This is a genomic window from Arthrobacter sp. MDT1-48-3 (assembly GCF_054511015.1).
Genome location: NZ_JBTNDL010000001.1, coordinates 280,832 through 337,477, shown reverse-complemented (window position 1 = coordinate 337,477; position 56,646 = coordinate 280,832). Strand labels below are relative to the sequence as shown.

Sequence of the window (56,646 nt, the reverse complement as noted above, 5' to 3'; positions counted from 1 at the left end):
CGGCCCGGCCATCACACGCGTGGTGACCTTCGGCCGCCCCACCCTGTCCCGTCCGGTGACCGCGCTGCTGGCACGGCCCGATGTCGAGCACGCCCTGTACCTGCCCGCGCCCGTCTCGTGGTTCGAGGAGGGCCGACGCACCGAGCGCATCATCGACAACCTCCCGGAGCTGCTGGAGTTCGCGGGCCGCGGCGACGACGGCTGGCTGCGCTCGTGGCGCGAGGCGGGGGCGACGGCCGAGGCCGGGATCCAGTCGCTGCTCGCCGGCGAACCCCGCATCACGGGCCTGCACCTCGCCGACGCGGTGTGGGAGCACACGGACGGGAACCTCGTGCTCGGCTCCTCCAACCCCATCCGTGACATGGACCTCGTCGCCGCCACCGACTGGCACCCGCTCGAGGTCTTCGCCAACCGCGGGCTGGCGGGGATCGACGGCACCGTCTCGACCGCCACCGGGGTGGCGCTCGCCGCCGGCATCCCCACGCGCGTGCTCATGGGCGATCTGACGTTCCTGCATGACGTCGGCGGACTCCTCCTCGGCGACGGTGAACCGCAACCGGACCTGCACATCGTGGTCCTCAACGACGGCGGCGGGGGGATCTTCGGCCTGCTCGAGCACGGTGCGGAATCGACGACTGCCCGCTACGGCGCCGCCGTCGAACGGCTGTTCGGCACCCCGCACACCGTGGACCTCGCAGCGATCGCTGCCGCCTACGGACTGCGGTACGAGCGCGCGACGACGCTCAACGAGCTGGATACGGCGATGGAGCGGCCCATCCGGGGCCGCTCCATCCTCGAGGTCCGGACCGAGCGGGCGACGCTCCGGGACCTCCATGCGCGCATCCGCCATGTGGTGGCGGACGGATTCCTCTAGCTACAGCACCTTCGAGAGGAACAGCTTCGTCCGCTCGTGCTGCGGGTTCCCGAGGACGTCCTCGGGCTTGCCCTGCTCGACGACGACGCCGCCGTCCATGAACACCACGCGGTCGCCGACCTCCCGGGCGAAGCCCATCTCGTGCGTGACCACCATCATGGTCATGCCCTCCTTGGCGAGCTGCTTCATGACCTCGAGCACGTCGCCGACGAGCTCGGGGTCCAGCGCGCTGGTCGGCTCGTCGAACAGCATCATGTCCGGGTCCATGGAGAGCGCGCGTGCAATCGCGACACGCTGCTGCTGGCCGCCCGAGAGCTGCGAGGGGAAGGCGTCCGCCTTCTCCGCGAGGCCCACCTTGGCGAGGTTCCTGCGGGCGATCTCCGTGGCCTCGGTCTTGCCCCGCTTCTTCGCCCGCTGCTGCGCGAGGGTCAGGTTCTTCAGGACGGTGAGGTGCGGGAACAGGTTGAACTGCTGGAACACCATGCCGATGCGCGTCCGCACGTCGTCCAGGTCCGTCTCGCTGTCCGTGATGTCCACGCCCTCCACCATGACGGTGCCGCTGGTGGGCTCCTCGAGGCGGTTGACGCAGCGCAGCAGCGTGGACTTGCCGGAGCCCGAGGGCCCGATCACGCAGACCACCTCGCCCTGGTCCACGTGGAAGTCGATGCCCTTGAGCACCTCGTTGCTGCCGAAGGTCTTGCAGAGTGCCCGGACCTCGATCGCGGGGACGGCTGCGGCCGATCCGCGGGATGCGGCACCCGATGCTGGCTGGCTCACCGGAATCACCGGCCTCTCTTGTTGTGTCGTTCGAGCTTCGCGACCAGCTGGGTCAGCGGCAGCGTGATGACGAGGTACATCAGTGCGGCCACCACGAGCGGCGTCGCGTTCGCCTGGCTGGTGAGGGCGTCACGCGAGAACGTGGTCAGTTCGCGGTCGCCGATGGCCATGCCCGCGATGAACAGCAGCGACGTGTCCTTGATGAGGATCACGAGTTCGTTGGTCAGCGGGGGAGTGATGATGCGGAAGGCCTGCGGGAGGACGACGGTCACCATGGTCCAAGCGGAGTTCATGCCGAGCGAGCGCGCGGCCTCGACCTGCCCCTTGGGCACCGCCTCGATGCCCGCTCGGATGGTCTCCGCGATGTAGGCGGAGGAGACGATGATGAGGGCGATCAGGCCCGCGCCCGCATTGCCGCCCGGAGGGCGCCACTGCAGGGCGATCGGGACGGCATAGGCGAAGCCGAAGATCACGAGCAGGGCCGGGAGGCCGCGGAAGAGCTCGATGTAGGCGGTCGCGAGCCAGCGGTAGGGCAGGACGGGCGAGAGCTTCATGAGCGCCAGGAGCAGGCCGAGCAGCATCCCGCCGACGAAGGCGATCACCGTGTAGACGACCGTGTTCTTCGCCGCGATCGTGACGATCTCGGGGAACGTGTCCCGGGCGACCTCGACGTTGAGGAAGTTGGTCTGGATCCTGCTCCAGTCGGCCGAGAGGACGACGAACAGGACGGCGGCGGCGAAGACCGCATAGAGGACGCCTCGCGTGAGGCGCCGGCGTGTCGATCGTTTCACGCGGGGTATTACCTTCCGTCGGGAGGTGGCGCCCGAGCGGCGCCGGAGTCTGCACTGCCGGCGCCGCTCGGGTAGGGGTGTCCTACTCCGCGAAGTAGGAGTCGTAGATTTCCTGGTACCGGCCGTTGTCGCGCAGGGCCGTCAGCTGCTCGTTGACGGCTGCGACGAGTTCCTCGCTGCCTTCCTTCGACATGATGAAGCCGTACTGCTCGTCGGTGGGCAGTTCCTCGGCGATGGTGAAGGCGCCTTCCTCCGTGTGCCCGAGGTTGACCGGGAGGTCCTGCAGGAGCGCGTCGACGTTGCCCGCCTGGATCGCGGCGTACATCTCGGCGTCGGACGGGAACTGGACGAGCTCGGCCTCGGGTGCCTTCTCGGCGGCGTAGGTCGCACCCGTGGTGCCCTGCTGGACGCCGACCTGCTTGCCGGCGAGGTCCTCGATCGAGGCGATGTCCGAGCCCTCGGGGACGAGGATCGACTGCAGGGAGTCGTAGTACGGGTCCGAGAACGCGAGGTTCGCCTTGCGCTCCTCCGTGATGGTGACGGCGCTCGCGCCGATGTCGCACTGGCCCGCCGCGAGGACGGCCCCGCTCTGCAGTCCGTCGAAGCCGACGTCCTGCACGGCGAGCTCGAGGTCCATGCCCGAGGCGATCTCCTTCATGAGGTCCATGTCGAAGCCGGTGTACTCGCCGTTCTCCTCGAACTCGAAGGGCGGGTAGGGGATGTCCGAGCAGACGGTCAGCGAGCCTTCGGCGACGAGATTCAGGCCACTGTCCTCTCCGGAGCCGGACGCGGCGTCGTCGGAACCTCCGCCACACGCGCTGAGCGCGAGGGCGCCGGCGGCCAGGGCGGCCAGCATTGCGGATTTCTTGGAAAGCATGGGTACCTCACTTGAACGGACGGGATGGAGCGGAAAAGGTCCTGCTGATTCTAACGAGCAAAGAGAGATGTGCATCACAGGCTACAGGTATTGCTTATTGGTAACCAAGGGCAGGACTCAGCGGGCCAGCCCGAGCGCCTGGATCATGGGCCGGAACTTGCTCCAGGTCTCCGCCAGTTCCGCCTCGGGCTGCGAGCCCTCGACGATGCCGCAGCCGGCGTAGAGCCGCACGCGCGTCGGCGTCTCGACGACCGCGCCACGCAGGGCGATGCCCCACTCGCCATTGCCGCCGGCGTCGATCCAGCCCACCGGTCCGGCGTAGGGGCCGCGCTGCAGGTGCTCGAGTTCGCGGATCAGTGCACCCGCGACGGTGGTCGGGGTGCCGCAGACGGCGGCGGTCGGGTGGAGGGCCTGGACGAGGGCCAGCGACGTCGGGATCTCGCCGGCGGCGTCGGGGGCGAGCTGCGCCGTGACATCCGACGCCAGGTGCCACACGTTCGGCAGCTGGAGGACGAACGGTTCGCTGTGCGACGTCATGGAACTCGTGAAGGGCTCGAGCGTCTCGGTGAGCGAGTCGATCGCGATCTGGTGCTCGTGGAGCTGCTTCTCGGACCCGGCCAGCACCCGCGTGGGGTAGTCGGGGTCGCCCTCGGGAGCGTTGGCACGGTCGAGGGTGCCGGCGAGGACGCGGGCCCGGGCGGTGTTGTCCTCGACCTTGATGAGCATCTCCGGCGTCGAGCCGATCAGGCCGTCGACCGCGTAGGTCCAGCAGTCCTCGTACCGGACGGCGAGTTCGCGCAGCACCTGCGCGGTGGCCACGGGCGTCTCGAGGTCCGCGACGACGTCGCGTGCGAGGACGAGCTTGCTCAGTTCGCCGGACTGCACGTGCTTCACGCCCTCCGCGACGGCGAGCTTGTACTGCTCCTCGCTGAGGACGCCGGGGCCGAGCCTGTCACCGGGGCTGGGGGAGCGGTCGGCGTCGGGCTCGACGAGGTAGGCGGCGAGGGCGGCCTCGGCCGCCTCGGCGGTCAGGGCGGCCTCGGCGTCGTCGGTGATGAACGTCAGCCAGCTCCGGCCCTCGCTGCAGCCGACCACCACCTCGGGGACGATCAGGCGCGATTCGTGCGGCGAGGTCTTGGAGAAGGCGAAGGACCCGAACGCGATGAGGCCGGACCCGGGGACGCCGAGCTCGTTCACGACCTCCGCGCCCGCGAGCTCGCGTCGCCACCACTCCTGGGCCTGCGTGAAGCGGTCAGGGCCCGTGACGGTGAACCTCGCGGTCTCGCCGTAGCCCACGAGCCCGCCACCTCGCCGGATCCAGGTGTGGGCGTCGTTCCGGACCACGTACTCGAGGAGGCCCGACTGGGGGTCCATGTCGGCGCGTCCCACCGTGATGCTGCGGAGCCCGCGGGACTGTCCGGGCGCAGGCGTCAGCGCGGTGAGGGACGGAGTGCTCATGATGCTCCAAGCGTACTCCGCGGTCCTGCGGCGTATCCGTGCGGCATCGTGAGCTTGGGCACGTGCGCCCCGACAGCGCCGCAATGGTCCGGTACCGATTAGGCGCCGGGTGTTTGTTTGAGACAATGAGCAGGTGAATCGTGCATCGCTGGAGAAGCGTCCTGACGAAGTAGCAGCCATGTTCGACGACGTGGCGCCCAAGTACGACGTCGTCAACGACGTCCTCTCGATGGGACAGACGCGCCGCTGGCGCCGGATCGTCGTGGATGCCGTGGGCGCCGAACCCGGTCAGCGCGTCCTCGACCTCGCCGCCGGTACCGGCACGTCCAGCGAACCGTACGCGGACGCCGGGATCGACGTCGTCGCCTGCGACTTCTCGCTCGGCATGCTGAAGGTCGGCAAGCGCCGGAGGCCGGACATCGACTTCGTCGCCGGCGACGCCACCGACCTGCCGTTCGCGGACAACTCCTTCGACGCGTCCACCATCTCCTTCGGGCTCCGCAACGTGAACGAGCCGAAGAAGGCCCTCGCGGAGATGCTGCGGGTCACGAAGCCGGGCGGCCGGCTGGTCATCGCCGAGTTCTCCTCGCCCACCGTCGCGCTGTGGCGCACCACCTACACCGAGTACCTGATGCGGGCGCTGCCGGCGATCGCGCGGAAGGTCAGCTCGAACCCCGACGCCTACGTCTACCTCGCGGAATCCATCCGCGCCTGGCCGAACCAGGACGAGCTCGCCGCCTGGATCGGCGAGAGCGGCTGGAACGACGTCGAATACCGCAACCTCAACGGCGGGATCGTCGCCGTCCACCGCGCCACCAAGGCGCCGGCGGCACCGGGCGAGGAACCGCTCCTGCCGGGGCAGGTCCGCCTGCGCCGGATCTCGGCGGCCGTCTAGGTGTCCGTCCTCATCGTCGGTGCCGGCCCGGCCGGTTCCACCGCGGCCTACTACCTCGCGAGCGCCGGGATCGAGGTCACGGTCCTCGAGAAGACCTGGTTCCCCCGCGAGAAGGTATGCGGCGACGGCCTGACGCCCCGCGCCACACGGGAACTGCAGCTCCTCGGCCTGCCGCACGACGAGAGCGAGGGGTGGCGCCGCAACAAGGGCCTGCGCCTCATCGCGGGCAAGCGGACCGTCGAGGTGCCCTGGCCCGAGCTGAGCGACTTCCCCGACTACGGCCTGGTCCGCACGCGCCTCGGCTTCGACGAGGCCCTCGCGCAGCACGCCCGGTCCGCGGGCGCCACGATCCTCGAGGGCCATTCGGTGACCTCGGCGCAGCGCGACGAGGCCGGGCGCGTCACCGGGGTGACCGCCAACCTCCTGGACGCCGACGGACGCAAGACCGGCGAGACGCGCACCTTCACGGCCGACGTCGTCCTCGCGGCGGACGGCAACTCCACCCGCACCGCCGTCAGCCTCGGGCTGCAGAAGCGCGACGACCGGCCGCTCGGCGTCGCCGTGCGCACCTACTTCACCAGTCCCCGCACGAACGACGACTGGATGGAGGGCTGGCTCGAGCTGCCGGACGCCACCGGAAAGCCCCTGCCGGGGTACGGGTGGGTCTTCGGCGTGGGCGACGGGACCTCCAACGTGGGCCTCGGCATCCTCAACTCGTCGGCGGAGTTCGGCAAGCTCGACTACAAGCAGGTGCTCCGCGACTGGACCGCGGGCATGCCTGCCGAGTGGGGCTTCAGTCCCGAGAACCAGGTGGGGGAGATCCGCGGAGCGGCCCTTCCGATGGGCTTCAACCGCACACCGCACTACAGCCCCGGGCTGCTCCTCCTCGGCGACGCCGGCGGCATGGTGTCACCCTTTAACGGTGAGGGGATCTCCTACGCGATGGAGTCGGCACGGTATGCCGCCGAGTTCATCGAGCGGGCGCAGGGCGTCGCCTCGCCGCTCGGACGGGACCAGGTCCTGTCCGGGTACGCGCCGTACGTGCGGGAGCAGTGGGGCAGCCACTTCACGCTCGGCCGCATCTTCGCGCAGCTCATCGGCAAGCCCGCCATCCTGTCCCTGGCCCTGCGGACCGGTATGCCCGTACCGGTGCTCATGCGGTTCGTGGTGCGCATGCTGGCGAACCTGACGGACGCCGGCGGTCGGGGCTTCGAGGATCGCGTCATCCACCTGCTCGAGTCGCTCGTGCCCCCCACCTCCAACCAGCCGTCCCTGACGGGCCACCTGCGTGCGCAAAGCGCCGCCCCACTTGGTTAGTCTTAGACCGTGACACAATCCTTCAACTCCGGGTGGACCAGCGTGGGTCTGAACAGCGCGCTGGATACCGCGGACATCCCGGACGACGCCGATGCCCTGCGTCTGCCTCCCGGCTTCGCCCTCATCGCCGAGGACCCGGAGCTGGGGCCGTCCGTCTCGTCCTGCCTCGCGGAGGTCGAGAAGCAGCTGCGCGGTGCGATCGCCAATTCCGATCCCCTCGCCGACGCCACCAGCCGCCACCTCGTCGAGGCCGGCGGGAAGCGCATCCGCCCCCTGCTCACCATCCTCGCCTCCCACCTCGGCAATCCGGCGCGCACGAAGGTGGTCCAGGCGGCCGTCGTCGTCGAGCTGACGCACCTCGCCACGCTGTACCACGACGACGTCATGGATTCCGCGCCGTACCGGCGTGGAGCGCCCACCGCCCACGAGGTGTGGGGCAACTCCGTCGCCATCCTGACCGGCGACCTCATCTTCGCCCGCGCCTCGATTCTGGTCTCCGAACTCGGCGGCGAGGCCCTCGGGATCCAGGCCCGCACCTTCGAGCGGCTCTGCCTCGGCCAGCTGCACGAGACCGTGGGACCGAGCGACGGCCAGGACGACCTCGAGCACTACCTCTCGGTCATCGCGGACAAGACCGGCTCCCTCGTGGCGGCCTCCGGGCAGCTCGGCGCCCTCTTCGCGGACACCCCGCCGGAGGTCGTGGACGTCATGGTCTCCTACGGCGAGAAGGTGGGCGTCGCGTTCCAGCTCGCCGACGACGTCATCGATGTCACGGGCCTGAAGGTGAAGTCCGGCAAGGCCCCCGGCACCGACCTGCGCGAGGGCGTCCCCACCCTGCCCGTCATCCTGCTGCGCCGTGCCGCAGCCGCCGGCGACTCCTCGGCGGCCGACGTCGTCGCGCTCGTCGACAGCGACCTCTCCTCCGACGAGGCCCTCGCCGAGGCCGTCGCCGCCGTCCGCTCGCACCCGCAGACGCAGGAGGCCTGGGCCGTGGCCCAGCAGTGGGCCGACGACGCCGTCGCGGCCCTCGACCCGCTCCCGGACAGCGTCGTGAAGCAGGCCCTCGCGAGCTTCGCGCAGGCCGTCGTCAGCCGGGACGTCTAGCGCCGCCGTCGCGCCTGCGTTTCCGCGGCTTCGTGCACGGCTTTCCCGCGGGCGTGTCCCTGAGAGTCGGCGTGTCCCGAGACGACACGCGATCGCCCTGGTGAAACGCGTGCACGACGCCGCATCTCCCGTACCGCCGCACCCCGCGGCCCGTCCACATAGCGGAGGGCCCACCGTCGATCACGGGCGGCAGCCTCTTGGGTTGGTCCATGACGGTCGAGCAGATTCTCGCGGTATCGGGTGGCGTGGCCTCCACGGGTGCCCTGCTGGAGCGCGGAGTGGGGGAGCGGGCGATCGAACGCTCCATCGGCGACGGCAGGATTCTCCGCGTTCGACGGGGTGTCCTGGCCCTTCCCGACGCCCCGCCGGAGTTCATCCGGGCGGTGGGTGCGGGAGCACGGCTCACATGTGTCTCCGCAGCGGTCCACTACGGGCTGTGGCGCGTCCGGCCCGCGATCGGCGTGCACGTCAGCCGGCCGACCCGCTCAGCTGACGGCTGCATCAACCATCGGGTCGTCACCGTTCCTCCACACTCCCGGCTGCCACTCGTCGGTCTCGCCGACGTGCTGGTGCATGTGCTGCAGTGCAGGCCTGCCAACGAGTCGGTCCCGATGGTCGAGTGCGCTCTCCGACGCGGTGACACCGTGGCGGCGTTCCTCGAGTCCCGGCTGCGTGGAAAGCGCAACGGCAGGGCACGCGCTGCCCTGGCGTCGGTGGACCTCACCGGCGAGTCCGCGATCGAGGTCGTGGCGCGACTCCTGCTGCGCGGCGCCGGTCTCGAGGTTCGCTCGCAGGTCCGGATAGCGGGCGTGGGGCGGGTCGACTTCCTGGTCGAGGAGTGCCTCGTCGTGGAGATCGACGGAGCGGCGTTCCATTCGGACCGCCAGGCACTCCGGCGCGACCGCAAAAGGAACAACATGACGGTGATCGGCGGGTATATCGTGCTGCGTTTCTGCTACGAGGACGTCATGTTCCAGCCGGACGATGTCCTCACGATGGTCTTCACGGCCCTCGGGCGCCGACCCGTCCGCTGATGTGGATGGCTGGGTGCGGCCTCGTGCACGGCTTTCGTGGGCGGATGACTCCGATAAGCGGCGTGTCGTCGTAGGACACGCTCTCTTTGCCCGAAACCCGTGCACGAAGCCGCAGCAGGGCGTGAAGCGGAGCCGGTGGGCGCTATCTCGCCGGGAGGAAGGACCGCAGCTCGTCGGCCTTCCGCGCCCTGATCTCCGGGTCCACGATGGGCCGCTTCGGGGTGAAGTAGAAGCCGTCGTCGTGCCAGCGGGGCAGGACGTGCTGGTGGTAGTGCCACACGTGCTGGCTGCCGGCGGGCTCGTTGTGCTGCCGCGTCGAGACGCCGTCGGGCGCCCACGCCAGTTTGATGGCGATCGCGATGTCGCGGGTCAGCGTCATGATGCGGGCGGCGACGTCGTCGGGCAGTTCGTAGAGCAGCTCGACGTGCTCGCGTGGCGTGATGAGCACGTGCCCCGGGTTCGGCTCGAAGCCGTGCGATGCGATGAACGCGAGCACGAGGTCGTCGGAGTAGACGACGTCACCCGGTCGGCACAGGTTCCCCGGGTTGCTGAAGTCCCCCCGCGCGAGGTCGCAGAACGGGCACCGGTACCCGTCGGGGGCGTGGTGGGCGAACTCCATCAGTCCTCCCCGTCCTCCTCGAAGACCCACTCGAACAGGTCGAGGACGTACTCGCTGAACGTGCCCTCCTCGCTCTGCCACTCGCCGCGGGCGTTGTTGCGGCGCCAGACGATCGGATCGGGGACGTCCAGCTGGTCGGCCCTCATGCCCCAGGTGTACTGCTCGTCCTCGTCCTCGAGGAACAGGAGGAAGCCGTCCTCGATCTCGAGCTCGTCGGGGTCCCAGAAGAAGTGGAACGCCTCCATGATGTCCTCGGTGGCTCCGACGGCGCGGTAGAACTCGTGCAGGGCGAGGGGGAGTTCGAAGTCCTTGCCCGCGAGCATCTCGGCGAGCTCGTCCTCGGACAAGCCGTCCTCCTCGACCCACTCGCCCTCGAAGTACTGAGGCACCAGGGCGCGGAATCGATCGGAAAAGAGCTCAGTCACAAGTACTCCAGGAGTGGTGGCGCGGGATTCCCCCATCCTAGCCGCCGCGTCCGGCGCCGGGGCTACCTGCGGATGCCGGAGGTACGTGCCGCGAGCGGCGCGTGCCAGCCGTAGCGCCAGGCGAGGACGCGCAGAGAGAACACGAGCGACGCCGCCAGCATGCCCGTGACGAGCGTGAAGGTGTCCGTCAGGTACAGCACGGTGACGACGACGGCGCCGAGCATCGCGGGCAGCGCGTAGATGTCCCGGGGGTCGAAGAGCTGCGGGATCTCGTTGGCGACGACGTCGCGCAGCAGGCCGCCGCCCACGGCCGTCGTGACGCCCAGGAGGACGGCGGAGACCGGGTTGAGGCCGACGTCGAGGGCCTTGATCGTGCCGGTGATGCAGAACAGGGCGAGGCCCGCGGCATCGAAGAGGACGAGGACGCGCTTGACCCGTTCCACGCCGGAGAACACGAAGTAGACGAGCACGGTGGCCAGCAGGGGAGGCACGAGGTAGGCGGGATTGTTGAACGCCGCCGGCGGGACGTCGATGATGAGGTCCCGTGCCACGCCGCCGCCCAGCGACGCGAGCGACGCGAGCAGGAGGGAGCCCACGAGGTCGAAGCCCTTCCGCGCGGCCAGCAGGCTGCCGGACACGGCGAAGAAGAACACGCCGAGGAGGTCGGCGGCGAGGGCGATGTGTGCTGCGGTATCCATCTCTTCCTTCGGCGGGCCGGAACGGCGTCGGGCGGATCGGTGGGACAAAGGACGCCAACCGGGGCATTCCGGCCCCGACCAGCATGACAGAGGCGGCGCGGTCCGCGGGGGCCGCACTAGGCTGGGGCCATGACGAGCGGATATGCGGCCGGCACGGACACCGTCGAACCGAGCGCGCACGACGGCTCGCGGGCCATGCGCGTCGCGTGCCGGCTGATCGGCCTGCTGCCCACCAAGAGGAACCTGACCGGGACGGACTGGGTCAACGGGAAGTACCCGGGTCGGACCTACCCGTCGGCGGCGGCCATCCCGTGGACGTTCAAGCAGACCCACACGATTCAGGAGAAGCGGATCGACGGCGTGCGCACGATCACCGTCCGGCCGCTCCTCGGCGCCACGCGGTCGCACATCATCTACACGCATGGCGGGATCTACCTCAACGAGTTCGGGCGGCCGCACTGGTGGATCATCGCCGAGCTGACCAAGCGTACGGGTGCTGCCGTGACCATCCCCCTCTACCGCCTGGCTCCGGAGAGCACCTACCGCGAGGCCTTCCCCTACCTGGTGTCCGTCTACCGGGAGGTCCTGCGGACAGCGGATCCGGAGGACGTCACGCTGATGGGGGACTCGGCCGGCGGCGGGCTCGCCATCGCCCAGCCGTGGGCCTTCCGCGACGCCGGGCTGCCTGCACCCGGGCGCGTCGCCGTGTTCGCGCCCTGGCTCGATGTCACGGGCACGAATCCCACGATCCCGAAGTACGAGGCCGTCGACCCGATGCTCTCGGTCGCGGGCCCCGTGCAGGCCGGCCTCTGGTGGGCCGGAGGCGACGACCCGAGGACGCCCCTGGTCAGCCCCGCCTGCGCACCCGATGACCTGCTGGCCGCGGTGGCGCCCACGCGGATCTACCAGGGCACCCGCGATGTGTGCATGGCGGACGCGACGGTGTTCCGGGACCGGGCCGTCTCAGCCGGCGCCGACGTCACCATGAGGATCTACCCGGGCGGGTTCCACGTCTTCCCGGCGGCACCGCGCCTGCCGGAGTCACGGGAGGTCTACACGGACCTCGCGGCGTTCCTCGGCCGACCGTCACTGCCGTGACCCCTGGCCGGCGGGCTCGGCCGGCCGTTACTACCCTGACCGGTGGCCGTTACTACCCTGACCGGTTGCCGCTGGCTCGTCTTGCCGTTACTACCGTGACCTGTGCTCGGTGGGCGCAGCCGTGACCCGTGCTCGGCGGGCGCAGCGGTGACCCGGAACCGGCGGGAAGCGTGACCCGGAGCGGTGAAATCCAGGACCGGAGCCGCGGACACCAGGACCGGAGGGTCAGTGCCCTTCGCCGGCGTCCCTGGACAGGACCCACACGTTCGAGTCGCCCTGCCGCTCGACCGTGACCGTCGTGACGAGTGCCCGGATCATCGAGAGACCGCGACCTGATTCGTCGTAGTCCTCCAGCAGCGCGTCGTCGGGGAGGGCGGTCAGGTCGGGGCCCTCGAGGTCGGGCACGGGGTCCAGGGGAGCTGCCCCGATCTCGCTGATGACGGCCCGCAGGTACCCGGAGGCCACCGTGAGCTCGACGCCGAGGAGGAGCTCGGAGCCCTGCGCAGCGACGCCGTGGCGGACGACGTTGCTCGCGGCCTCGATCACGGCGGTGCTGAAGGCCATCTGGTCCATGGCCGGCACGAACGCCGCGTCGTGCCACAGCTGGTCGAGCACGCCGTGCAGGTCCTCGATCGCCTGTTCGACCGCGGGTTCCTCGAGGGTCCGCCGGGCGAGGATGTCAGTCATTCGGGAAGGCTTCGTCGGGCGTGCCGTGCGGTGTCAGGACCCGGTGCATGCTGGTGAGCTCGAGCACCATGGTGACCTGGGGCTGGACCGCGGCGATCCGCAGGTCGCCGCCGGACTGCCGGGCCAGCTTGAGGCAGCCGATGAGGGCGCCGAGCCCCGAGGAGTCCATGAAACTGGTTTCCGCGAGGTTCACCACGATGCGCTTGCCACCCGCGGCCACGACGTCGTTGATGACCTCGCGCAGCTTGGGGGCGGCCACCATGTTCAGGCGGCCACTGGCTGCCACCTCGGTGTAGCGTCCCTTGTCCTGGGTGGTGAATTCCATCTGTGCGTCCTCTTCCTCTACCTGTCCGTGGGTGTGTGGTCGTGCGTGTGGTTCGCGTCAGTCCTGCGTGCGCCGGAGTACGACGACGGTGACGTCGTCGGCCACCTCGGGCACGTCGGCCATGTCGAGCAGGACGGCGCAGGCGGCCTCCGCGCTGGGCGCCGCCGTGATGACGCCGGCCACGGCCTCGGTGAACTGCTCGACCGTCTCGTAGATGTCGAGCAGGCCGTCGCTGACGATGGCCAGGGAGTCGCCGGGGCCGAGCTTCACCGTGTCCGCTGCCCAGACCTGGTCCGGCCATGCCCCCACCGGCGGTCCGGCCGATTTCAACCGGGTCACGCCGCCGTCTGCCGTGACATGCAGTGCCAGTCCGTGGCCGGCATCCACATAGCCGACGACGCCGGTGGCGGCGTCGAGGCGCCCGTGGAAGAGCGTGACGAAGGAGTTCGTCTGCTCCAGGTCGGCCTCGGTGGCGCGCGCCGCCGTCGCGAACGCGGTCTCGATGCTCGGCTGGGGGGCCACCGACCGCATGATGGCGCGCACGGTCGCCGCGACGAGGGCGGCTCCCATGCCCTTGCCCATCGCGTCGGCGACCGTGAGGTGCAGCCCGTCCGGGGTGCCGTACCAGTCGTAGAAGTCGCCGCCCACGCTGCGGGACGGCCGGAAGCGTCCCGCCAGTTCGTAGTCGCGGACCCACAGGTTGTCGCGGGGGAGGAGGTTCTGCTGGACCTCGGCGGCGCGCTGGCGCTCATCGGCGTTGGCGACGTCGGCGGCTGCCTGCCGGCTTTGGCGGCGGAACAGCGAGTTGATGCGTGCCACGAGTTCGCGCGGGCTGAAGGGTTTGCTGATGTAGTCGTCGGCACCGGTCTCGAGTCCGGTCAGGCGCTCGATCTCGTCCGTGCGTGCCGTGATCATGAGGATGTAGGCGTCGGAGAAGGTGCGGACCTCCCGGCAGATCTCCACGCCGTCGCCATCGGGCAGGTTCAGGTCGAGGGTGATCAGGTCCGCGCCGGCGCGCGCCTTCTCCAGCCCGTCGCTCGCCGTCCCGGCTTCCGTCACCTCGAAGCCCTCGCGCTTCAGGATCTGCACGAGCAGGCCCCGGATGTCGACGTCGTCCTCAACGACCAGTGCTCGGCGTTTCTCGGGGGCGACAGTCATGATCCTCATTAAACGCTACGCCGGGCGATGCTCGGCGCCCCTACAGCAGCTTCGCCACGATCACCGGTTTGGTGCGTCGAACTTGAGGTGATCTTGAGGAGCGCAGGCGGATTCCGCACCTTCAATCACCGGGCGGTCGCGCTAGTCTGTGGAAGCCGGCGCGCCGATGCCGCCAGCACCGTCATGCAGCGACGGATTGGCTCGACGACGGAGGGGGGATCGGTCAGCATGGACAGGGTGCTCTCCTACCTGACGCTCAACACCAGGCAGTTCCACGAACTGACCCTGCGGATGCGCGTCGTCCTCAGCCAGCTGCCGCTCTCCCTCACGGTGCTGCTCATCCTCGTCGGCGGGGCACTGTTCCACCGTGATCTCTTCTCGAGCGAGTCCTTCCTCCTCGGCGCAGGGCTGCAGGCAGTACTCCTGGCGCTGTGCGTCGTCGTCCCCTGGGACCGCCTGCCGCACGCCAGTTTCCTGGTCATCCCGCTGCTCGATTTCATCCCCATCGGACTCATGCGCCATGGCGCGGGGACCATGATCACCGGCGTCGGGCTGCTCGCCGTCTTCCCCGTCATCTGGCTGGCGGCCTCGGGGCTCTTCCCGCGTGCCGCCCTGGCCGTGGGGTTCCTCGGCTCGCTCGCGATCGTGTGGGCACCCGTCTTCGGAACCGACGCCGCCGTCACCTCGCAGTCCCTCACACAGTCCATCCTCCTCCCGTTCATCATGCTCGCGATCGGCGTGACCATACGGGTCATGACCGCCAGCATGATGGCGCAGCAGCAGGTCGTCGAGGAGAAGGACCAAGCCCTGCAGATGCTCCTCGAGGAGAGCGCGCGCCGGGAGCGGCTGCTGGAGACCGTGGTCAACAGCGTGGACATCGGACTGATCGCCGTCGACGAGACCGGGCGGCCGATGCTGACCAACCGCAAGCTCGAGCAGTTCCGCGCCCTCGCAGGAGGTACGCGGAACACCGCGGAAGGGGACCTCCGGATCTTCCAGCACGACGGCCAGTCGGTCATGCCCGAGGCACGGAGGCCGACCCGGCGAGCCGCCGAGGGGCAGGTCTTCTCCGACTACCTCCTGTGGTGGGGCGAGCGGCCGGACCAGAGGGTGCTCTCGACGTCGTCGCGCCTGATGACGAACCAGGCGGGCGCGCGTGAAGGATCCGTCGTGACGTTCAACGACGTCACGGAACTCGTCACCGCGCTCAACGCGAAGGACGAGTTCGTGGCCACGGTGTCCCATGAACTGCGGACCCCCCTCACCGCGATCCGCGGCTATCTCGAACTGCTGACCGGCATGCCCGACCTGCAGCCCGAGGTCGCATCCGGCCTCGAGGTGGTGTCCCGTAACTCCGAGCGGTTGCACAAGCTCGTGGTGGATCTGCTCTCCACGGCCGAGGGGACCCCGGAGATCACACCGGTCCCCACCGATTTCTCCGAACTGGTCCTGCAGCGCGTGGCGTCCGCCAGGGAACGCTCGACGAACCCCCTGATGCGCTTCGAGGACCGCACCGAGCCCGGCCTCCTGGCGCTGTGCGATGCCCCGCGCATCGGCCAGGTGCTCGACAACCTGCTCTCCAACGCCGTCAAGTACTCACCGGACGGCGGGCGCGTGACGGTCGGTGCCGCGGAGGTCGACGGCGAGGTGGAGTGCAGCGTGACGGACCAGGGCAGCGGCATGTCGGCGGAGGAGCTGAAGGGCGTCTTCTCGAAGTTCTTCCGGACCTCGGCGGCCCGCAATGCCGCCATCCCCGGCGTCGGGCTGGGGCTCGCCATCTCCAAGGCCATCGTGGAGCGCCATGGCGGCACCATCAGCTGCCGCAGTGTGGAGGGCGAGGGCTCCACCTTCACCTTCCGGCTCCCGCTGGCCCGCGCTGACCAGGACCAGCAGCTGCAGTCGCAGCAGCTCTAGCGCCGCGAGGCGCTGCGGGAAGGATCAGGCCGGGCCGAGATCGACGGTGACTGTCGTGCCGCCGCCGGGCGTCTCCGTGAGGCTGATCGAGCCGTCGTGGGCGGCCGCGATCCGCGCGCAGGTCGCGAGGCCGATGCCGCTGCCCGCTGGGTCTCCCTCCCGCTGGAGCCGCACGAGCGGTTCCAGGACCCGGTGCCGGTCCGCGGGGTCGATGCCCTTGCCGTGGTCGATGATGCGGAGCACCTGGGTCTGGCCGACGTCCGCGACGACCTCGATGCGGGGAGGAGTCCCTGGGGCCGAGTACTTGATCGCGTTCGAGACCAGGTTCTGCAGGAGGGCGGTGACCTGCGCCTGGTCCACCTCGAGTTGGGCGTCCCGGACGGTCACGACGGCGTCGCAGGCACTGCTGAGCGGCAGCACGTCCTGCAGCACGGCGTTCATCATCGTGTTCAGGCGGACCTTCCGGCGGCTGATCGAGCCGCCGATGCGGGAGAACTCGAGAACCTCCTCCACCGTCGAGAGCATCCGGCTGGCACTGCCCCGGATGATGCTGAAGTAGCGGGCCGCCGGCCCCGAGGTCTCGACGTCGTCGTCCTGCTCGCTGAGCTCGGTGTAGCCGAGGATCGCCGTCAGCGGGTTCTTCAGGTCGTGGCTGACCCGGGCTGCGAAGCCGGCGAGGTCCTCGTTGCTGCGACGGACCACCTCGAGGGCCTCGACGAGCTGGCGGGTCTTGAACTGCAGTTCGAGGACCTCGACCACCTGCCGGGCGAGGATCTCGAGGCCCTCCCGTTGCTCGGCGTCGAAGCCGAGGATCTCGGGGGAGAAGACGCAGAGCGTCCCGAGGGCGTACCCGCTCTCCGCCACGAGGGGGACGGACGCGTAGGACCGCACGAGGGCGATCCCACCGTTCACGAAGGGGTTGTCGGCGAAGCGGGGATCGCGTGACGCGTCCGGGACCGCCGTGATGGCGCCGGAGCGGAAGACCTTCGAGCACATCGAGTCCTCGCGGGAGCACACGGCAGCATCCACCCCGACGGCCGCGATCTGGTGCTGCTGGTCGGCCGTGATGATGTTGATGACGCCCGCGTGCATCCCGCTGACGCGGACGGCGAGCTTCACCAGGTTGAGGAGTTCCGTGGGCGTCTGGTAGTCGAACGCCTCCACCGGAGTGCCGTCGGCCTCCCCGTAGGGCAGGCGGTACTCCTGCAGGATCGCCTGTCGGGCCAACTCCTGCAGGTCCAACTCGTCGGCGTGAAGAAGCGACATGAATACCCCCGAAGAACTGTGAGACCGGTATCTGGTGATCCAACTATCGCATGCGGGGGTGCGGCCCACGTGGTAGGTGCGGAGCGGCCGGAGTGGCCGGGGACCACACGGGGCGCTGTCCGGCGGGCCCGCCGTCCCGCCTCAGCCGAGTGCGCGCACCCGGAGGGCGAGGTAGAGGTGGACGCGGTCCGCCGTGACCGCAGGGTCGTACCCCGTCAACGCCACCACCTGCTGCAGCCGGTACCGGATGGTGTTGCGGTGCAGGTCGAGGTCGGCTGCGACGGCGGCCACGGACCCGTCGAGGTCCAGGTACCGCTGCAGCGTCGCCAGCAGGCCGGCGCCGTGCGCCTCGTCGAAGGCCTCGAGTGGGTTCAGGGTCTCGGCCGCGAGATCGGCGAGCGGAACGTCAGCACTCGCCATGAGGAGGGACGTCAGGCTCAGGCGGTCGGCGAGGTTCAGCGCCTGCCCCCGCTGGAGTGCCTCCCGGGCCTCGAAATAGCTCCAGCGCAGTCCGTTCGGCTGGGCGTACGCCCCTCCCACGCCGATGCGCGAGGTGAGCCCGGCGCCATGCAGGTACTGGCTGAGCTGCGCCGGCTCCGGTGCGGCGGTGGCCGGCAGCACGAGGACGAGGCGGTCCTCGACCAGGGCGGAGGAGACGCCGTCCCAGCCGTCGGGCAGCGGCAGCGTGCGCAGGGCCCGGCGCTGGCCGGAGGCGACGTCGACGATCAGGACGCTGTGCCTGAGCGCGGTGTCGATACCCGAGCTCGCAAGCCTCGCGGCGGCCTCCGGACCCGCGAGGCTTCCCCGCACCACGTCCTCGAGCAGTTGCCCGGCGGCCGTCCGGGCTCCTGTGCGGTTCCGCCCCTGGTTCGTGAGTTCCACCGAGATGAGGCTCTGCGCGTAGTCGACGACCGCCGCCCGGGTGTACGGTTCCGCGATGGCGAGTGTGCAGCGGTCCTTCAGCCCCGTGGCGATGGGCAGCCGATGCCAGGACGTCGGTTCATCGCGGACGCGCCGCGGACCGGCGGCCCCGGCGATGCGTGCACCGTACTGGAAGAGGGCGACGTCGGTGCCCAGCATCCTCGCGAGTTCGGCGAGGAGCGCGCCGAGGCCCCCGGCGCCGAGGAGGGCGGACGCGAGGACGGCGTGTCCCTCGAGGAGGTCCTCTAGGCCTGCGTAATGATCGGCGGAGAGGGCGTCCGCCACCCTCTTCCCGATGGCGATGAACGGGACCTCGTACGGGACCCGGAAGGCCGGGAGTCCGACGTCGTCCGCCTCGGACAGGAGGGCCGCCGGGATCCTCCGGTGCGTCAAACCCACGCCGAATCCGATGGCCAGCGCCCCCGCCTCGTGCGCCCGGCGGACGAAGGCACGCTGGGCCGCGCCGGTCTTGAGGCGGACACCCGTCGTGAGGATCACCTCGGCGCCGCTGAGGAACGGCCGCGGATCCTCCAGCTCGGTCACCGCGACCCACTGGATCGGCTGGGCCGGGGGCTCGGAGCGGCCCTCCGCCACGAGGCCGAGGGCCGGGTCGGACAGCAGGTCGGGAAGCGTGATGGCCATGGTTCAAGCCTAGGCTCTACTGTGCTCCTGCACGGCACTTCCCCGTCCGTGCTGTGCAGATATCCGTGGCAGGGGTTACCCCGTCCCGGTACCGTCGATTCGATACCCGTGGCCGGACCTACCCGGACGCCGCGGACACCCCCTCGTGAAAGGCACTGCAGCGTGGCTGAGACCCTTCAGAACTACATCGACGGCGCGTTCGTGACGCCCGCCGGAACCGAACTCCTGGACATCGTCAACCCGACCAACGGCGAGGTCGTGGCGCAGTCGCCCGTCTCCTCCCCCGCGGACGTCGACGCCGCCATGCAGGCTGCCGCCCGCGCCTTCACCACGTGGAAGCGCACCACGCCGAGCCAGCGCCAGCTCCTGCTGCTCAAGCTCGCCGACGCCGTCGAGGCCGCGAGCGACGAACTCGTCGAGGCCCAGCACCGCAACACGGGCCAGGTGCGCGAGATGATCGCCGCCGAGGAGGTCGCGGTCGGCGCCGACCAGCTGCGCTTCTTCGCAGGTGCTGCGCGCATCCTCGAGGGCAAGTCCGCGGGCGAGTACCTCGAGGGCCACACCTCCTACGTCCGCCGGGAACCCATCGGCGTCGTCGCCCAGGTCGCCCCCTGGAACTACCCTTTCCTGATGGCGATCTGGAAGATCGGGCCCGCCCTCGCCGCCGGCAACACGGTCGTGCTCAAGCCGAGCGACACCACCCCCGAGTCCACCCTCGTGCTGGCACGCCTCACGCAGGGGATCCTGCCCGACGGCGTCCTGAACGTGGTCCTCGGTACCGGTGAGACCGGTGCGGCCATGATCGAGCATCCCGTCCCGGGCCTGGTGTCCATCACGGGTTCCGTGCGCGCGGGCATCGCCGTCGCCACGAGCGCCGCCAAGGGCCTCAAGCGTGCCCACCTCGAGCTCGGTGGCAAGGCGCCCGCCGTGGTCTTCGCCGATGCCGATCTGAAGAGATCCGCCGCGGCCATCGCAGAGTTCGCGTTCTTCAACGCAGGCCAGGACTGCACCGCGATCACCCGCGTGCTCGTGCAGGAGCAGGCGCACGACGAGTTCGTCGCAGCGATGGTCGAGCACACCGCCACGCTGAGGACGGGTAGTGCGGACGACTCGGAGAACTACTTCGGGCCGCTCAACAACATCAACCACTTCAACGCCGTCAACGCCGTCATCGACGCACTGCCGGCACACTGCAGCATCGCGACCGGCGGCAGGCGCGCGGGTGACAAGGGCTACTTCTTCGAGCCCACGATCATCACCGGCGCCCGCCAGGACGATCCCGTGGTGCAGCAGGAGACCTTCGGGCCCATCGTCACGGTGCAGACCTTCGCCACGGAGGAGGAAGCCGTGGAGCTGGCGAACGGCGTCGACTACGCGCTCGCGTCCAGCGTCTGGACCACCAACCACGGCACCGCCATGCGGGTCTCCCGGGACCTCGACTTCGGTGCCGTCTGGATCAACACGCACATCATGCTCACCGCCGAGATGCCGCACGGCGGCTTCAAGAACTCCGGCTACGGCAAGGACCTCTCCATGTACGGCGTGGAGGACTACACCCGCATCAAGCACGTCATGAGCGTGCTGGACGCCTAGCCGTCCCCGAGGAAAAAGGAATTCCCATGACAACGTTCGCAACCACTCCAGGCTCCGTCGCTCCCGGCTTCCGGCTGGAGCAGAAGCGCCGCATCAACGGCGACTTCCCCGGACCCAAGTCCACCGAGCTGGCCACCCGCCGCGCGGCGGTCGTCGCGCAGGGCGTCGCCTCCGGCGTGCCCGTGTACGCGGCGGACGCCGACGGCGGCATCATCCGCGACGTCGACGGCAACTCCTTCGTCGACCTCGGCTCCGGCATCGCCGTGACGAGCGTCGGCGCGTCGGATCCCGCCGTCGTCAGCGCCGTGAAGGAGCAGGTGGAGCACTTCACGCACACGTGCTTCATGGTCACGCCCTACGAGGGTTACATCGCCGTCGCCGAGCAGCTCGCCGAGCTGACGCCGGGTGACTTTGAGAAGCGCACCGTGCTCTTCAACTCGGGCGCCGAGGCCGTCGAGAACGCCGTCAAGGTGGCGCGTCTGGCCACCGGGCGAAACGCCGTCGTCGCCTTCGACCACGCCTACCACGGGCGCACCAACCTGACGATGGCGCTGACCGCGAAGTCCATGCCCTACAAGACGAACTTCGGTCCGTTCGCCCCCGAGATCTACCGTGTGCCGATGAGCTACCCGTTCCGCGAGGAGAACCCGGACATCACCGGTCCCGAGGCGGCACAGCGCGCCATCACGATGATCGAGAAGCAGATCGGCGCGGATTCGGTCGCCGCCATCATCATCGAACCCGTGCAGGGTGAGGGCGGCTTCATCGTCCCCGCCGACGGCTTCCTGCCGGCGCTGGCCGACTGGGCCAGGGCGAACGGCGTCGTGTTCATCGCCGACGAGGTGCAGTCCGGCTTCTGCCGCACGGGCGAGTGGTTCGCGGTGAACCACGAGGGCGTGGTGCCGGACATCATCACGATGGCGAAGGGCATCGCCGGAGGCATGCCGCTCTCGGCCATCACCGGCCGTGCGGACCTGCTCGACGCCGTCCACGCGGGCGGCCTCGGCGGTACCTACGGCGGCAACCCCGTGGCCTGCGCGGCGGCGCTCGGTGCGATCTCCACCATGAAGGAGCAGGACCTCGCCGGCCGGGCGCGCAGCATCGAGGCACGGGTCACCGAGCGGTTCGATGCACTGCAGGCGGACCTGGGGGAGCACAGCATCATCGGCGAGCTCCGGGGACGCGGAGCCATGCTGGCCATCGAGTTCGTGATGCCGGGCGGCAAGACGCCCAACGCGGACGCCACCAAGGCGATCGCGGCGCAGTGCCTCCGCGAGGGCGTCATCGTCCTGACCTGCGGGACCTACGGCAACGTGATCCGCCTCCTGCCGCCGCTCGTCATGCCGGACGAGCTGCTCGCGGACGGCCTCGACGTGCTGGAGAACGCCATCCGCACGGCGAACGCCGGCTGATCACCGACGCACCACGAGAAGGGCCCCGCAGCACGAGCTGCGGGGCCCTTCTCGTGGAACGGGTGGAGCGTCAGCCGACGGGGATGAGTGTCCGGAACTGCGGGTTCTCGGCGAGGAACGTCTGCGCGTGCCGGCAGTAGGGGATGGGGGCGAGGCGACGGCGGTGTGCCTCGAGCAGTGCCTGGCGCACGAGGACCGGTTCCAGGCCCGCCTGGCGGTATGCGGGGCCGACCACTGTCTCCAGCAGGCGGATGCGCCCGGCCCGCATGTCGTACTTCACGTAGCCGACCATCGTGCCGTCGTGGAAGAGCTCGAAGCGCGAGCTCACGGGGTTGTCGCGGAACTTCTCGCGCAGCTTCTGGCTCTCCGTACGCTCGGCTGCCCGCGCCACGCGATCCGTGAGGGCTTCCACCACTGCCTCGTAGTCCTCCTGCGCGCCGAACGGCGGGTAGTCCGAGTCCAGTACGCGGTACAGCTGGTTGCAGAGGATGCGGAGTTCACGCGTGGAGACCGTCGACAGGTCGTGGGGCACATCCGGCGCTGCCGGGCCCAGCGCCGCAGCGGAGTCCGGGACTGCGGCGAAGTCGAGCGCGGCCAGATCCGGCCACGTGCTCCGGGAGTTGTTGTCGTCCTGGCGGACGGAGTGGGCCGGGGACAGAGGGGCAACAGACATGACGAACCTCGGGTGATCAGAAGAAGGGTGGGCCGTTGCTTGACCGTCCTCAGAACCTAACAGCTAACTCACGATCCGTAAAGCTAGTCCGTCTAACAATCAGTAGGCTCATCAGCGATCCGCTCACCAGAGGCGCCGGCACTCCGTACAGGGGCTGATGCTGACGCCCATGGCCCCGGAGTGTCGCCTGATGTCATGCGGTGTCATCAGTTCTCTTTCACGACATCGTGTGTCATCAGCGTTACGATAGATGCATGGGTCGATGGGCACCGGACGCAGCGCTGAGGCTCGAGCGCGCGGCGCTCGAATTCTTCGCCGAGCAGGGCTATGCGGCCACCGCAGTACCCGAGATCGCGGCTCGAGCGGGCCTCACCACCCGTACGTTCTTCCGCCACTTCCCGGACAAGCGCGAGGTGCTCTTCCTGCATGAACGGGAGCTCCCCGCCGTCGTGGCGTCCCTCGTGGCCGGGGCTCCGGCGTTCCTGTCACCGCTGGGGCTCGTGATGCACGGGTTCGAGGCAATGGCCGCCGGTCCGTTCGAGGGCCGGAGGGCCGAGCTGCAGGCTCGACGCGCCATCATCGGCTCCGACGAGGGGCTGCGCGAGCGCGAACTGCTGAAGAACGTCCTCCTCGCGGGGGGCATCACCGAGGCGCTTTCCGGGCAGGGCGTGGGCAAGGAAGAAGCACGCCTCGTGGCACGGTACGGGGTCCTGGTGTTCGAGATCGCCCTGAACGACTGGCTCGACGGCGACAGCGACACGTTCTCGGACGTGCTGCACTCCACCGCGTACCGGATGGGACAGCTCGTCCGGCCCGCGCGTCAGGAGGAGTAGGCCGCCAGCTGGAGGCGGAGACCCGCGATCATGCCGTCCAGTCCTGCCCGGAACGCGGCATCGGCCGCCTGCTCCGCTCCCGTCGCATCGGTGGCACTCCTCACCGCGGAGGTGAAGACCGGGAACTGGTGCGCCAGCGCGCCGGAGTCGAAGATGTCCCCGGGGGCGGCGACGTCGAGCGCGGATCCGTAGATGAAGGACTCCAGCGCCACGATCGCGGGCACGATCCGGTCCTCCGGCCAGCCGGCCCGCAGGAAGCCGCGCGCCACCGCCTCGTACATGCGCAGGGTCTCCGCGGCATCGGTCACGGGCATCACGGCGATCACGGGTACGAGAGGAGCGTGCCGCGCGAAGACCTCGCGGTAGGACCACGCCCACCGCCGGACGGCCCCGTCCCACGGCTCCTCGTCGAATGCGCTGAAGTCCACCATCGTCATGACGTGGTCCTGCACCCAGCTGAGCACTTCATGCTTCGACGCGGCGTGGTTGTACAGCGCGGACGGCGCCACCCGGAGCCGCCGGGCGAGGGCGGACATGGTCAGGCCCTCGTAGCCGTCCGAGGCGATCAGGTCCAGGGCGGCCCTGGTGATGCCGTCCCGGGACAGGACGCTGCGCGGGGGGCGGCCCGCACGCCGGGGTGCAGGTGTTGCTGCGGTCATCGATCCTGCTCCTGGGTTGCGGTGGCGTTAACTCTACGGGCGTTCCCTTCCCTCGAGGGGCGGCCATGGCTATAGTAGGGCGAAATAATGAATGCCGTTCATTTTGTGGCCCGCGTCATGCGGGTCCGGGAGGATCACGTGAATACCATCGAGCGCGACGTCGTCATCATCGGAGCAGGTCCTTCGGGCCTCACCGCCGCACGGGAACTGGTCAGGGCGGGACATTCCGTCGCGGTCGTCGAGGCACGGGACCGCGTCGGCGGGCGGACCCACACCGACGTCGTCGACGGCGCGGTGTACGAGGTCGGGGGCCAGTGGGTGTCGCCGGACCAGACCGCCCTCATCGGGCTCCTCGACGAACTGGGGCTGCAGACCTTCTCCCGGTACCGCGAGGGCGACTCGGTCTACATCGGCCCCGACGGAGGGCCCGTCCGCTACACGGGAGAGATGTTCCCCGTGAACGACTACACGCGCGAGGAGATGGAGCGGCTCATCGCCCTGCTCGACCGGCTGGTGGCGGAGGCGGGGCCGGAGGCGCCCTGGAACCACCCCGACGCCCGCGCCCTCGATACCGTCTCCTTCCACCACTGGCTGCGGCAGCAGTCCGACGACGAGGAGGCCTGCGACAACATCGGCCTCTTCATCGCCGGCGGGATGCTGACCAAGCCGGCCCATTCCTTCTCCGCCCTCCAGGCCATCCTCATGGCCGCGACCGCCGGTTCCTTCTCGAACCTCGTGGACGAGGACTTCATTCTCGACAAGCGCGTGGTCGGCGGCATGCAGTCGGTCTCGGAGCGCATGGCGGCGGAGCTCGGGGAGGACGTGATCCTCTCGAGTCCCGTGCGCACGCTGCGCTGGAGCGGGATGGACGGGCGCGACGGCGTGACGGTCGTCTCCGACACGACCACGGTGCACGCACGCTACGCCGTCGTCGCCGTCCCGCCGAACCTCTACTCGCGCATCAGCTACGAGCCGCCCCTGCCACGCCGCCAGCACCAGATGCACCAGCACCAGTCCCTGGGCCTGGTCATCAAGGTGCACGCCACGTACGCCACGCCGTTCTGGCGGGAGGAGGGCCTCTCCGGGACGGGCTTCGGCGCGGACTCGATCGTGCAGGAGGTCTACGACAACACCAACCACGAGGACCCGCGGGGCACGCTGGTCGGTTTCGTCTCCGACGAGAAGGCCGATGCGATGTTCGAGCTCCCGCCGCACGAACGCCGCGAGCGGATCCTCGCCTCGATCGCCGGGTTCCTCGGCCCGCAGGCGCTCGAGCCGGAGGTGTACTACGAATCGGACTGGGCCTCGGAGGAGTGGACCCGCGGCGCGTACGCGTCCAGCTACGACCTCGGCGGACTGCACCGGTACGGTCGCGACCAGCGCACGCCGGTGGGGCCCATCTACTGGTCCTGCTCGGACATCGCGGCCGAGGGCTACCAGCACGTCGACGGCGCCATCCGGATGGGGCAGCGAACCGCCGCCGCGATCCACCACGCCCTGGCGTCGGGGCTGCAGTCCGCCGGCACGACCGCGGGGGCCTGACCGTGCGCTACATCGTCGGTTACACCGCGGACGAGCGCGGGCACGACGCCGTCTGCCTCGCCGTCGCGCTCGCGCGGCGCCAGGATGCCTCCCTCGACCTCGTCCTCGTCACCCCCGAGCACTCGCTCTATGCGGGCACCTATCCGCCGGACAAGGGCTTCGACACCCTCCTCTCCGAGCAGATGCGGGAATGGATGGACCAGGGCCTCGCACTCGTGCCCGACGACGTCGCCGCGCGCGGCGTGGTGGTCCGGGCCGAGTCCAACGCAGAGGGCCTCATCCAGGCGGCCGAGGACACGGAGGCCTCGCTGATCGTCATCGGGGCCAGCTCCCGGGGCCTCGCCAACAGGTTCAACGTCGGCAACGTGGCCCGCAGCCTCCTCCACGCCTCGCCCGTCCCGGTGGCACTCGCGCCCAAGTCCTACCGGCGCACCGAACCCGTCACGCGCCTCACCTGCGCGGTCGGCCGGCGTGCCGGGGCCGACGACGTCATCTCCGTCGCGGTGTCGTCGGCGCAGCGCCGCGGCCTGCCCCTGCGGCTCGTGTCCCTCGTCGCGCTCGACGGTGGCCGGACCGACCCGGATGGAGCGGAGGACGAGGCGAACCGGCGGCTCGCGGAAGCGGCGTCGTCGCTCGCCGCGGGAGGACGCGTGAGCGTCGAGACCGCGCGTGGCAGCTCCATCGAGGAGGCCATCGACACCATGGCCTGGGACGAGGGGGAGGTGCTGCTGGTCGGCTCCAGCCGCCTCGCGCAGCACATGCGCATCTTCCTCGGATCCACGGCCAACAAGATCCTGCGTACGCTGACCATCCCCATGGTCGTCGTCCCGCGTACGTACGCAACGCCCGGCACCACTTCCGGCCCGGGCGCCTTACCCACAGAGGCGGACGCATGAGTATCGACGAGACAACACAAAGGGGATCAGGGCTGAGCAGGAAGGGCCTGGACGCCGGGACGGTGGGCCTGCTCGGCGCCGTCGTGATCGGGGTGTCCTCCGTGGCACCCGCCTACACCCTGACAGCGGCCCTCGGGCCCACGGTCGCGGAGGTCGGGGTGAACCTGCCGGCCATCTTCCTCGTGGGCTTCGTCCCCATGCTGCTCGTGGCCCTCGGCTACCGCGAGTTGAACAACGCGATGCCGGACTCCGGGACGTCCTTCACCTGGGCCACGCGGGCCTTCGGGCCCTGGGTCGGCTGGATGGGCGGGTGGGGGCTGATCGCCGCCACCGTGATCGTGCTGTCCAACCTCGCCGCCGTGGCCGTGGACTTCTTCTACCTGATGCTCTCGCAACTGCTGAACGATCCCGCCATCGCGGACCTGACGCTGAACCTGCCGGTGAACATCGCCACGACGCTCGTCTTCATCACGCTCGCCTGCTACGTGTCCTACCGCGGCATGGAGGCGACCAAGACCGTCCAGTACGTGCTGGTCTCCTTCCAGCTCGTGGTCCTCGCCTGGTTCGCGATCGCGGCCTTCATCCACGTCGCGAACGGCACCGCCTTCGACGCGACGAGCATCAGCGCGGAGTGGTTCAACCCGTTCGCCGTCGGCTCCTTCTCCGCCTTCGCCGCCGGCGTCTCGCTCTCCATCTTCATCTACTGGGGCTGGGACGTGACCCTCACCATGAGCGAGGAGGCCGTCAACCCGAAGAAGACGCCGGGCCGTGCGGGCATGCTGACCGTCGTCGTCATCGTGGTCATCTACCTCACGGTCGCGCTCGCGACCCTCGCCTTCTCGGGCGTGGGCGACGGTGAACTCGGTGCCGGCAACCCCGACAACCAGGAGAGCATCTTCGCGACGCTCGCCGGCCCTGTCATGGGACCCTTCGCCATCCTGATGTCCATGGCCGTCCTCAGCTCCTCGGCCGCATCCCTGCAGTCCACCTTCGTCTCCCCGGCCCGCACGCTTCTCGCCATGGGCCACTACAAGGCGCTGCCCAAGGGCTACGGCCGCATCAGCCCGCAGCACAAGTCGCCGAGCTACGCGACGGTCGCAGCGGCGGTCGCGGCCGCAGGCTTCTACGTGTTCATGCGGCTGGTCTCGGAGAACGCCCTCTGGGACACCATCACGGCGCTCGGCCTGATGATCTGCTTCTACTACGGCATCACCGCGCTTGCCTGTGTCTGGTACTTCCGCGCACAGGCCTTCTCGTCCGCCCGGAACATGTTCTTCCGGTTCCTGGCGCCCCTGCTCGGCGGGGTCATCCTGCTGGTCATGTTCGTCAAGACGGCCGTCGATTCGATGGATCCCGAGTACGGCTCCGGCTCGGAGCTGTTCGGCGTCGGCATGGTCTTCATCCTGGGGATCGGGGTGATCCTGCTGGGGGCCGTGCTGATGCTGGTGTGGTCGCGCATCAACCCGGCGTTCTTCCGGCAGGAAGTGCTCACTCAGGGGTCGGCTCCGCAGGAGTAGCACGCGGGCACGGCCGGAAGCGCTGCGTTAGAGTGGACCGACTCCGCGGCGCTTCCGTCCGCGCCGCCCCGCATCCCACCGAGGAGGAGCCCCCGTGCGCTACGTCGTCGGCTACACCGAGAACGACCGTGGGCAGGACGCCCTCGAACTCGCCACCTCGCTCGCGCTCACGCAGTCGGCGGGGATCGACCTGGTCACCGTTCTCGACTGGCCCCAGGACGGCAGTGCGGCCCCCGGGAGCCGGCGTGCCCAGGAGGCACTCGACCGTGCGAGGGACAGTGTGCCCGACGGCGTCGAGGTCACCACGCACGTCCGCCTCGCGGACTCCTTCGCGCAGGGCCTGCTGGAGACGGCGCACGACGTCGATGCCGGCCTGATCGTGATCGGCGCCTCGACCAACGGCCTGCTGCGCCGCTACACCGTGGGCAGCGTCGCCAACGCCGTCCTGCACAGTTCGCACGTCCCCGTCGCGCTCGCGCCACGTGGCTACCGGCACCGCGCCGAATTCACCCGGATGACCTGCGCCGTCGGGACGAGGGCAGGTGCCGAGGGCGTGCTCGACGTCGCCGTCGAGTCCGCTGCCCGGCGTGGCCTGCCCCTTCGCCTCGTGTCACTCGTCGCACTGGACGTGCACGAGCCCTCCGATTCGGGGGAGGCGATCAACAAGGCGCATCAGCATGCGCATTCGGTGCTGGCGCGCGCCGTCGAGCGGTTGCCGGGAGGCTCCGAGGCATCGATCATCGTGGCGCACGGCCGGACGATCGAAGAGGCCATCGACGACATCGAATGGGACGCGGGCGAGCTCGTCATCGTGGGGTCGAGCCGCCTCGCGCAGCACCGCCAGATCTTCCTCGGCGCGACGGCGAACAAGATGCTCCGCGCGCTGCCGGTGCCCATGGTCGTGGTGCCCCGCGACTGGGTCCGTACCCCGAGCTGACCCGCGCGATCCCTCCGTCCCGTGGAGGGCGCGACGGGCGCGTGGACGGCGGAGCGATCGCGCGGAGTAATGATGGGTAATGCTGCGGGATTCCTGTCCCGGCGCTGCTCTGCGTGCCTAGGATTCGGCCATGGACGGACATCGCACGCCCGCAGGAAGCGCTGCGCGCCGCGCCGCGCTCGACGTCGTCGAGGAGAAGGCCGCGGCGATGTGCCGCAGCGAGCAGCAGGTGTGCTGGGCGCTGGCTCGTGGCATCGATGCCGCGATGGAGCCGGCCGCCTACAGCGTGCTGGCCGCGGTGCGCATGCTGGGTCCCTGCCGGGTGACCGACCTGGCGGCATCTCTGGGCATGGGGAAGCCGGCGGTCAGCGGACACGTGGCGGCGCTGCACAGGCTCGGCCTCCTCGAGCGCGGGATGACGGACGACGACGAACGATCCCGACCGGTGGTGCTGACGGACGAGGGACACCGGCGCGTGGACGCTGCACGGGCGCGCCGACGGCGCGACTTCCGGCGGCAGCTCGAGGGCTGGGACCAGGTCGACGTCGTCGACCTGGTGGCCCTGCTGTCCCGCTTCAACGCGGCCTATCTCGCTGCGGAACTCCCGGAGCGGCTCGAGCGACCGGCCTACGGACCCGCCGATGCCGGTTCCCGGGGTGGAATCCGGGAGCAGGGCGCCGTCAGGCCACCGTCACCGCCGGTTCGGGTGCTCCCGCCCGCCGTGGCTGGCGGCGCACGGTCCTCAGCATGTCCACGGTGAGGAGGACGAGGCCCACCCAGACGAGGCCGAAGCCGATCCATCGTTCGAAGGGCATGTCCTCACCGAGGACCAGCAGTGCGAGCAGGAACTGGAGCACGGGGGCGAGGTACTGCAGGAGCCCGATCGTGGTCAGCGGCAGGCGTCGCGCGGCGGCGCCGAAGAAGATCAGGGGCACCGCGGTGATGACGCCCGAGGCGACCATGATCCAGAAGTGGGCGGTGCCCTCGGTCGTGAGGGTCGCCGCGCCCGTCACGTCGAGCCAGATCATGACACCCGCGGCGATCGGCGCGAGGACCACCGTCTCGATGCTGAGGCTGGTCACGGCGTCGACGCGCGAGCCGACCTTCTTCTTGACGAATCCGTACAGGCCGAACGAGAAGGCCAGGGTGAGGGCGATCCACGGGACGGCGCCGTACCCGACGGCCAGGACGATCACGGCGAGGACGCCCATGCCGATCGCGGTCCACTGCAGGGGCCGGAGCTTCTCGCGGAGCACGATCACGCCCAGCAGGACGGAGACGATGGGATTGATGAAGTAGCCGAGGGAGGCCTCGATGGCCTGTCCCGTCGTGACCCCGTAGGTGTAGACCAGCCAGTTGACGGCGATGAGCAGCGCTGCGACGGCCAGTGTGCCGACGATGCGCGGCGTGCGAAGGGCCGTGAGCACCGGCCGCCAGGACCGCAGGGCCGTCAGCAGGAGCGCACAGAAGATCAGGGACCAGACCACGCGGTTGGCCACGATCTCGACCGGGCCCGCCGGCGCCAGGACGAGGAAGTACAGCGGAAGCAGACCCCACAAACCGTAGGCGCCGATGCCGAAGAGCACGCCCACGGAGTTCTCGCTCCTCGCCGGACGTCTGGTCGGTACACCTGTTCCGCTCACGAGGTCGTGAACCGGCCGGTTCCGGGCTTTATTCCCACCCACCGGCAGCGGGGAGGGGACGACGGCGGCCGGACGAGATCCCGGCCACGAAGTTAGTCCGCGCCGTGGTGCGGCATTTAGAATAGGGAAGTGTGCGCTTATTCGCGCCACGCTGTCCACCAGGAGCTTTTCCACCGGGAAGAAGGCAAATCAGTGTCTACCTCAGCTGCGGCGCGACCGCTGCGGGTCGCGATCATCGGCGCCGGTCCGGCAGGCGTCTACGCCGCCGACATCCTGACGAAGTCGAACGAGGTCCAGGGCGGCGATTTCGCCGTCAGCATCGACCTCTTCGACCAGTACCCGGCACCCTACGGCCTGATCCGCTACGGGGTTGCTCCTGACCACCCACGCATCAAGGGGATCGTGAACGCCCTCCACAAGGTGCTGGACCGCGGCGACATCCGCTTCCTCGGCAACATCAACTACGGGCGTGACCTGACCCTGTCGGACTTCCGCCGTTTCTACGACGCCGTGATCTTCGCCACCGGTGCCATCCGCGACGCGGACCTGGACATCCCGGGGATCGACCTCGAGGGCTCCTTCGGCGGAGCGGACTTCGTGTCCTGGTACGACGGACACCCGGACGTCAGCCGCGACTGGCCGCTGGACGCGAAGGAGATCGCCGTGATCGGCAACGGCAACGTCGCCCTCGACGTCGCCCGTATCCTGTCCAAGCACGCCGACGACCTCCTCTCCACCGAGATCCCGGAGAACGTCTACCAGGGACTGAAGGCCTCACCCGTGACCGATGTCCACGTCTTCGGCCGTCGCGGGCCCGCCCAGGTGAAATTCACGCCGCTGGAACTGCGGGAGCTCTCCCACTCGCGCGACGTCGACATCGTCCTCTACCCCGAGGACTTCGACTTCGACGCGGGCTCCGAGGAGCAGATCGCCTCGAACAACCAGACCAAGACGATGGTCAAGACCCTCACCAACTGGCTGGTGGAGGACGAGTCGACGGGCGCGTCGCGGCGCCTGCACCTGCACTTCCTGCACTCGCCCGTCGAGGTCTACGACGCACCGGAGACGCCCGGCAAGGTCGCGGGCATGAAGTTCGAGCGCACGGAGCTGACCGGGGACGGCAACGTCCGCGGAACCGGTGAGTTCCTCGACTACCCCGTACAGGCCGTCTACCGCGCCATCGGCTACTTCGGTTCCGAACTGCCGGAGGTCGGCTTCGACGACAAGCGCGGGGTCATCCCCAACGAGGGCGGCCGCGTCATCGACGAGGACGGCCACCCCGTGCCGGGCATCTACGCCACCGGCTGGATCAAGCGCGGGCCCGTGGGCCTGATCGGCCACACGAAGGGCGACGCCCTGGAGACCATCGGGTTCCTCCTCGAGGACCGGCTCAACCTGCCCCCGGCGGAGGACCCGTCCGAGGACGCCATCATCAACCTGCTCGAGGAACGCGGCGTGCACTACACCACCTGGGACGGCTGGCTGAAGCTGGACGCGCACGAGATGAAGCTGGGGGCGAATTTCGTCAACACCTCGGGCAACGCCGAGCTCGTGCGCGAGCGGGTGAAGCTCGTCCCCCGCGAGGACATGGTGGCCATTTCCCGCGGTCAGTAGGCCCGCTACACTGTGACCTGTCCTGCGCTGCCCCGCAGGACAGGTCACGAAGCGGAGTGCCGATGTCGCCGTCCCGTTCGATCTCCTCAGCGGAGCTACCTGCCGACGTCGTGCAGCGGAACGCCGTCGCGGCGCACGAAGCCCTCGGACGCGGTGCCGGTGTCGAGGACAACCTCCGCGGCATCGTGCACGACTCCTGGCTGAGGTCCCTCACCTTCCTGCCGAACCCCGCCACGGCAGGTGCCCGGCTGTTCTGCTCCGAGGAGGAGCTCGAGGCGTACCGCCAGGCCCATCCGCTCGCCGCGGTCATGCCCGTTCTCGACCGCCTCCTGGTACGGCCGAGCCTCGACGCGGGGATGCTCGTCGCGGTCGGGGACGAGAACGGCAGGCTCCTCTGGGTCGACGGCGACCGCGAACTCCGGCGCCGCGCCGAAGGCATGCTGTTCATGGCGGGCGCCGACTGGTCCGAGGCGGCGGTCGGCACGAGTGCGCCCGGGACCGCCCTGGCCCTGGAGCGGAGCGTGCAGATCGCGGGTGCCGAACATTTCAACGTCCAGGCCCACCCCTGGAGCTGCACGGCGGTGCCCCTGCACGACCCCGACTCCGGGACCGTCCTGGGCGTCATCGACATCACCGGCACGGCCGAGGCGGTCGCCGTGCACACCCTGTCCCTCGTGGAGGCCGCGGTCGCCGCGGCCGAGGCCCACCTGAGCATCCACCGGCTGCAGAGCCGGCTGACCGGGACGAAGCGGCACCGGCCGGCCCGGACGCCGGCAGCCCTGTACCGCAACAGCCTCCAGATCCTGGGCACTGACCACGGCATCGTCCACGCCGGTGGGTCCCCGCTGGACCTCAGTCTGCGCCACGCCGAACTGCTGACGCTGCTCGCGTTGCATCCGGAGGGCCTCACTGCGGACCAGATCGCGACGATGGCCTATCCGGAGGATGCGTCCGGCACCACGGTTCGCGCCGAGATGCTGCGACTGCGCCGGGTGCTGGCGAATCACGGTGGTGCGATCGTGCCGCAGTCCAGGCCCTACCGGCTTGCCGCGGAACTGGTGGTGGATGCCGTGCAGGTGCTGAACTACCTGCACCGGGGAGCGCACCGCATGGCACTCGGGATCTACCGGGGAGCCGTCCTTCCGCGGTCGCAGGCGCCGGCGGTCACGCGCCTGCGCGGCGAGGTGTCGACGCTCCTGCGGGACGCCGTCCTCAACGACGGCGCCCCCGACACCGTGCTGCAGTACCTGGCGCTCGCCGAGGCCGAGTACGACATCGAGGCGTGGCAATGCGCGCTGCGCGTCCTGCCCCGGCGTTCGCCGAGGCGGGCAGCGGTCGTCGCGCACGTGGAGTGGCTCGAGGCGGAGTTGTCCGCCCCGCTGTCCGTTGGCTCAAGTTCTCCCAAATTTTGTTAGCGAATCGCAACGAATCGTCGCGGACCCGGGACCGTCCGGCTACCGTTGTCCTTGGTGGTCGGGACTGCGGGCAGTGACGCCCGTCGGATCCGCCACCGGAAGGACCGCTTCTACCAGAGGATTCTCGTGACGCAGGCTGGAAAGCACCGTGGGACACCGCGTGTGCCGGGGCGGATTACTCGCTCCTCCCGGACGAAGATGAAGGCAAGCCTGGCCATGGTCGTGTGCTTCGTCGGATTCCAGGGCGTCGTCCCGCAGTCCTGGGAAGCGGCGTCGGCCGTGTCCGACACGGCGGCTCACCGGTCCAGCGCTGCGCTGCACGATGATGCACTACCGACGGGAGTCGTCGGGCCCTACCTGTTGTCGCCCTTCGGCGGCCTCGACGCCCTCGATCCGGCCATGCCGCTCCCCGAGGCCGCGGACGGCGCCGAGGTCAGCGCGGACGAGGAGGTCGTCGTCTCGACGACCTCCAGTGCGAAGCGTCCGATGGCCGGCACCCTCTTCTCGCCCCTCGACGCGCTGACCCCGAGCTCCTCCTTCGGCTTCCGCACGAGCCCCATCACCGGGGAGCACGGAGAGTTCCACACCGGTCAGGACTTCTCCGCGCCGTGCGGCACGCCGGTCTACGCAGCCGATGCCGGCACCGTCCGGGCCGTCGGCTGGCACCAGTGGGGAGGCGGCAACCGGGTCGAGGTCGACCACGGCAACGGTCTCATCACCACCTACAACCACCTGCAGGGCATCTCGGTCGCCCTGGGCGACGCCGTCGACGGCGGTGACCCGATCGCCGCGATCGGGACGACGGGATCCTCGACCGGCTGCCACCTGCACTTCGAGACGATCCTGGACGGCGAGCATGTGGACCCCGTGCGGTGGCAGCTCGTCCCCATCGGGCACGGAGCACCCCGAGGTGAACTGACGGACTACACGCCGGGCACCAGCGCTGCCGCCCCGATGCCGGCATGGGCGCAATCCTTCACCCGCTCCGGCGAGCCCGTGCCGACGGCCGGCGCCTACCCGCGACCAGCCGCATCCGCCCCGTCGGGAGGGACCGACGGCCTGGAGCCGGGTACCCCGACGGGCCCCGGTGCGCCGGCGGATCCGTCCGGCACGGCGCCCTCCACTCCCGGGAACGGAGTCTCCAGGCCCGGCACCACGCCGAAGCCGGCGCCCACTCCCGGTTCCACCGCGCCCCAGAAGCCCGCGCCCGGATCGACGCCGGGGGCCACGCCGTCTCCGGGCGGGACGTCCACGCCGTCCCCGAGTGCCACGCCGTCTCCGGGCGGGACGTCCACGCCGTCCCCGAGTGCCACGCCGTCACCGGGTCCGAGCGGGAAGCCGAACCCGGGTGCCACGCCGAGCCCGACACCCGATCCGACGCCGAGTGCGACACCGAGTGCGACCCCGACACCTGTCCCGACGCCGAGTGCGACCCCGAGTGCGACCCCGACACCTGTCCCGACGCCGAGTGCGACCCCGAGTGCGACTCCGACGCCTGTCCCGACGCCGAGCCCGACTCCGAGTGCGACTCCGACGCCTGTCCCGACGCCGACACCGACGCCGACACCTACGCCGGACCCTTCGTGCGATACCGATCCGACGGAACCGGGGGAGCCGGCGCCCGGCTCGGACCCCGCTCCCGTGACGGAACCCACCGGCACCGCGCCCGCGCTGCTGCCGTCCGTCCCCGCCCAGGGAACCGGCGCCGGCGCTCAACCCGAGGCGACGACGTGCGAGGACGCCGATCCGGCGACGCCTGCCGATCCGGCGCATGGGCCCGTGCCTGGGATCGCGGCGGTACCGACGCGCGAACAGGGCTAGGCGGACGGGCCACCTGGACGCTGCCCCGGCGACCTCGCGGGGTATGCAACGTTGATGCAACCACCGGGCTCCTAGTGTGTGCAGCAGGGACGACGACGTCCTGCACACACGGAGTTCAAGGAGTTGGACAATGACTGTTTACGCCCAGCCTGGCCAGGACGGATCGAAGGTCAGTTTCAAGCCGAGGTACGAGAACTGGATCGGCGGCGAATGGGCTCCACCCATCAAGGGCCAGTACTTCGAGAACATCTCGCCGGTCACCGGCAAGGCCTTTTGCGAGGTGGCACGCGGCACGGCGGAAGACATCGAACTGGCCCTCGACGCAGCGCACAAGGCCGCTCCCGCCTGGGGCAAGACCTCCGTCGCCGAGCGGGCCTCGGTCCTCAACCGCATCGCGGACCGCATGGAGGAGAACCTCGAGATGCTCGCGGTGGCAGAGACGTGGGACAACGGCAAGCCCGTCCGTGAGACGCTCGCTGCTGACATGCCCCTCGCCATCGACCACTTCCGCTACTTCGCCAGCGCCATCCGCGCGCAGGAAGGCCACCTGTCCCAGCTGGACGAGGACATGACGGCGTACCACTACCACGAGCCGCTCGGCGTCGTCGGGCAGATCATCCCCTGGAACTTCCCGATCCTCATGGCGACCTGGAAGCTCGCACCCGCGATCGCCGCCGGCAACGCCGTCGTGCTCAAGCCTGCCGAGCAGACGCCGTCGTCCATCCTCGTCCTGATGGAGCTGATCAGCGACATCCTCCCCGCGGGCGTCGTGAACGTGGTCAACGGATTCGGCGTCGAGGCCGGCAAGCCGCTCGCCTCGAGCAAGCGCATCCGCAAGATCGCGTTCACCGGCGAGACGACGACGGGCCGGCTGATCAGCCAGTACGCGAGCCAGAACCTGATCCCGGTCACACTGGAACTCGGGGGCAAGAGCCCCAACATCTTCTTCTCGGACGTCGCGGACAGCAACGACTCGTTCTACGACAAGGCGCTCGAGGGCTTCGCGCTCTTCGCGCTGAACCAGGGCGAGGTCTGCACGTGCCCGTCCCGCGCGCTCGTGCAGGGCTCCATCTACGACTCGTTCATGGCCGACGCGATCGCCCGCGTGGAGAAGATGGTCCAGGGCAATCCGCTCGACACCGACACGCAGGTCGGCGCGCAGGCCTCCAACGACCAGCTCGAGAAGATCCTGTCCTACATGGACATCGGCACGCAGGAGGGCGCGAAGGTCCTGATCGGCGGCGAGCGGAACATCCTCGACGGCGACCTCGCCGAGGGCTACTACGTGAAGCCCACCGTGTTCGAGGGCACCAACAGCATGCGGGTGTTCCAGGAGGAGATCTTCGGCCCGGTGGTGTCGGTGACGCGCTTCGAGGACTACGCGGAGGCCATGGAGATCGCCAACGACACCCTGTACGGACTCGGCGCCGGCGTGTGGTCCCGGAACGGGAATGTCGCCTACCGTGCCGGGAGGGAGATCCAGGCGGGTCGCGTGTGGGTGAACAACTACCACGCCTATCCGGCAGGAGCTGCGTTCGGCGGCTACAAGTCCTCGGGCATCGGACGTGAGAACCACGCCATGATGCTCGATCACTACCAGCAGACCAAGAACCTGCTGGTGAGCTACTCGGAATCCAAGCTCGGCTTCTTCTAGGAGATGCGATGACCGTCGAAGCCTCGGTGACCCTCCCGGGGGAGACCTCCTCCCGGGTGGCGCTGACGAACAGCGCCGTCGAGCTGCTGGAGAAGCTGTGGCTCATCCACGGGCCGTTGATGTTCCACCAGTCCGGCGGGTGCTGCGACGGCTCGTCGCCGATGTGCTACCCGGCCGGGGAGTTCATCACGGCGGAGGCGGACGTGCTGCTCGGCGTCCTGGACATCTCGACCGTCGGCGACGAGCCTCGCCTCATCGAGTTCTGGATGTCCCGTGAGCAGTTCGAGTACTGGCGCCACACGCACCTGACGGTCGACGTGGTGCCCGGACGGGGGAGCGGCTTCTCGGTCGAGGCACCGGAGGGCAAACGGTTCCTCATCCGCTCGAGGCTGATGGCCCAGCCGTGACGGACAGGGGCCCGGGAACCCGGGCCCCTGTCCGTACCCCTCAGGCATCGACACCCGCTGCCACGACGCAGGTCACTGGTACGGTGGGGTTCCGCGGGCCACCGCCGGGCAGCCCGTCCGGCCCGGACGCGGTGCCGCTGCAGGCAGGGGAGACTTCCATGATCACGGACGACGGGCAAGGGGAGCATCGCGGGCCCTGGGTCGCCCCGCACGACGACGTCGCCGGTCGGCTGAGCGACCTGGCGCGGTCCCTGCAGCAGGAGGACTCCGAGGATGCCGTGCTCGAGCACCTGGTGCGCGCCGCGATCAGCCTCGTACCCGGCGCCGACGAAGGATCGATCACGCTCGTCATGGCGCGCCGCCGGGTCGAGTCCCGCGCACCGTCGGGAGATCTCGCGCGGGCGATCGACGAACTCCAGGAACGGACCGGCGAAGGGCCGTGCATGAGCGCGGTGTACGACGAGCAGACCGTCCGGGTGCCCGACCTGCGTACCGAGAGCCGGTGGCCGGAGTTCTCCACGAAGGCGGTCCGGGCGGGCGCGGGCAGCATGTTGTCCTTCCAGCTCTTCGTCGAGGGCGACAACCTCGGGGCGCTCAACCTGATCGGCCGCGCCCCGCACGCCTTCACGGAGGAATCGGACTACGTGGGCCGGCTGGTGGCGTCCCATGCAGCGGTCGCCTTCGCCGACGCGCAGAAGCTCCACCAGTTCAAGGACGCCATCGCCACCCGTGACCTGATCGGCCAGGCCAAGGGCATCCTCATGGAGAGGTACGGCATCACCGCGGGGCAGGCGTTCATCATGCTGGTGAGGGTGTCCACCGAGATGAACCTCAAACTGCTGTCCGTGGCCGACGAGCTGGCGAACACGGGCAATTTCCCGGCACGCCGGAAGGGCAGGAGCTGACGGGCCGCCTCCGTGCCGTCACCCCGTGATGCCGTGCCGCTGGAGCCAGAGCTCCAGCACGCCGAGCTGCCACAGCATGTTGTTGCCGCCCGGGCTGTAGTGTCCGTTCGGCTCGTCCAGCAGGAGGTCGACGTAGTCGGCGCGGAAGAGCCCGCGGTCCTTCGCCTCGGGGGCCCGGAGGGCCTCGCGCACGGTCGTGAGCAGCGGTTCGGCCAGATACTTGACGGGTGGGACGGGGAAGTAGCCCTTGGGCCTGTCGATCACCTCGGGCGGGATGACCTGCCGGGCGATGTCCTTGAGGATGCCCTTCCCGCCCTGCGTGGCCTTGAACTCGGGCGGGCACTGCGCGGCGAGGGTGACGAGGTCCTGGTCGAGGAAGGGGACGCGGGCCTCGAGCCCCCACGCCATCGTCATGCTGTCCACGCGCTTCACGGGGTCGTCGACCAGCAACAGGTGGGTGTCGAGCCGCAGGACGGCGTCGAGTGCGGTGTCGGCGCCGGGAGCGTCGAGGTGTGCCTCCAGCAGCGCGCGGCTCACGTCGGTGTCCGTGTACCATTCGGGCTCGACGACGTCGGCGATCTGTTCGTGCGTGCGGTCGAGGAATGCGCCGCGGAAGGCATCGAGCGCCTCCCTCCGGGTTGCCGTCCCGGCGGGCTGGTGGTAGGCGTACCCGGCGAACACCTCGTCCGCGCCCTGCCCGGACTGCACCACCTTGATGTGCTCCGAGACCGTCTTCGAGAGGAGATAGAACCCCGTCACGTCCTGGGTGCCCATGGGCTCGGTCATCGCACCGATCGTGTCCTCGATGGCCGGCACGAGCTCCGAGCCTGCGATGGAGATGCGGTGGTGACGCGTCCCGTACTTCTCGGCGACGAGGTCCGAGTACCGGAACTCGTCGCCCTCCTCCCCGCCCGCGCCGTCGAAGCCGATGCTGAAGGTGCTCAGTCCCTCCTGCCCGAGTTCGGCGAGCAGCGCCACGATGAGGCTCGAGTCGACGCCGCCGGACAGCAGCACGCCCACGGGCACGTCCGAGACGAGCCGGCGCCGGACGGCGGTGGTCAGGGACTCGTGCAGCGCGTCCTGCCAGTCGCCGGCGCTCCAGTCCGCCTTGCCGGGGTCACGCACGTAGTCGGGCTTCCAGTACACGCGGTCGCGCTGGCCGCCATCGGCGTCGATCACCCGGACGGTCGCGGGAGGCAGCTTGCGGACACCCCGCAGGATGGTCCGCGGGGCGGGGACGATGGAGTGCCAGCTCAGGTAGTGGTGGAGCGCCACCTCGTCGATGGAGGTGTCCACACCGCCGCCGGCCACGAGGGCTGGGAGGGTGGAGGCGAAGCGCAGCCGTCCCGGCAGTTCCGCGATGTAGAGGGGTTTGATGCCGAGGCGGTCCCGCGCCATCACGACGCGCTCGCGGCGCTCGTCCACGACGGCGACGGCGAACATCCCCACGAGGTGGTCCACGAAGTCCTCGTCCCAGCGCTGGTACGCGCGCAGGATGACTTCGGTGTCGCTCGTGGAGGAGAAGACAGTGTCGCCGCCGAGTTCGGCCCTGAGCTCCGGGTAGTTGTAGATGCAGCCGTTGAAGACGATGGTCAGGCCCGAGCCGGGGTCGTGCATGGGCTGGGCGCCCGCCTCGGAGAGGTCGATGACGGTGAGGCGCCGGTGTCCCAGGGCGACCCGGCCGTTGGTCCAGCTCCCGTGCCCGTCCGGGCCCCGCGACGCCATCGCGGCCGTCATGCGCGCCACGGGTTCCTGCTCCGCACGAGCACCCCGGAAGGCTATCTCACCGGCGATCCCACACATTCGTCCTCCACGTCGTCCGCGTCCTGTACTCGGGCTCCACGGGGTGCGGAGCTGATCCGGAAACCGGTCATCGTCGGAAGCGCGGTGCACACCCTCCGGCTCGTCGGAGGGTGGCGGCTCCCGCTGCGCCGCCGCCTCCCCCAGAGGGGTCGCCGCGCGCCTCGACCGGATTGCGAAGCATGCCTTCGGTCTACCATCCGGGGGATGGTGGACGGTCGGGAAGATTGCGGTTGCCAACCGCCCGTCGTGCCGACCGCGGCTAGCGGTCGACGCCGGACATGTCCTCGTAGCGGTCGCCGACGGGTGCGGCGACGGCGTCGAGTTGCTCAAGCTGGCCGGCCGTGAGGGTGAGGCCGTCCGCGGCGACGTTCTCCTCGAGGTAGTGCACCTGCTTGGTCCCGGGGATGGGAGCGATGTCGTCCCCCTGCGCGAGGAGCCAGGCCAGGGCCACCTGGCCCGGCGTGGCTCCGGCCTGCTGGGCGACGTCGTCCACCTGTTCGACGATCCGGATGTTCGCCTGCAGGTTCTCTCCTGCGAAGCGGGGATTCCGGCGGCGGAAGTCCGACTCGTCGAGCGCGTCCACCGAGCGGATGGCGCCGGTCAGGAATCCCCTGCCCAGCGGCGAATAGGGTACGAACCCGATACCGAGTTCGCGGACCAGGGGGAGGAGCTCGCGTTCTGGATCCCTGCTCCACAGGGAGTACTCGGTCTGCAGCGCCGTCACGGGATGGACGGCGTGCGCCCGGCGGATCGTCTCCGGTGCCGCTTCCGAGAGCCCGATGTGCAGGATCTTGCCCTCCCGGACGAGGTCCGCCAGGGCGCCCATGGTCTCCTCCACGGGGACCGAGGGGTCCATCCGGTGCTGGTAGTAGAGGTCGACGTGGTCGGTGCCGAGCCGCCGGAGCGATCCGTCGATCGAGAGGCGCACGTTCTCCGGGCTCCCATCGATGCCTCCGGCGTCTCCCGCGGTATGGCGGATGGTGCCGAACTTCGTGGCGATCACGACGTCGTCCCGCCGGTCCTTCAGGGCCCGGCCGAGCAGTTCCTCGTTCGTGTACGGGCCGTACATCTCGGCGGTGTCGAAGAAGGTGACACCGAGATCGAGGGCGCGGTGGAGGGTCCTCGTCGCACCCGCGTCGTCGGTGCCGCTGCCGGTGTAGAACGCGGACATCCCCATGCAGCCGAGGCCGAGCCGGGAGACGTCGAGGCTGGAACCGAGTCGGATGGTCTTCATGGAGCCGCCTTGTGTCGAGGGAAGGGGTGCCCGGCCAGCGTACGCCCGGGGGGCGGAACGCGTGCGGTGAGATTCGGCTGTCCCGTTGTTTGCACGGTGTGCAACTTTGCCTCTACGCTTGACCCGTGCTGAGTACTACCGAGAACGCCGGTCCCCTGGGCCGCCGTGAACAGAACAAGGTCGACACGCGCCGCGCGATCGCGGACGCGGCCTTCGACCTCGCCCGCTCCGTCGGTCCGGGAGCCTTCACCGTGGACCAGATCGCCGCGCGGGCCGGAGTGTCGCGCCGGACGTTCTTCAACTACTTCCACAGTGCGGAGGACGCCCTGACCGTGCGGACGGACGGGTTCCTCGAACTCGCGCTCGCCGTCTTCGGGCAGCTACCTCAGGACGAGCCGTTGTTCGACTCCATCGTCCGGGCGTTCTCCGAGACCACACGGATGGAGGGGCTGTCCCAGCACGGCGAACTCTTCCGGATGGCGGACTCGAATCCCGATCTCCTGCGCGCACAGCTGCACTCGTGGGAGCGGGCGGAGGCCCTGATCGTCGAGGCCCTGCGTCGGCGCCTCGGACCTGCCGCATCCACCCTCTACCTCACCGCGCTGGTGGGGTGCGTGCTGTCCTGCACGAAGGCGGCCATGCGGGACTGGGCCGCCAGCACGCCCGAGTCCGGCGACGACTCGGGCACGCAGCTCGAGGCGCGCATCCTCGCATCGCTGACCATGCTGCGGAACGGTTTCGCCGATCCCACGACCGATCCCATAGCCGATCCCACGACCGATTCCACGGCGGACATCGCCGCGGACACGACGGCGACGGCGCAGGGCACGAGCCCTGTGCCGTCCGTAACTGCCGGTCCCTGACACCACCCCTTCCCCGGCCTCCGCCCCTCACCCCGCAAGGACCACTCCATGGCTTTTCTGCTCTACCGGCTCGGCTCGTTCGCGTTCCGGAGGAGGTGGTGGGTCATCTCCGCATGGCTGGCGATCATGCTCGCGGTGGCGGGGGCCGCCGTCGCCTTCTCGGGCACCCTGACGAACAACTTCACGATCCCCGGGACGGAGTCGCAGCGCATCTCCGACCGGTTGCGGGAGGAACTGCCCGAGGCCGTCGGCGGGACCGGCACCGTGGTCTTCACCACCGAGGACGGGACCGCCTTCTCGCCCGAGCAGCGCGACGGGGTCGAGTCCGCTCTGGCAGCGATCGCGGACCTGGACGGTGTGCGCGGTGTCGTCGACCCGTTCGACGTCGCGGACCAGGTCGCCGCCGGTGGCCAGGAGATCGAAGCGGGCCGCGCCGAGCTCACGGCGAGCGAGCAGCAGCTGAGCGCGGGCGAGGCGCAGCTCGTGCAGGGCCAGGCCCAGCTCGACCAGCAGCGCGCGCAGCTCGAACAGGCCCGCGGAACGCTCCCGCCGGCGCAGGTGACCACCACCGAACAGCAGCTCGCGCAGGGACAGGCGCAGCTCGACGCGAGCCGGACCGAGCTCGCATCCGGCCGCGAGCAGCTCGAGTCCGGCAGGGCCGAGCTGGAGCTCGCCCAGCGTCAGCTCGAGGCGACGTCCGGCGTGAGCCTCGTCTCCGAGGACGGCACGACGGCGGTCGCCAGCGTGCAGTTCGAGCAGCAGATCAACGGCGTGTCGCCCGAACTGCGGGAAGCGGTCCAGGAGACGGCCGCCGACGCCGAGACAGCCGGCGTGGCCGTCGACTACAGCAAGGAGATCGTCGAGGACGTATCGGGGATCGTCGGTGCCACCGAGGCCGTCGGCCTGGCCGTCGCCGCCGTCGTCCTGATCGTGATGCTGGGCACGCTGATCGCCGCGGGGCTCCCGCTCCTGATGGCCATCGTCGGCGTCGGGGTGGGCGTGGGCATCACGTTCGCGCTCTCCGGCGTGATCGAGATGAACAGCATCTCTCCCGTCCTCGCCCTGATGCTCGGGCTCGCCGTCGGCATCGACTACTCGCTGTTCATCGTGAACAGGCACCGCACACAGCTGCTGCACGGGATGGACCTGCAGGAGTCGCTCGCCCGGGCAACGGGCACGGCGGGTAACGCGGTCCTCTTCGCCGGTATCACCGTGATCGTGGCCCTCGCCGCGCTGGCAGTACCGGGATTGCCGTTCCTGACGGTGATGGGACTGTCGGCCGCCGGTACCGTCGCGGTGTCCGTGCTCGTGGCCCTGACCCTCACGCCGGCCCTGCTCGCGGTGATCGGACGGCGGGTCGTCTCGAAGCGCCGCTGGGCCCGGACCCACGGTGGCAGGCACTCGGCCGCCGCACCGCTCGATACGGACAGCGGAACGTCCCTCGCCGACCAACGCGCGGCGCGGGGCGCGGGATGGGGTGGCATCGTCACGCGGCGGCCCGTCCTGACGGTCCTCGCCGGGATCCTCCTCCTCGGCGTCATCGCGATCCCTGCGGCACAGCTCCGCGTGGGCCTGCCCGACGGCGGCACCGAACCCGCCGACTCGACGGCGTTCCAGGCCTACAGCACGATCGGGGACAAGTTCGGCGCGGGCACCAACGGCCCGCTGATCGTCGTCGGGTCCCTGCCCGAGACCGCCGACGACGCCGAGCTGACCGCGTTGCGGCTGGACGTCAACGACCGCCTGCTCGAGGTGCCGGACGTCGCCGCGTCCGTGCCCGCGGCGGTCAGCGAGGACGGTCGTACCGCGATCTTCCAGGTCCTCCCGGAGGAGGGTCCGGCGAGCGAGACCACCGAGAACCTCGTCCGGGATCTCCGCGCTCTGACCGACGACTTCGAGGAGGAGACGGGTGTCCCGATCGCCGTGACCGGGCAGACCGCCGCGAACATCGACGTGTCCGCGAAGCTGATGGAGGCGCTGCCGGTCTACCTGGGCATCGTGGTCGGCCTGTCACTGATCCTGCTCCTGCTGGTCTTCCGCTCGATCCTCGTGCCGGTCATCGCGACGGCCGGATTCCTGCTGTCCCTCCTGGCGAGTTTCGGCGCGACGGTTGCCATCTACCAGTGGGGTTGGCTCGGGGACTTCTTCGGGGTCACCAATCCGGGGCCCATCCTGAGCTTCCTGCCGATCATCCTGATCGGCGTCCTGTTCGGCCTCGCGATGGACTACCAGATGTTCCTGGTGTCGGGCATGCGTGAGGCGTACGTCCACGGTGACGACCCGAAGGCCGCGGTGCGCATCGGCTTCAGCCACGGCGCGCGCGTGGTCACCGCGGCGGCGATCATCATGGTGTCGGTGTTCGCGGGCTTCGTCTTCTCGCACCTCGCCATGGTGCGCCCGATCGGGTTCGGACTCGCCTTCGGCGTGCTGCTGGACGCGTTCGTGGTCCGCATGACGCTGGTTCCGGCCGCGATGTACCTGCTGGGACGGCACGCGTGGTGGCTTCCCGCCTGGCTCGAGCGGATCCTGCCGGATGTCGACGTCGAGGGTGCGAAGCTGCTCCGCGAGGAGAATGAGGAGCGCGTACCGGTCTCCGTCTAGTCCTGCTCGTGCCGGGCGGCGCCGTCGTCGGGGCGCCGTCCGGCCGGTGCGTCCGGCCGGCGGGAGCCGCTATGTGCCGAGGTAGCGGCCGGGCCTGTGGTTGAGGGCCAGGACCAGGTTGAGCAGAACGGCCCCGACGGCGGACAGCAGGACGCCGGCCGGCTCGACCACGGTGAGGGCCGTGAGGATGACGGCTGTGTCCAGACCCATCTGGACGTACCCGGCCCGCCAGCCCAGGCGTTCCTGGAGGATCAGCGCGAGGATGTTGAACCCGCCGAGGCTCGCCTTGTGGCGGAAGAGGATCAGGAGCCCCACGCCTGCCAGCAGGTTCCCACCGAGGGCTGCATAGAGCGGATCCAGCATCACGTTCCCGAGCGCGAGGGGATGCAGGTAGGACAGGGCGGAGACCAGTGCGACCGCCGCCATGGTGCGCAGGGTGAAATCCCATCCCTTCTTCCACACGGCCAGTGCGAAGAACGGCACGTTCACGGTGAAGAACAGGACGCTGAAGGGGAGTCCGCCCAGATAGCTCAGGAGCAGTGCCAGACCGGCGGTGCCACCGGTCACGGCGCCACTCGTCTTGAGGAGGAACAGGCCGAGCGACACCGTGAAGGTTCCCGTGACGATCCCGAGGACGTCCTCGAAGGCCGAATGCCGGACGATCAGGTCCGGTTCGTCGGTCTCGGGTGGGGGTGCCGTGGTGTCCATGGCCGCAACGTACCATCGGGCGTTTCCGCGGATCCAACGGATCGGCATGGATGTGAAGGAAAGCACAGGGACAGGGCCCGGTGGTGGGTCCGCCGACGGTGGTTCAGTGCAGCGGGACGCGGAGGTCCGCCGGCGACGGCAGGTCCCGCCGGACGGCGGTCAACCAGTCCCGCGCGTCGTCCGCTTCCGCGAAGTACCGTGTCCGGCTGCGGGACTGGGCGATGAAGGCGGCGAGGACCCTGTCCACGGGGTCGCTCCCGATCAGCGCGATGGGCCCGAGGTGGCGGTAGGCCACGAGCATCTGGCGTGCCGGCGGCGTGATGTGCCTGACCAGGGTCAGGTGCACCAGCATCGGGGCGGAGTGCCAGTGCGGGAAATGCGTGATCGTGTTCGCGAGCACGTCGAGCTCGCCGGGCCCGATCACGGCTCCGGGCCGCCACAGGACCTCGAGGATCCCGGCCGCATGCAGGATCCTGAAGTCGTCCACGGTCGGTCCTCCTCCGTCGGTGCGCCGATGTGCAGCCGTTGCCTGCAGTCTCGCACCGCGGCGCCCGGGAGCCTAAACGGTGTCGGCCGGGAAGCCTAGACGATGTCGGCCGCGCCCGGCGCGGACCTCCAGGCCTCGACCTCGGCCAGGAGGGCGGCGCGCCGTTCCCCGCTGATGAACGCGGAGCGGAACGAGTTGGCGGCGAGGGTCGCGAGGTCGTCCACGCCCAGTCCGAAGGATTGCCGCAGCGCGGAGAAGTTGTCGTCGACGTACCCGCCGAAGTAGGCGGGATCGTCCGAGTTCACGGATACGTTCAGCCCGCGGGCCAGCATCGCCGGCAGTGGGTGGTCCCGGAGGGTGGCGACGGCGCGGAGCCGGACGTTCGAGAGCGGGCAGACCGTCAGCGGCACCTGGTCGGCGACGAGCCGCTGCACGAGCGCCTCGTCCTCGAGGCACCGGATGCCGTGGTCCAGCCGGTCCACCCGGAGGATGTCGAGCGCCTCCCGGACGTAGCCGGGCGGGCCCTCCTCGCCCGCGTGCGCGATGCACTTCAGGCCGGCGGCGCGTGCGACGTCGTACACCTCGGCGAAGAGCGATGGCGGATAGCCCACCTCGGCGGAGTCGAGGCCGATCCCGATGATCGGGGCCTCCATGGCGAGGAGGTCCCGCAGGACCGCGAGCGCCTCCGCGGCGGGGCGGTCGCGCAGGAAGGCGGCGATCAGCGAGGTGCTGATGCCGTAGTCGGCCTCGCTCGTGGACAGTGCTGCAGCCACTCCGCCGACACAGGTCTCGAGGGCGATGCCGCGGGCGAGGTGCGCCTGCGGGTCCATCATGATCTCCGCGTGCCGCACTCCGGCCGCGGCTGCGCGGCGGAGGTAGGCCCGGGTCATGTCGGTGAAGTCCGCCTCGGTGCGCAGCACGTCCATGTTGGCGTAGTACAGGTCGAGGAACGACTGCAGGTCGGTGAACGCGTAGCGATCCGCCAGGTCGGCCGTGTCGGCGTAGGGCAGGCGGATCCCGTTGCGGGCGGCCAGGGTGAAGATGAGCTCCGGCTCGAGGGTCCCCTCGATGTGCAGGTGCAGTTCGGCGCAGGGCAGGGAAGGCATGGTTCCAGCCTAGGGGCCCGCGCCGCTCCGCCGGAGCGCCGCACCTCGGACGGGCGGCGCGGGACACGGGAAAGGGCGGACCCGACCGGGCCCGCCCTTGTCCGTGCATCCCCTAGTAGAGGGCGGCCTCCGACTCGGTGGCCGGCGTGACGCCGTGGCCGAGGTTCGCGGCCAGCTTCGCGCCGAGTTCGGCGTCCACGTTCGCCCAGTACTGGACGGCGCGGGCGCGGATGTCGTCACTCTTCACGCCGCCGACCGCGCCGGTGATCGTCTCCAGGAAGCGCGCACGCTGCGCGTCGTCGAACACCTCGCGGTACAGCGTGCCGGCCTGGCCGAAGTCGTCGTCCTCCGCGTGCAGCGAGTGGGCTGCACGGACGAGGTCGCCGTCGTTCTCCCAGCCGCCGTGCGCACCGTACTGCGCCGGATCCGCGGCGGGCCCGCCGACGGAGTTCGGCGCGTACACCGGGGTGGAGGAGGAGTTGAAGTAGTAGCGCGCCGCGCCGTCCTTCGAGTAGTTCCGCACCTCGTTCTTCGGCATGTTCACGGGCAGCTGCGCGTGGTTGGTGCCCACGCGGTAGCGGTGCGCGTCCGCGTAGGAGAAGATGCGGGCCTGCAGCATGCGGTCCGGGCTGGCGGCGATACCGGGCACGAAGTTCGACGGCGCGAACGTCGCCTGCTCGATCTGCGCGAAGTAGTTCTCCGGGTTGCGGTTCAGCGTGAGCCTGCCGACCGGGATCAGGGGGTAGTCGCCCTGGGGCCAGACCTTCGTGAGGTCGAACGGGTTGAACCGGTACGTCTTCGCATCGTCGTAGGGCATGATCTGGACCTTGAGGTCCCAGCTCGGGTGGTTGCCCTTCGCGATGTTCTCCGAGAGGTCGCGCAGGTGGTGGTCGGCGTCCGAGCCGGCCAGCGCCTCGGCCTCGTCGACCGTCAGCACCTCGTGGCCCTGGTTGGACTTGAAGTGGTACTTGACCCAGAACTTCTCGTTGGACTCGTTGATCCACATGTAGGTGTGCGAGCCGTAGCCGTTCATGGTGCGCCACGAGTTCGGCAGGCCGCGGTCACCCATCAGCCAGGTCACCTGGTGCGCCGACTCGGGGCTGAGCGTCCAGAAGTCCCACTGCATGTCGGCGTCGCGCAGGTTGGTGCCGGGAAGGCGCTTCTGCGAGTGGATGAAGTCGGGGAACTTGATGCCGTCGCGGATGAAGAACACCGGGGTGTTGTTGCCCACGAGGTCGTAGTTGCCCTCGGAGGTGTAGAACTTCAGGGCGAAGCCTCGGGGGTCGCGCCACGTATCCGGTGAGCCCTGCTCGCCGGCCACGGAGGAGAAGCGGAGGAGGGTCTCCGTCGTCGTGCCCTTCTGGAAGAGCGCCGCGCGGGTGTACATGCTGACGTCCTCGGTGGTCTCGAAGACACCGAACGCTCCGCCGCCCTTGGCGTGGACCACGCGCTCGGGGACACGCTCGCGGTTGAACTGGGCCAGCTTCTCGATGAGGTAGTGGTCGGTCAGCGGGATGGCGCCGTCGCGGCCGAGGACGGACGAGTTGCTGTCATCGATGACGGGGGCGCCGGACTGCGTGGTGCTGAAGTTCGCGGACATAGTGCTCCTGTTCCTAGGGGTTGGGGATCAGTGGTGGCTGGGGGCTGCCGAGCGGCAGTCGTCGCAGAGGCCCTGGTAGAGGACCTCCGCGATCTGGATGGTCATGCGGCGTGCACCGGGCGACCACTCGGGGGTCAGGCAGGGCGCGTGTCCCACGGCGCAGTCGACGTCCTCGATCCGGCCGCAGCCGGTGCAGATCGCGTGGTGGTGGTTGTCGCCCACACGGGTCTCGTACCGGGCAGGGGAGTGCGGCGTGTCGATGCGGCGCAGCAGGCCGATGTCGGTGAGGTCGGCCAGGATCACGTAGACGGACTGCACCGTGATGTGCGGCAGGTCCGCGCGGACCGCGGTCGCGGCGTCGTCGGCCGTGGCGTGGGGGTACTGCTCGACGGCGGCGAGGACCGCGAGGCGCTGGCGCGTCACGCGGCGGCCGTGGACATGCAGGGCTGCGGACCAGCGGGCCTCGCGGGCCTCCGGTGTCATCGCTGCCTGCATCATGGCTTCAGTGAACCAGTAAATCTGAGTTAGTCATAATAAGGTCCGACTAACTTGCGCACCACGGGTGGCTCGCGATGGGTACCGTGGAAAGAGTGAACCTCTTCGAGCGTGGCCGGGCCTGGCTGCTGGACTACGCCTACGTGGGCTTCTGGCAGGTTCAGGGTTTCCTCTTCCGGGCCGATCCCGCCCAGTACCTCACTCCCCCCGCCGATGCTCCCCGAGGCAAGGCACCGGTGCTCCTCATCCCGGGCATCTACGAGACCTGGCAGTTCCTGCGGCCCGTCGCCGACCACCTGCACCGGGCAGGTCATCCCGTGCATGTCGTGCAGAAACTCGGGTACAACCGCGGCACCGTGGAGGCGATGGCCCAGCTCGCCGCCGGCTACCTCGAGGAGCACGACCTCACCGACGTCGTGATCGTGGCGCACAGCAAGGGCGGGCTGATCGGCAAGTTCCTCATGACCATGTCCAGCGTGGCACCGCGGATCACCCGCCTCGTCGCCGTCAACACGCCGTTCTCCGGTTCCGTCTACGCCGAATTCTTCTTCCTGCCGAGCATCCGCGCGTTCTCGCCGCGCAACCCGACGCTCCGGACGCTCCTGGCCAATCTCGCGCTCAACAGCCGCATCACCTCGATCTACGGGCGGTTCGATCCCCACATCCCGGGCGGGAGCTTCGTGGAGGGGGCACGGAACGTCCAACTGGACACCACGGGCCATTTCCGGCCCATCGCGGACAGGCGGGTCCTGCAGGAGATCGACCGCGCCATCGGGGCAGGGGAACGCGACTCCGCCTGAGGCGTGCCAGGTTCGTTGCTGCAGCGAATCAATGCCCGGCTAGACTTTCCCCGTGCCACGACTCCTCGCCGACATCACCCCGCTGAAGGAATCGCCGGCATTCCGGCGGCTCTACATCGGGTCGGCACTCTCGGCCATCGGCACGCAGCTCACCATCGTCGCCGTCAGCCTCCAGATCTACTCGCTCACCCAGTCCACGTTCAGCGTGGGCCTGCTCAGCCTGTTCGCACTCGTGCCCCTGGTCGTCGCAGGCCTCTACGGCGGGGCGATCGCCGACGCGCAGGACCGGCGGACCGTCGCCCTCTACTCCGGCTTCGCTCTGTGGGGCACCACCATGGCCGTCGCCGCGCAGGCCTGGATCGGCGTCGACAGCGTCTGGCTGCTGTATCTCCTGGTCGCCATCCAGTCGGGCGCCGCGGGCATCAACCAGCCCACCAGGAGCTCCATCATCCCGCGCCTCGTCCGCCCGGAACTGCTGCCGGCCGCCAATGCGCTGAGCATGATCACCTTCGGCCTCGCCTTCACCGTCGGGCCGCTGCTCGCCGGCCTCCTGGTGGCGCAGGTCGGCTACGCCTGGACGTACACGGTCGACGTCGTCACCTTCACCTTCGCGCTGTGGGCCGTCTTCCGGCTCCCGTCCCTGCCCCCTGAGGGTCCCACCCGACGCGCCGGGCTCGCGACGGTCCTCGAGGGCTTCCGCTTCCTCGGTACACGGCCGAACATCCGCATGACGTTCATCCTCGACCTGATCGCCATGATCACCTCCCAGCCGCGGGCGCTGCTGCCCGCCGTCGGGGCTGTGCTCATCGGCGGAGGTGAACAGACCGTCGGCATCCTGCTCGCCTCGGCCGCGTTCGGTTCGGTGCTGGCCGGCCTGTTCTCCGGACCCCTCGGCCGGATCCACAAGCACGGCCGGGCCGTGATCTGGTCGATCGTCGGGTGGGGTGCGTCCGTGGCGGGCTTCGGGCTCGTGGTCGTCATGGCGGGTTCGTCGGCCCTGCCGGTTCCCGGTGAGGGGGAACTGTCGGTGTGGGTGCTTCCTGCAGCAGCCTGCCTGGTGCTGGCAGGCATCGCCGATTCGGTCAGCAGCGTGTTCCGCAACACCATCCTGCAGTCCGCCACGCCGGACGCCATGCGCGGGCGCCTGCAGGGCGTGTTCATCGTCGTCGTCGCCGGTGGTCCCCGCCTCGGGGACATGGTGGCCGGCGGCCAGGCCGCCTGGCTGGGGGAGGGCTGGACCGCCGTCGTCGGGGGTGTCGCCTGTATCGTGCTGGTACTCGCCGTGGCCCGTTGGCAGCCCCGGTTCGCGCGGTACGACTCCCGCCGGCCGGAGGCCTGACCGCCGCCCCGGCCCGTCCTCGGTGACGCCCCTCGCCGTACGATGAATGGAACACCGCGCTCCGACCCGCCGTTGTACCGGTGGGCGGCGCCCGGCCGTCGTCGTCGCAAGGAGTGACAGTGCACAACCATTTCAACGGTGCCAAGACGGCGTTGTTGTTCGGCGCCCTCATGGGGATCTTCCTCGTCTTCGGCGCGGTCGTCGCCGGAGCCACGCGCAGCTCGGCGTTCCTCTGGATTTTCGCACTGCTCGGCGTCGGATCGATCGCCTACAGCTACTGGAACAGCGACAAGATCGCCATCCGCAGCATGCGCGCCGTCGAGGTCACCGAGCAGCAGGCGCCCGCCATGTACCGGATCGTCCGGGAGCTGAGCGCGCGCGCCGGAAAGCCCATGCCCCGGCTCTACGTCTCGCCGACCCCGGCCCCGAACGCCTTCGCCACGGGCCGCAACCCGGAGAACGCCGCCGTGTGCTGCACGCAGGGGATCCTGCAGCTGCTGAACGAGCGCGAGCTCCGCGGCGTACTCGGGCACGAACTCATGCACGTCTACAACCGCGACATCCTCACGGGCTCCATCGCGGCGGCCGTCGCCGGCGTGATCACGTCCGTGGCCCAGATGTTCGCGTTCGCCGGCATGATGGGCGGCAACCGCAACCAGGGCGGCAACCCGATCGGAGCACTGCTGCTCGCCTTTCTCGCGCCCCTCGCCGCAGGCCTCATCCAGACCGCCATCGGCCGCACCCGGGAATTCGACGCCGACGAGGACGGTGCGGCACTGACGGACGACCCGCTGGCGCTCGCATCGGCGCTCCGCAAGCTCGAGATCGGGACGCAGCGCGCACCGCTCCCTCAGGACCAGCGCCTCGTGAACACCTCACACCTCATGATCGCCAATCCGTTCAAGGGCGCCGGCATGAGCCGCCTGTTCGCCACGCATCCGCCGATGGACCAGCGCATCGCACGCCTCGAGGGCATGGCCGGCCGACCGCTCGGCTGATCAGCCCGGAACGACGACGGCGGCCCCACCTCCTGCAGGTGGGGCCGCCGTCGTCTGTGCCTCATGCCCGGGTCAGCGCATGTTCACGAACTGCAGGTCCGCTTCGTCGAAGTTCTTGAGCAGGGCCATCGTGGCCTGCAGATCATCGCGCGACTTGGAGCTGACGCGCAGCTCGTCGCCCTGGATCTGCGACTTGACGCCCTTGGGTCCCTCGTCGCGGATCAGCTTGTTGATCTTCTTCGCGATGTCCTGGGCGATGCCCTCCTTGATGGAGGTCTCCAAGCGGAACTCCTTGCCCGAGGGGAAGGGTTCCCCGGTGTCGAGGGACTTCAGGGAGATGCCCCGCTTGATCATCTTGGACTGCAGCACATCGAGGACGGCCAGCACACGCTCCTCCGAGTTGGCCTTCATGAGGATCTTCTCGCCGCTGAAGTCCACCTCCGCACCGACCCCCTTGAAGTCGTACCGCTGCGCGATCTCCTTCTGCGCCTGGTTGAGCGCGTTGGCGACCTCCTGCTTGTCCACTTTGCTGACGACGTCGAACGTGGATTCGCTTGCCACGATTCCTCCTCGGGGTGATGGGATTTCCTGCCCTCAAGACTATCCGCAACCCTCCCGGCCCGCTGCGGCCCCGTTCACAGGCAACGGTCAGGAGGCGTAGGGGGCAGACACCGGGTCCGGTGGCACGGTGGGATCACCCGTACCGCTTCCGCCACAGAGAGAACCGAGATGCCTGAACCACGACGCCGGCGCTACCAGATCCGCCTCCGCAAGGCGGTGGCGGGATCGTTCCTCGCCGCCGCGACGGCGGCGTCGCTGACGGGCTTCACGGCGGTACCGGCACTCGCCGTCCCGCCGAGGGCGGTGGCCGCGAGCTCCGAGTCCGTGGACGACGCCGCGAGCGACATCATCCTCGGACTCGATACCGCCTCGCAGGTGAGCGTCGCGTCGCCCGTCACTGCGACGGACGGTGCCACGACCCCGGGGGAGCGCCTCGCGGGTGTCCGGGCCGACCTCGACCAGGCCGTCCTGTTCCGCCTGGTGACGCCCCGGCAGGCGGACGCCTTCTACGCCCAGATCGAGCGCAGGGTGGCCGCAGGCCTGTGACGATCCACCCGATTCGTCACCGGGGCCGTTTGTCTGTAAAGTTGTCTTGCCCGCGCTTGCTGCGGGCGGTCTTCCTGTGAAGACGTTCGGCAGATTACCCGAGCGGCCAAAGGGGGCTGACTGTAAATCAGCTGGCAACGCCTACGGGGGTTCGAATCCCTCATCTGCCACAGCAAGGAGAGGCCGGTACTTCCGCTAGGAATAGTGGGAGTACCGGCCTTTCGCGTTGAAGCCCCCGGGCTCATGCCGTAGCGTCGCGACGAGGGCGTCCTTCCCCTCGGCGCCACCCTACGAGCCCTGCTACGGGACGTCGAGCAGCGCGTCGAGCGGTGGCGCGAGGCGGGAGGAGAGGGACCGGACATACGTGGCGGTCAGGTGGTCGCCGTCCCGGTACACGAGGACGTCACCGATGACGGGCGGGCACTCGTCGGCAGGGCAGATGAAGTCGTTCAGGTCGATCAGGGTGGCTCCGGGGAGGCCCCGCACCCCCGCCACCTGCGCCAGCCCCTTGTCGTCAGCTGCTTCGCCCCGGGGCGCGGAGCATTCGCCCAGTGCGGCGGTATTGGCCGCGACGCACTCCGGGACGTCGAACCCGGGCGCGGGGGTGTCCCTGATGACGGCCACCGGGATGTCGTTCCGAGTGAAGGTGCTCCAGGACCTCCGGAACGCCTCCGACATGGCAGCGACGTCGTCGGTCGCTCCGGAGATCCCGGCGCTGACGGTGTAGCTGCTGGTGATGACCATGCTGAGGAGGGGGTCCTCCTGCAGCAGGTCCTGCATCCGGCCGTTCCAGTCCATGCAGGTCGTGTACACCCTGCCCTTCCGCTCGAGCTCGCCCGTCGCGAAGGGGCAGGCGTCATGGATGTATGCCGTGAGCCTCCAGCCTCGCTCCTGGGCGATCTTCTCGAGGGCGGGGATCCATTGCTTCGCGTGCGAGTCACCCACGAGGGCCACGTGGATGTCCGATGCCCTCTCCCCGTACTCGCAGGAGACGATCTCGGTCTCACTGATCTTGGCCGAGTCGCAGGTGGGGAAGTCCTTCGCTGCGACGACAGGCATCGGCGCGATGTCCTCCGCCGTCGCCTGCGGTTCGAACCCGGCTGATCGCGGGTTCGCCGGGAGAGTTCTGGCGCCGTGGAGGACCGTCTGCACCTGCACACGAACGGCTTCCGCCCTGTCCACTTCCGTGCGGACCGCTGTGACGAGGAGCCCGCCGGCGATGCCGCCGACCACCATGAGGACGAGTCCGGTACAGACGCCGCGGAGGGAGGCATCCCTGAACGCACTCCACCCGCTGACGGGTTTCTCGACGACGGTGTACGTGAGGTACGCGAGGCCGATCGAGAGCCCGGCGATGACGGTCCCCGTCACGGCGTCGGGTTCTCCGACCACCGCCGTCGCCAGGACGATGAGCGGCCAGTGCCAGAGGTACAGGGAGTAGGAGATGTCCCCCAGGAAGGTCATGGGTCGGGTGCCGAGGACGAGGCCGGGCCCGAGCGGAGCCCGGCCGACGCCCGCGGCGATGACCAGGGCGGAGGACACCGTGGGGATCAGCGCTGCGCTTCCCGGGTACGGGACCGAGCCGTCGATCAGGACCGCGGAGGCGATGATGCCGCCCATTCCGGCCCACCCTGCAATCGTCGCGACAGCGTGGGGGAGCCTCTCGAGCTGCGCGACGGCTACGGCGAGAAGGGCGCCGAGCGCAAGCTGCCAGAACCGCGTCGTCGAGGCGAAGTAGGCGGGCCCGGGAGCTGTCGCGGTGTAGTGGATGGACCAGGCCAGCGACGGCAGGAGCACCAGGGTGAGGGCGACGAGTAGCAGCGGGCGCAGGCGTTCCATCGGGATCGGCCCGCGCCGGCGCCTCTTCCCCGTCAGGAGCCCCCCGGCGGCGATGAGGAGCAGGGGCCAGACCAGGTAGAACTGCTCCTCCACGGCAAGGGACCAGTAGTGCTGGAGGGGCCCGGGGGCCGCGTCACTCGTGAGGTAGTCCACGGAGTCGGCGGCGAGCCGCCAGTTCTGGACGTAGGACGCCGAGGCGATGAGGTCCCACCCGATCGAGGCCCAGCGCGTGACGGGCAGGAGCACCGCGGTCAGCGCGGCCGTGACGACGAGGACGAGCGTCGCCGCCGGCAGCAGCCGCCTGGCCCTCCGCGCGTAGAACCCGACCAGCGAGACCCGTCCGTCCTCGACGAGCTGCCGGAGGAGGAGCCCGGTGATCAGGAAACCGGAGATGACGAAGAAGACATCGACTCCCACGAATCCGCCCGGCACGAACGGCACCCCGAGGTGGTACAGCAGCACCGCGATGACCGCCACACTGCGCAGGCCCTGGATGTCCGGCCGGAAAGCCGACCTCCCCGCGGTGGGTGCTGTGCGCTCGGCCGCGCCGAGCAGACTGACTGCCAACAGGAAACCTCCAGAGAAACCGTGCGACCCCCGAGCGCTGTCGATCCCAGCGTAGCGCCGGGGCTTTCCCGCCCAGCCGTGCCGCCATCGGCTCGACCTGCCCGGGGAAAGCTGATAGGTCCGCTACCACAGGGACGTCCGAGCCATCCGCGGGTGGCCTGCCCTACGAAGAGTACCTACGCATGCATACAGTGGAATTCGACGGCAGGGGAGGGCGTGATCAGCGATATTCCGGGCGCGCGGATCGCCTGGCTCGACAGCCTGCGCGGTACGGCCATCCTCCTCGTCGTCCTGCTGCACGCAGCGGAGTCCCTCCGGCTGGCCGCCGGGCCGACGCCGGGCGTCGATACCCTGAATCTCTTCCTCGAGCCCTTCCGCATGCCCGTGCTGATGTTCCTCTCGGGGCTCCTGCTGCCACAGTCACTGGCCAAGCCCGGACGGAAGTACGTCGCCGGCAAGGTCTCCCGGGTGGCGTGGCCGTACGTCCTCTGGTCGCTGATCATCCTGACGGCGAGTGGGGACCTCAGCCCGGGTGGAGTCGCCGAGATCCTCTACCGGTCGCCGACCTACCTCTGGTATCTCTGGTTCATCCTCGTCTTCTATGCGCTCGCCTATCCGCTGCGACGTATCCCGCAACTCGTCCCCGCAGGTGCGGCGCTCCTGGTCTCGTTCGTGCTGCCGCACGGCAGCCGCCCCGA

General features: G+C 69.6%; 52 protein-coding genes and 1 tRNA gene (2 of these 53 only partly in view). 29 read left to right on the top strand and 24 right to left on the bottom strand.

The features are described 5' to 3' along the window. Positions 1–874, top strand: the 3' portion of a protein-coding gene (gene menD, locus ACX80L_RS01675; RefSeq protein WP_459287268.1) for a 2-succinyl-5-enolpyruvyl-6-hydroxy-3-cyclohexene-1-carboxylic-acid synthase. It extends 851 nt beyond the left edge of the window; only the last 874 of its 1,725 coding nucleotides appear in the window; its start codon lies beyond the left edge, outside the window; the stop codon is at positions 872–874. On the opposite strand, the gene ACX80L_RS01670 is transcribed toward menD, so the two are convergent. The 4 genes from ACX80L_RS01670 to ACX80L_RS01655 form a co-directional block, all read right to left on the bottom strand. Then, positions 875–1,651, bottom strand: coding sequence for an amino acid ABC transporter ATP-binding protein (locus ACX80L_RS01670; protein WP_133081094.1), 777 nt, complete (start codon positions 1,649–1,651; stop codon positions 875–877). Positions 1,652–1,656: 5 nt separating this feature from the next. After that, positions 1,657–2,442, bottom strand: coding sequence for an amino acid ABC transporter permease (locus ACX80L_RS01665; RefSeq protein ID WP_133081093.1), 786 nt, complete (start codon positions 2,440–2,442; stop codon positions 1,657–1,659). Between the two features lie 82 nt (positions 2,443–2,524). Further along, the gene (locus tag ACX80L_RS01660) at positions 2,525–3,298 is read right to left on the bottom strand and encodes a transporter substrate-binding domain-containing protein (protein ID WP_459267259.1); all 774 of its coding nucleotides are present in this window, start codon (positions 3,296–3,298) and stop codon (positions 2,525–2,527) included. A gap of 138 nt (positions 3,299–3,436) precedes the next feature. Further along, a complete protein-coding gene (locus ACX80L_RS01655) occupies positions 3,437–4,777 on the bottom strand; it encodes an isochorismate synthase (protein ID WP_459287266.1) in 1,341 nt (446 codons plus the stop codon). Between the two features lie 133 nt (positions 4,778–4,910). Here ACX80L_RS01655 and ACX80L_RS01650 point away from each other — a divergent pair, with 133 nt between their 5' ends. The 4 genes from ACX80L_RS01650 to ACX80L_RS01635 all read left to right on the top strand — a co-directional run bounded on the left by ACX80L_RS01650 (position 4,911) and on the right by ACX80L_RS01635 (position 9,127). Further along, on the top strand, positions 4,911–5,672 hold the full coding sequence (locus tag ACX80L_RS01650; RefSeq protein ID WP_133081090.1) for a demethylmenaquinone methyltransferase: 762 nt from the start codon (positions 4,911–4,913) through the stop codon (positions 5,670–5,672). Beyond that, positions 5,673–6,989: a geranylgeranyl reductase family protein gene (locus tag ACX80L_RS01645; RefSeq protein WP_459287264.1), complete on the top strand. Its 1,317-nt coding sequence runs from the start codon at positions 5,673–5,675 to the stop codon at positions 6,987–6,989. 9 nt (positions 6,990–6,998) lie between these two features. Further along, complete coding sequence (locus ACX80L_RS01640) at positions 6,999–8,093, top strand: polyprenyl synthetase family protein (RefSeq protein ID WP_459287262.1); 1,095 nt, start codon at positions 6,999–7,001, stop codon at positions 8,091–8,093. Positions 8,094–8,302: 209 nt separating this feature from the next. Continuing rightward, the gene (locus ACX80L_RS01635; RefSeq protein ID WP_459287260.1) at positions 8,303–9,127 is read left to right on the top strand and encodes an endonuclease domain-containing protein; all 825 of its coding nucleotides are present in this window, start codon (positions 8,303–8,305) and stop codon (positions 9,125–9,127) included. Between the two features lie 142 nt (positions 9,128–9,269). On the opposite strand, the gene ACX80L_RS01630 is transcribed toward ACX80L_RS01635, so the two are convergent. The 3 genes from ACX80L_RS01630 to ACX80L_RS01620 form a co-directional block, all read right to left on the bottom strand. Continuing rightward, complete coding sequence (locus tag ACX80L_RS01630) at positions 9,270–9,746, bottom strand: HIT domain-containing protein (RefSeq protein WP_133081086.1); 477 nt, start codon at positions 9,744–9,746, stop codon at positions 9,270–9,272. Further along, positions 9,746–10,171, bottom strand: a complete 426-nt coding sequence (locus ACX80L_RS01625; protein WP_133081085.1) for a hypothetical protein — start codon at positions 10,169–10,171, stop codon at positions 9,746–9,748. Before ACX80L_RS01625 ends, ACX80L_RS01630 begins: the two co-directional genes overlap by 1 nt. Before the next feature lie 62 nt (positions 10,172–10,233). After that, positions 10,234–10,869: a trimeric intracellular cation channel family protein gene (locus tag ACX80L_RS01620; protein WP_208739110.1), complete on the bottom strand. Its 636-nt coding sequence runs from the start codon at positions 10,867–10,869 to the stop codon at positions 10,234–10,236. Between the two features lie 129 nt (positions 10,870–10,998). Between ACX80L_RS01620 and ACX80L_RS01615 the strand changes: the two genes are divergently transcribed. After that, positions 10,999–11,967 (top strand): alpha/beta hydrolase, encoded by a 969-nt coding sequence (locus ACX80L_RS01615; RefSeq protein WP_459287258.1) that lies wholly within the window; start codon positions 10,999–11,001, stop codon positions 11,965–11,967. 225 nt (positions 11,968–12,192) lie between these two features. On the opposite strand, the gene ACX80L_RS01610 is transcribed toward ACX80L_RS01615, so the two are convergent. From ACX80L_RS01610 to ACX80L_RS01600, 3 genes are read right to left on the bottom strand one after another with little or no spacing between them, the layout of a single operon-like run. Beyond that, positions 12,193–12,654: an ATP-binding protein gene (locus ACX80L_RS01610; protein WP_208739108.1), complete on the bottom strand. Its 462-nt coding sequence runs from the start codon at positions 12,652–12,654 to the stop codon at positions 12,193–12,195. Continuing rightward, on the bottom strand, positions 12,647–12,979 hold the full coding sequence (locus tag ACX80L_RS01605) for an STAS domain-containing protein (protein WP_133081081.1): 333 nt from the start codon (positions 12,977–12,979) through the stop codon (positions 12,647–12,649). Before ACX80L_RS01605 ends, ACX80L_RS01610 begins: the two co-directional genes overlap by 8 nt. 57 nt (positions 12,980–13,036) lie before the next feature. Then, positions 13,037–14,137, bottom strand: coding sequence for a SpoIIE family protein phosphatase (locus ACX80L_RS01600; RefSeq protein WP_133081080.1), 1,101 nt, complete (start codon positions 14,135–14,137; stop codon positions 13,037–13,039). 228 nt (positions 14,138–14,365) lie between these two features. On the opposite strand from ACX80L_RS01600, the gene ACX80L_RS01595 reads away from it, so the two are divergent. Beyond that, positions 14,366–16,051: a sensor histidine kinase gene (locus tag ACX80L_RS01595; protein WP_459287256.1), complete on the top strand. Its 1,686-nt coding sequence runs from the start codon at positions 14,366–14,368 to the stop codon at positions 16,049–16,051. A gap of 24 nt (positions 16,052–16,075) precedes the next feature. On the opposite strand, the gene ACX80L_RS01590 is transcribed toward ACX80L_RS01595, so the two are convergent. Further along, positions 16,076–17,317: a sensor histidine kinase gene (locus tag ACX80L_RS01590; RefSeq protein ID WP_459267253.1), complete on the bottom strand. Its 1,242-nt coding sequence runs from the start codon at positions 17,315–17,317 to the stop codon at positions 16,076–16,078. Between the two features lie 141 nt (positions 17,318–17,458). After that, positions 17,459–18,880 carry a PucR family transcriptional regulator gene (locus ACX80L_RS01585; protein ID WP_133081077.1) on the bottom strand — a complete coding sequence of 474 codons (1,422 nt, stop codon included), beginning with the start codon at positions 18,878–18,880 and terminating at the stop codon, positions 17,459–17,461. Between the two features lie 162 nt (positions 18,881–19,042). Between ACX80L_RS01585 and ACX80L_RS01580 the strand changes: the two genes are divergently transcribed. Further along, positions 19,043–20,473, top strand: a complete 1,431-nt coding sequence (locus ACX80L_RS01580; RefSeq protein WP_459287254.1) for an aminobutyraldehyde dehydrogenase — start codon at positions 19,043–19,045, stop codon at positions 20,471–20,473. A 26-nt stretch (positions 20,474–20,499) separates the two neighbouring features. Further along, positions 20,500–21,885 (top strand): 4-aminobutyrate--2-oxoglutarate transaminase, encoded by a 1,386-nt coding sequence (gene gabT, locus ACX80L_RS01575; RefSeq protein WP_459287252.1) that lies wholly within the window; start codon positions 20,500–20,502, stop codon positions 21,883–21,885. 70 nt (positions 21,886–21,955) lie between these two features. On the opposite strand, the gene ACX80L_RS01570 is transcribed toward gabT, so the two are convergent. Then, on the bottom strand, positions 21,956–22,558 hold the full coding sequence (locus ACX80L_RS01570; protein WP_459287250.1) for a GNAT family N-acetyltransferase: 603 nt from the start codon (positions 22,556–22,558) through the stop codon (positions 21,956–21,958). A 254-nt stretch (positions 22,559–22,812) separates the two neighbouring features. On the opposite strand from ACX80L_RS01570, the gene ACX80L_RS01565 reads away from it, so the two are divergent. Next, a complete protein-coding gene (locus ACX80L_RS01565; protein WP_459287248.1) occupies positions 22,813–23,391 on the top strand; it encodes a TetR/AcrR family transcriptional regulator in 579 nt (192 codons plus the stop codon). Here the strand turns inward: ACX80L_RS01565 and ACX80L_RS01560 are convergent. Next, positions 23,379–24,050 carry a TetR/AcrR family transcriptional regulator gene (locus tag ACX80L_RS01560; protein WP_459287246.1) on the bottom strand — a complete coding sequence of 224 codons (672 nt, stop codon included), beginning with the start codon at positions 24,048–24,050 and terminating at the stop codon, positions 23,379–23,381. The two genes, ACX80L_RS01565 and ACX80L_RS01560, sit on opposite strands and share 13 nt — an antisense overlap. Before the next feature lie 117 nt (positions 24,051–24,167). On the opposite strand from ACX80L_RS01560, the gene ACX80L_RS01555 reads away from it, so the two are divergent. The 5 genes from ACX80L_RS01555 (at position 24,168) to ACX80L_RS01535 (ending at position 29,702) form a co-directional block, all read left to right on the top strand. Beyond that, complete coding sequence (locus ACX80L_RS01555) at positions 24,168–25,592, top strand: flavin monoamine oxidase family protein (protein WP_459288067.1); 1,425 nt, start codon at positions 24,168–24,170, stop codon at positions 25,590–25,592. 2 nt (positions 25,593–25,594) lie between these two features. After that, entirely contained in the window at positions 25,595–26,488 is an 894-nt protein-coding gene (locus tag ACX80L_RS01550) for a universal stress protein (RefSeq protein WP_208739103.1), read from the top strand. Next, positions 26,485–28,005, top strand: coding sequence for an APC family permease (locus ACX80L_RS01545; protein WP_133081070.1), 1,521 nt, complete (start codon positions 26,485–26,487; stop codon positions 28,003–28,005). The genes ACX80L_RS01550 and ACX80L_RS01545 overlap by 4 nt, the downstream gene beginning before the upstream one ends. A 94-nt stretch (positions 28,006–28,099) precedes the next feature. Continuing rightward, entirely contained in the window at positions 28,100–28,942 is an 843-nt protein-coding gene (locus ACX80L_RS01540; RefSeq protein WP_459287244.1) for a universal stress protein, read from the top strand. Positions 28,943–29,072: 130 nt separating this feature from the next. Then, complete coding sequence (locus ACX80L_RS01535) at positions 29,073–29,702, top strand: MarR family winged helix-turn-helix transcriptional regulator (protein ID WP_459287241.1); 630 nt, start codon at positions 29,073–29,075, stop codon at positions 29,700–29,702. Here ACX80L_RS01535 and rarD read toward each other — a convergent pair. Next, positions 29,623–30,585 (bottom strand): EamA family transporter RarD, encoded by a 963-nt coding sequence (rarD, locus tag ACX80L_RS01530; RefSeq protein ID WP_459287239.1) that lies wholly within the window; start codon positions 30,583–30,585, stop codon positions 29,623–29,625. The genes ACX80L_RS01535 and rarD overlap by 80 nt on opposite strands. A gap of 192 nt (positions 30,586–30,777) precedes the next feature. Here rarD and ACX80L_RS01525 point away from each other — a divergent pair, with 192 nt between their 5' ends. The 6 genes from ACX80L_RS01525 to ACX80L_RS01500 all read left to right on the top strand — a co-directional run bounded on the left by ACX80L_RS01525 (position 30,778) and on the right by ACX80L_RS01500 (position 38,401). Then, positions 30,778–32,199, top strand: a complete 1,422-nt coding sequence (locus ACX80L_RS01525) for an FAD-dependent oxidoreductase (protein ID WP_459287237.1) — start codon at positions 30,778–30,780, stop codon at positions 32,197–32,199. Between the two features lie 62 nt (positions 32,200–32,261). After that, entirely contained in the window at positions 32,262–33,614 is a 1,353-nt protein-coding gene (locus tag ACX80L_RS01520) for a GAF domain-containing protein (RefSeq protein ID WP_459287235.1), read from the top strand. Positions 33,615–33,812: 198 nt separating this feature from the next. Further along, a complete protein-coding gene (locus ACX80L_RS01515; protein ID WP_459287233.1) occupies positions 33,813–35,435 on the top strand; it encodes a M23 family metallopeptidase in 1,623 nt (540 codons plus the stop codon). A 130-nt stretch (positions 35,436–35,565) separates the two neighbouring features. After that, a complete protein-coding gene (exaC, locus tag ACX80L_RS01510) occupies positions 35,566–37,089 on the top strand; it encodes an acetaldehyde dehydrogenase ExaC (RefSeq protein WP_133081064.1) in 1,524 nt (507 codons plus the stop codon). Positions 37,090–37,097: 8 nt separating this feature from the next. Next, positions 37,098–37,496 carry a DUF779 domain-containing protein gene (locus ACX80L_RS01505; protein WP_459287231.1) on the top strand — a complete coding sequence of 133 codons (399 nt, stop codon included), beginning with the start codon at positions 37,098–37,100 and terminating at the stop codon, positions 37,494–37,496. A gap of 158 nt (positions 37,497–37,654) precedes the next feature. Further along, a complete protein-coding gene (locus tag ACX80L_RS01500; protein ID WP_133081062.1) occupies positions 37,655–38,401 on the top strand; it encodes an ANTAR domain-containing protein in 747 nt (248 codons plus the stop codon). 18 nt (positions 38,402–38,419) lie between these two features. Here the strand turns inward: ACX80L_RS01500 and ACX80L_RS01495 are convergent, their stop codons facing one another. Beyond that, the gene (locus ACX80L_RS01495; protein WP_459287229.1) at positions 38,420–40,204 is read right to left on the bottom strand and encodes an N-acetylglutaminylglutamine amidotransferase; all 1,785 of its coding nucleotides are present in this window, start codon (positions 40,202–40,204) and stop codon (positions 38,420–38,422) included. Positions 40,205–40,463: 259 nt separating this feature from the next. After that, positions 40,464–41,438, bottom strand: a complete 975-nt coding sequence (locus ACX80L_RS01490; protein WP_459287227.1) for an aldo/keto reductase — start codon at positions 41,436–41,438, stop codon at positions 40,464–40,466. Between the two features lie 125 nt (positions 41,439–41,563). On the opposite strand from ACX80L_RS01490, the gene ACX80L_RS01485 reads away from it, so the two are divergent. Both ACX80L_RS01485 and ACX80L_RS01480 read left to right on the top strand, forming a co-directional pair. Continuing rightward, a complete protein-coding gene (locus tag ACX80L_RS01485) occupies positions 41,564–42,301 on the top strand; it encodes a TetR/AcrR family transcriptional regulator (protein ID WP_459287225.1) in 738 nt (245 codons plus the stop codon). A gap of 48 nt (positions 42,302–42,349) precedes the next feature. Continuing rightward, positions 42,350–44,902, top strand: a complete 2,553-nt coding sequence (locus ACX80L_RS01480; protein WP_459287223.1) for an MMPL family transporter — start codon at positions 42,350–42,352, stop codon at positions 44,900–44,902. Positions 44,903–44,971: 69 nt separating this feature from the next. Here ACX80L_RS01480 and ACX80L_RS01475 read toward each other — a convergent pair whose 3' ends face one another. From ACX80L_RS01475 to ACX80L_RS01455, 5 genes are all read right to left on the bottom strand, one after another. Further along, entirely contained in the window at positions 44,972–45,610 is a 639-nt protein-coding gene (locus ACX80L_RS01475; protein WP_459287221.1) for a YitT family protein, read from the bottom strand. Between the two features lie 103 nt (positions 45,611–45,713). Further along, a complete protein-coding gene (locus ACX80L_RS01470) occupies positions 45,714–46,097 on the bottom strand; it encodes a hypothetical protein (protein WP_459287219.1) in 384 nt (127 codons plus the stop codon). Positions 46,098–46,192: 95 nt separating this feature from the next. Further along, entirely contained in the window at positions 46,193–47,203 is a 1,011-nt protein-coding gene (locus ACX80L_RS01465; protein WP_459287217.1) for an adenosine deaminase, read from the bottom strand. Positions 47,204–47,315: 112 nt separating this feature from the next. After that, positions 47,316–48,803, bottom strand: a complete 1,488-nt coding sequence (locus tag ACX80L_RS01460; RefSeq protein WP_459287215.1) for a catalase — start codon at positions 48,801–48,803, stop codon at positions 47,316–47,318. 27 nt (positions 48,804–48,830) lie between these two features. Then, positions 48,831–49,301 carry a Fur family transcriptional regulator gene (locus tag ACX80L_RS01455; protein ID WP_432206091.1) on the bottom strand — a complete coding sequence of 157 codons (471 nt, stop codon included), beginning with the start codon at positions 49,299–49,301 and terminating at the stop codon, positions 48,831–48,833. Between the two features lie 92 nt (positions 49,302–49,393). Here ACX80L_RS01455 and ACX80L_RS01450 point away from each other — a divergent pair, with 92 nt between their 5' ends. From ACX80L_RS01450 to htpX, 3 genes are all read left to right on the top strand, one after another. After that, entirely contained in the window at positions 49,394–50,098 is a 705-nt protein-coding gene (locus tag ACX80L_RS01450) for an esterase/lipase family protein (RefSeq protein WP_459287213.1), read from the top strand. A 52-nt stretch (positions 50,099–50,150) separates the two neighbouring features. Continuing rightward, positions 50,151–51,437, top strand: a complete 1,287-nt coding sequence (locus ACX80L_RS01445) for an MFS transporter (protein ID WP_459287211.1) — start codon at positions 50,151–50,153, stop codon at positions 51,435–51,437. 119 nt (positions 51,438–51,556) lie between these two features. Beyond that, complete coding sequence (htpX, locus tag ACX80L_RS01440) at positions 51,557–52,435, top strand: zinc metalloprotease HtpX (protein WP_133082308.1); 879 nt, start codon at positions 51,557–51,559, stop codon at positions 52,433–52,435. Between the two features lie 72 nt (positions 52,436–52,507). Here htpX and ACX80L_RS01435 read toward each other — a convergent pair whose 3' ends face one another. Next, positions 52,508–52,996 carry a YajQ family cyclic di-GMP-binding protein gene (locus tag ACX80L_RS01435; protein ID WP_104051037.1) on the bottom strand — a complete coding sequence of 163 codons (489 nt, stop codon included), beginning with the start codon at positions 52,994–52,996 and terminating at the stop codon, positions 52,508–52,510. A gap of 168 nt (positions 52,997–53,164) precedes the next feature. Between ACX80L_RS01435 and ACX80L_RS01430 the strand changes: the two genes are divergently transcribed. Both ACX80L_RS01430 and ACX80L_RS01425 read left to right on the top strand, forming a co-directional pair. Further along, complete coding sequence (locus ACX80L_RS01430; protein ID WP_459287209.1) at positions 53,165–53,542, top strand: hypothetical protein; 378 nt, start codon at positions 53,165–53,167, stop codon at positions 53,540–53,542. 88 nt (positions 53,543–53,630) lie between these two features. Continuing rightward, positions 53,631–53,712: transfer RNA gene (locus ACX80L_RS01425), tRNA-Tyr, on the top strand. A 130-nt stretch (positions 53,713–53,842) separates the two neighbouring features. Here the strand turns inward: ACX80L_RS01425 and ACX80L_RS01420 are convergent. Then, the gene (locus tag ACX80L_RS01420; protein WP_459287207.1) at positions 53,843–55,948 is read right to left on the bottom strand and encodes an acyltransferase family protein; all 2,106 of its coding nucleotides are present in this window, start codon (positions 55,946–55,948) and stop codon (positions 53,843–53,845) included. A 216-nt stretch (positions 55,949–56,164) separates the two neighbouring features. Between ACX80L_RS01420 and ACX80L_RS01415 the strand changes: the two genes are divergently transcribed. Next, a protein-coding gene (locus ACX80L_RS01415) for an acyltransferase family protein (protein ID WP_459287205.1) crosses the window boundary here: on the top strand, positions 56,165–56,646 show its 5' end (the start). 541 nt of this gene lie beyond the right edge of the window; 482 of the gene's 1,023 nt are visible here — the first part of the coding sequence; the start codon lies at positions 56,165–56,167; the stop codon falls past the right edge of the window.

Bases quoted from the DNA above. Each gene is read 5' to 3' on its own strand.
- ACX80L_RS01570 (WP_459287250.1), bottom strand. From the start codon at position 22,558: ATGTCTGTTGCCCCTCTGTCCCCGGCCCACTCCGTCCGCCAGGACGAC.
- ACX80L_RS01660 (WP_459267259.1), bottom strand. From the start codon at position 3,298: ATGCTGGCCGCCCTGGCCGCCGGCGCCCTCGCGCTCAGCGCGTGTGGC.
- exaC (WP_133081064.1), top strand. From the start codon at position 35,566: ATGACTGTTTACGCCCAGCCTGGCCAGGACGGATCGAAGGTCAGTTTC.
- ACX80L_RS01610 (WP_208739108.1), bottom strand. From the start codon at position 12,654: ATGACTGACATCCTCGCCCGGCGGACCCTCGAGGAACCCGCGGTCGAA.
- ACX80L_RS01495 (WP_459287229.1), bottom strand. From the start codon at position 40,204: ATGTGTGGGATCGCCGGTGAGATAGCCTTCCGGGGTGCTCGTGCGGAG.
- ACX80L_RS01595 (WP_459287256.1), top strand. From the start codon at position 14,366: ATGGACAGGGTGCTCTCCTACCTGACGCTCAACACCAGGCAGTTCCAC.
- ACX80L_RS01565 (WP_459287248.1), top strand. From the start codon at position 22,813: ATGGGTCGATGGGCACCGGACGCAGCGCTGAGGCTCGAGCGCGCGGCG.
- ACX80L_RS01465 (WP_459287217.1), bottom strand. From the start codon at position 47,203: ATGCCTTCCCTGCCCTGCGCCGAACTGCACCTGCACATCGAGGGGACC.
- ACX80L_RS01535 (WP_459287241.1), top strand. From the start codon at position 29,073: ATGGACGGACATCGCACGCCCGCAGGAAGCGCTGCGCGCCGCGCCGCG.
- ACX80L_RS01590 (WP_459267253.1), bottom strand. From the start codon at position 17,317: ATGTCGCTTCTTCACGCCGACGAGTTGGACCTGCAGGAGTTGGCCCGA.
- ACX80L_RS01560 (WP_459287246.1), bottom strand. From the start codon at position 24,050: ATGACCGCAGCAACACCTGCACCCCGGCGTGCGGGCCGCCCCCCGCGC.
- ACX80L_RS01620 (WP_208739110.1), bottom strand. From the start codon at position 10,869: ATGGATACCGCAGCACACATCGCCCTCGCCGCCGACCTCCTCGGCGTG.
- ACX80L_RS01515 (WP_459287233.1), top strand. From the start codon at position 33,813: ATGAAGGCAAGCCTGGCCATGGTCGTGTGCTTCGTCGGATTCCAGGGC.
- ACX80L_RS01555 (WP_459288067.1), top strand. From the start codon at position 24,168: ATGCGGGTCCGGGAGGATCACGTGAATACCATCGAGCGCGACGTCGTC.
- ACX80L_RS01615 (WP_459287258.1), top strand. From the start codon at position 10,999: ATGACGAGCGGATATGCGGCCGGCACGGACACCGTCGAACCGAGCGCG.
- ACX80L_RS01545 (WP_133081070.1), top strand. From the start codon at position 26,485: ATGAGTATCGACGAGACAACACAAAGGGGATCAGGGCTGAGCAGGAAG.
- ACX80L_RS01520 (WP_459287235.1), top strand. From the start codon at position 32,262: ATGTCGCCGTCCCGTTCGATCTCCTCAGCGGAGCTACCTGCCGACGTC.
- ACX80L_RS01455 (WP_432206091.1), bottom strand. From the start codon at position 49,301: ATGATGCAGGCAGCGATGACACCGGAGGCCCGCGAGGCCCGCTGGTCC.
- gabT (WP_459287252.1), top strand. From the start codon at position 20,500: ATGACAACGTTCGCAACCACTCCAGGCTCCGTCGCTCCCGGCTTCCGG.
- ACX80L_RS01430 (WP_459287209.1), top strand. From the start codon at position 53,165: ATGCCTGAACCACGACGCCGGCGCTACCAGATCCGCCTCCGCAAGGCG.
- ACX80L_RS01630 (WP_133081086.1), bottom strand. From the start codon at position 9,746: ATGGAGTTCGCCCACCACGCCCCCGACGGGTACCGGTGCCCGTTCTGC.
- ACX80L_RS01500 (WP_133081062.1), top strand. From the start codon at position 37,655: ATGATCACGGACGACGGGCAAGGGGAGCATCGCGGGCCCTGGGTCGCC.
- ACX80L_RS01605 (WP_133081081.1), bottom strand. From the start codon at position 12,979: ATGGAATTCACCACCCAGGACAAGGGACGCTACACCGAGGTGGCAGCC.
- ACX80L_RS01460 (WP_459287215.1), bottom strand. From the start codon at position 48,803: ATGTCCGCGAACTTCAGCACCACGCAGTCCGGCGCCCCCGTCATCGAT.
- ACX80L_RS01655 (WP_459287266.1), bottom strand. From the start codon at position 4,777: ATGAGCACTCCGTCCCTCACCGCGCTGACGCCTGCGCCCGGACAGTCC.
- ACX80L_RS01475 (WP_459287221.1), bottom strand. From the start codon at position 45,610: ATGGACACCACGGCACCCCCACCCGAGACCGACGAACCGGACCTGATC.
- ACX80L_RS01505 (WP_459287231.1), top strand. From the start codon at position 37,098: ATGACCGTCGAAGCCTCGGTGACCCTCCCGGGGGAGACCTCCTCCCGG.
- ACX80L_RS01490 (WP_459287227.1), bottom strand. From the start codon at position 41,438: ATGAAGACCATCCGACTCGGTTCCAGCCTCGACGTCTCCCGGCTCGGC.
- ACX80L_RS01480 (WP_459287223.1), top strand. From the start codon at position 42,350: ATGGCTTTTCTGCTCTACCGGCTCGGCTCGTTCGCGTTCCGGAGGAGG.
- ACX80L_RS01585 (WP_133081077.1), bottom strand. From the start codon at position 18,880: ATGGCCATCACGCTTCCCGACCTGCTGTCCGACCCGGCCCTCGGCCTC.
- ACX80L_RS01635 (WP_459287260.1), top strand. From the start codon at position 8,303: ATGACGGTCGAGCAGATTCTCGCGGTATCGGGTGGCGTGGCCTCCACG.
- ACX80L_RS01600 (WP_133081080.1), bottom strand. From the start codon at position 14,137: ATGACTGTCGCCCCCGAGAAACGCCGAGCACTGGTCGTTGAGGACGAC.